Genomic DNA, 56,408 nt, shown 5'->3' with positions numbered 1-56,408 from the left:
CTTGCCGCTCTCGTCCCTGATATCGGCTCCTCGCCGGGTCAGGATGGCCCAGTCGCCGTCATCCAGATAAACAACCTCGTCCGTGAACGGCGCCAGAGCCAAGGCGTCGGAGCCCAGATACATCTCGCCCTCGCCGTAGCCGATGGCGAGGGGCGCGCCGTGGCGAGCGCCGATCAGGAGATCCTCCTCGCCCGAGAACAGGAAGCCCAGCGCAAAAGCACCGCGCAGACGCGGCAAGGTCACGGCAACGGCCTCGATGGGCAGGCGTCCCTGGCGGATCTCATAGGTGACGAGTTGCGCCACCACTTCGGTGTCGGTTTCCGTCTCGAATCGGACACCCTTCGCTTCCAGCCCCGTCTTCAGCTCCCGGAAGTTTTCGATGATGCCGTTATGGACGACAGCGAGCTTATCGGTTGCATGCGGATGGGCATTGGTTTCGTTGGGTTTCCCGTGCGTGGCCCAGCGCGTATGCCCGATGCCGATGACACCGGACAAGGGAGCCTGCGAAAGCTTGGTCTCCAGGTTGCGCAGCTTGCCTTCGGCTCGCCGGCGGTCGAGACGACCACCCTCCAGGGTCGCGACGCCGGCGGAATCGTAGCCCCGGTACTCCAGCCGCTTCAGAGCCTCAACGATCTGTGGCGCGACAGGGGTATTTCCGACAATTCCAACGATTCCGCACATGCCTTGAAACTTCCTCGATCTGATCCGACAGCCGCTAAGCTGCGAGCTTTCCTTACAGAGGCTCGGTCCTACAGCGGAATCAACTTGCGTAACCTATTGTGACAGGGAACCTTATTTCTTCTTGGCGGCTTGCGCTTTCTCCCTGAACTCGAGGGCCCAGCCTTCCTTTACAATCTGCCGGCCTCGGCCGAGACCCAAGGCGTTATCAGGGATATTGTCCGTAATAACCGATCCGGAACCGACGAACGCGCCCTTGCCGATGGTGACGGGAGCCACGAGCGACGAATTCGACCCGACGAAGGCCCCCTCGCCGACCTCCGTCCGGTACTTACCGAAACCGTCATAGTTGCAGGTGATCGTGCCCGCGCCGATATTCACCTCGGCTCCGATGCTGGCATCGCCCAGATAGGTCAGGTGGCTCACCTTGGCGCCGGCTCCGACTTCCGTGTTCTTGATCTCGACGAAATTGCCGACCTTCGCCTTGGGACCGATCGAGGCTCCGGGCCGCAGGCGGGCGAAGGGCCCGACGCCGGCCCCGGATGCGATCCGCGTCCCCTCGAGGTGACTGAAGCTGTGCACCACGGCACCTTCCTCGACCACCACGCCGGGGCCGAAGACCACGTGCGGTTCCACGACCACATCCTGTCCGAGCTGCGTGTCATAGCTGAAGAAAACCGTCTCCGGGGCGATGAGGGTCACACCCGACGCCATTGCCTCCTGGCGCAGACGTTCCTGGATGATCCGCTCGGCGGCGGCGATCTGCGCCCGGTCGTTGACCCCGTGCACCTCGTCCTCGGGCACGACGACGATGTCTGTCCGATGTCCGAGGGCGCGGGCGATCTCGACGATGTCCGTGAGATAGTACTCGCCCTTGGCGTTGTCGTTCCTCACGCGGTCGAGCAATGCGAGAGCCAGATCACCCCGGACGGCCATCAATCCGCCGTTGCAGAGCGTGATCTCCCGCTCGCTCTCGCTGGCGTCTTTATGCTCGCGGATGGCGAGAAGCTGGTCGCCCGCCGTGATGAAGCGGCCATAACCGTTAGGATCCTTCGCATAAAATCCCATGGCGACCACGCCGGCTCCCTGCGCCAGCGGGGCCCGGAGCTTGGCGAAGGTTTCGGCGAGAACGAGCGGCGTATCGCCGAAAGCGATGATGACGTCGTCGGCCCCCTGGTCGAGCGCCTCCCGGGCGCTCAGGACGGCATGGGCCGTGCCGAGCCGGTCCTTCTGAACGAAGATCCGTGCCTCGGGAAAGTTCTTCTGCACTTCCCTTGCCACATCGTCCCGATCCGGTCCGATGACAGCCGCCACGCTCGTGGCACCGGCCTTCGCCAGGGTGGCAAGCACATGCCCGACCATGGAGCGGTTGGCCACCTGATGAAGAACCTTGGGCTTCCCGGATTTCATCCGGGTCCCTTCGCCTGCGGCCAGAACGATGGCGAGGCAGCTCCGGGATGACGTTGGCTTGAGGGAGTCAGTCGAGGAGGTCATATAGTTTCAATCCGGTGACACTTTGGCGTCGAGCTTAGTCAGAAGGGGTATTTCGGCAATCTTTTCATAGTGAATGAGGCGGTTTCCACCACCGGCCTCGTTTACTTCATGCTCACGATTGACGATATGTATAGGGCATTCCAACTGTCTGGCTGAAGAGCCTCGTTCATACAAGAGTATTGCTGTGCCGGTTCCGCCAAGGGGCTCTTCCCCTTTCCATCTTCGCCGGCGCGACATGCTGGCCTATATCGGCGTCTCCGTCGCCGGGCTCGCATGTGCGCCAGTTGTCCGAGCCCAAACACCTCAAGCGACGATTTCGGCAAGGATGGGCGAGAATCAGCGGTTCGATCCGGCCGTTGTGATCGATATCGCGCGGCAGCTCTCCAAGAAGCCGTATGTGGCGGCCCCGAACGATCTGCCGGACGTGTTCGGCAACCTGAATCAGGAACAATACTCCACCATCCGCTACAACCAGCCGGCCATCTGGAGCACCGACAACCGGGGCATCTCCGTCGAGCCGCTCCATCGCGGTTTCGTCTTCAGGGATGCGGTGGATCTATACCTTGTGGAGGACGGGGCCGTCCGTCGGATCGCGTTCAGCCCGACCCAGTTCGACTACGGCCGCGTCAATCCACCGAACAATCTGCCGGATATCGGTTTTTCGGGGTTCAAGCTGATCGCGCAGCTCGGAAACGGCAAGCCCTTCGATTTCGCCTTCGTCCAGGGCGGGACCTTCTTCCGTGCCATCGCGCGTGGCCAGTCCTATGGCGCCATCGCCCGGGCATTGACCCTGCGGCCGGCCGAAGCGCGGGGCGAGGAATTTCCGGTGTTCCGCGCATTCTGGCTCGAACGCCCGGCTGTGGGGAGCAACGCCATCACCGTGCATGGCGTGCTCGATTCGGAATCGACGACCGGCGCGGTCCGCATGACATTCCGCCCCGGCGACATGACGATCGTCGACGTGGAGATGACCCTCTTCCCTCGCGTCAACTTGGAGCATGTGGGCCTCGGCGGCATCGCCTCGACCTACCTCTATGGGCCGAATGATCTTCTCAACTCGGACGACATTCGCCCCGCCGTCTACGAATCGTCGGGGCTTCAGATGCTGAACGGTTCGGGCGAGTGGCTCTGGCGGCCGTTGCATAATCCCGAAACTCTCCAGATCTCGGCGTTCGTCGACAGCTCCCCCCGTGGGTTCGGCCTGCTGCAGCGGGAAAGGTCCTATGAGGCCTTCCAGGACGACGACCAGAAATTCGAACGCAAGCCGAGCCTCTGGATCGAGCCCCTGGGCGATTGGGGCCAGGGCAGCGTTCAGCTGCTCGAGATTCCGACCGACTCGGAAATCAACGACAATATCCTGACCTATTGGCGTCCGAAGGCGCCCATGGCGGCCGGTTCTGAAGTCGCCATCGCGTACCGGCAATATTGGGGATGGAATGCGCCCGAACGGCCTCCCTTGGCCACCGTGTCGGCGACACGCTCGGGCCGGGGCAGCGGCGGCAGGAGACGCCGTTTCACGGTCGACTTTACGGGCGATGCTCTGGGTGACAATCTGCCGGCGGACCTAAAGTCGGTTCTGACCGTTGGCCCTGGAACGTTTCAGAACCTCAAACTTTTGCCATATCCGGAACGAAAGACAGTGCGCGTTGCGTTCGAGCTTGACCCGGGCAACGAAAACGCGTGTGAGATGCGCCTGATCCTTGAAGCAGGCGGGAAACCGATTAGCGAGACATGGCTTTATCGTTGGACACCGTAGGTCCCGACTCAAACCCGAATGTGGCCGCCCTTGGACGGCCCGCACCCTCTATGCCGCCGGAAAAGCACCTGGACATGCCGACCCAGTCGCTTCGCCGCTGGTCGGAGAGGGAGGAGCGCAGCCCGCTTCACCAGCATCCCAAGCTGGGGACTTGGCTCGCCCGCCTTTTCGTGTTCGGAGGCGGGCTGCTGCTGACGGCCTACGGTACATACGAGATGTACCAGGTCGTGTCGGTGAGCCGCACGACCGCGCTTCAGTGGGTCCTCGTCGCCCTGTTCACGGTGAACTTCTCGTGGATCGCGATCGCTTTCACCAGCGCCCTTCTGGGATTTCTCGCCCTGTTGCGGCGCCCTGGACACAGGGGCCCCCTGCCAGCTTCGCTGCAGCAGCGCACCGCGATCGTCATGCCCGTGTACAACGAGCAGACGGACCGGACCTATGCCGCGCTGGAGGCCATCTATGAATCGGTCGAGGCGACCGGGCTCGGCGAGCATTTCGATTATTTCATTCTCTCCGACACGACCAATCCGGATGCCTGGGTGGCGGAGGAGCGGGCGTTCCTCGCCCTAAGGGAGCGTCTCGGCCCCGGCGCGCGCTTCTATTACCGCCATCGCCAGAAGAACCATCACCGCAAGGCCGGCAACATTGCGGATTTCGTGTCCCGGTGGGGCGGGCATTACGAGCACATGCTCGTGCTCGATGCCGACAGCCTCATGACCGGCGAATGCATCGTGCGGTTGGCGGCCGCCATGGAAGCGGATCCCGATGCGGGCATCATCCAGTCGCTCCCGCTCATCATCAACCGCAACACGCTCTTCGCCCGGCTCCAGCAATATGCCGCCAGGGTGACCGGCCCCGTCATCGCCATGGGTCTCGCAGTCTGGATGGGCCGGGACGGCAATTACTGGGGTCACAACGCGATCATCCGCACGCGGGCGTTCGCGGCTCATGGCGGCCTGCCTGACCTGAGAGGCAAGCCCCCCTTCGGCGGTCACATCCTGAGCCACGACTTCGTCGAGGCGGCGCTGCTGCGCCGCGCGGGCTGGTCGGTCTACATGCTGGCGGACCTGCAGGGCTCCTACGAGGAGAGCCCGCCCTCGCTGATCGACCTGTCGGCGCGCGACAGGCGCTGGTGCCAGGGCAATCTCCAGCACATGCGGGTCATCACGGCCAAGGGCCTGAAGCTGCCGACGCGGCAGCATTTCGCCACGGGCATCATGTCCTATCTCGCGTCGCCGTTCTGGCTGTTCCAGCTGATCGTCGGTATCGCGCTCGTCCTGCAGACCACCTACATTCGGCCTGAGTATTTCGCCCGGGACTTCCGTCTCTACCCGATCTGGCCCCGGTTCGACCCGGAACGAGCCTTGGCGCTGTTCGCGCTGACCATGGGAATCCTGCTGGCGCCCAAGATTTTCGGTCTCCTGCTGATGCTTATCCGCGGCGGCGACCGGCGGGCCTCCGGAGGGGGAATCCGGCTCATCATCTCGTCCACGATCGAGATCATCCTCTCGGCGCTTCTGGCGCCGATCCTGATGCTCATCCAATCAGGGTCGGTCTTCCAGATTCTGCTGGGACGAGACACGGGCTGGCAGCCCCAGCGTCGTGACGATGGGTCCATTCCCTTCAGGGACATCGTCCGCCGCCACCGGGCTCATACGGTCCTCGGCGCCCTGGCGGGCATTTCGGCGTTCATGATCGCCACATCCCTGTTTCTGTGGATGTCCCCCACGATCATCGGTCTTCTGCTCGCGATTCCCCTTTCCTGGCTCAGCGGCCAGCTCGGTGCCGGACTCGCGCTGAAGCGGCTGGGGCTGCTGCGCACCCCCGAAGAGCATCAGCCTCCGGCCATTGCGATGCGGGCAAACGAGCTCCAGGCGCGCAATGCCGCTTTCGGCTTCGACGATGCCGACAGCATCCGGGCGATCTATGAGGATGCCAACCTGCGGGAGCGGCACCTTGAGATGCTACCGCCTGCCCTGCCCCGCAAGCGCGGCATCATCGAAACCGAACGAGCCTTGGCGGAGGCGAAACTGGACGATGCCGAAACGATCGACGACGCGGTCAGCTGGCTCCACAACAAGGAACGGATGGTCGTTCTCCACGACCGGGCGCTGATCGATATGCTCGTCCATCTGAAGGCCAAGTCCGCAGAGGCCCAGGCGGCGGAGTAACCTTCCTTCCGAACCGGGGCGTCATGTCCCGGTTTTGGTTTTTGCCCTGCAATCCGCGGCCTCGCTATCGCCCGCCACCTCGCTCAGCACCCAATCCCTGAACGCTTCGACCTTGGCCGAACGTCTCCGGGCTTTCGGATAGACGAGCCAATAGCTGCGGTCGGTCGTGGCCAGGAGATCGAACGGCTTTACCAGCCGCCCGGAGGCCAAGTCCTCAGGGAAGAAAAAGGGATTGATGAGCGCAACGCCCTGGCCGGCGATCGCTGCCATGCCCTCGAGCTGCTGCACCCCCAGTGAATTGTCGGGGCGCCCTGAGAGGTCGATGTTCCTCTCTCCTGCGGCGGCGAACCAGTCCTGCCACCAGGGATCGCCCGGCGAGATGAGTGGAAGTTTGAGAATGTCGACGGGCTCCCGGATCTCCACGTCTCGCAGGAGATCGGGGCTGCAGACGGGGATGAACTGGTTCGGAAACAGGACATGCGTTTCGAGGCCCGGCCACTCTCCAGTGCCGCTCCTGATCCCGATATCGAACTCGCTGCGAGCAAGCTCCACCATCTCCGTCGAGACTGAAATCTGGACGGCGATGTTCGGCTGGAGCTGCCGGAAGCGCCCCAAGCGCGGCACGAGCCAGTTCGATGCGAAGGTCGACAGGGTCGTGAGCGAAAGAACGGTCTGAACCGCGTCCTCGACGCCTGAGAACGCATTCCGCAAGGCCTCGAACGCTTCCGTAACCGCCGGTGCGAGCTGGCGGCCCTTCGTCGTCAGCGTCACCTGTCGAGGCAAGCGGTTGAACAGCGGTGCTCCGACGCGATCCTCCAGGATCTTGATCTGGTAGCTGACCGCAGCCTGCGTCATGCCGAGCTCCTCGGCTGCACGGGTGAAGCTCTGATGGCGGGCCGCCGCCTCGAAGACTCGGACGGCGCTCATCGGCGGAAGTTTGGATGGCGGTTTAGGCATGATGATCCATAAGGCTACCTTATGCCAGCCCATTGGCATTTGCTTTGTCAAGCTCTCGCGACAGGCGCATCCTCATCTTCATCACCAGAGGCGCTGAAGCCCTGGCAAACCCTCACGGTAGGCTGTCATGAAATACGAAGATGCGAGCCGCCTTCACGGCGTCGAGAGCGCTTGGCTGCGCCTGAAGCTCTTGTTCCGCCCCGGTTTCCGGAAGACGCCGCCCGTCATCCGGGATCTGGGCGCCTTGACCGACCACGAACGGCGCGACATCGGCCTTCCGGAGCCCGTGCGCTACATGGATTGGCGCGCCCTGACGGAGAAGATGTAACACCTCGATCAGGACGTGAGACGACTGGGCTTGAGCTCCCCGCTCTGTTCGAGGAGCGAATGCCCGGTCGATGCGATATGCGCCTCGATGCGCTTGAGATCGCGCACGATGTCGAGCTGGAGTGCACTGGTATCGCCCACCGCTCGCCCGGACCGCAGCTGATCGAGATGCTTCTGGGCAACCGCGCGTTCGAGATCGCGGAAACGCTCCTTCTCGGAGACGAGCCTGCGGGCGGACCCCAGGTCCTGAAACATAAGAACGGATGCTGCGAGCTGCAGATGCTCCAGAAGCTTCGCATGCATGCTCGTGATGTCTTCCAGGCTGTCCTTTGGCAGGCGCAGATGGTTCTTGATGCGCTTGGCCGCCAGTTCCATCAGGTTCTTGTCGATGATGTCACCCACATGTTCCAGATTGATGGCGAAGGCGAGAATGTCCGATAGGCGTTTCGCCTCTGCGTCGCTCAGGGTCTCGTGGTTGATTGAACTCAGATAGCGGCGGATTGCGCTGAACAACCTGTCGAGCACGTCATCCGTGCGGCTCACCTGATCGACGCGGCTGATGTCGTCCTCCCGGAACAGATCCTGGGAACTCCGCAGCATGGCCTCGACGGTATCGACCATGCGCAGGACCTCGCGGGCGGCGTTGGAGAGAGCGACGGATGGAGTATCGAGCGCATCCTTGTCGAGATACTGGGGCGTGCCCGGATCGGACGCGCGGAGCTTCTCCGGAAAGAGTTTGAGCAGCAGCCCGGCGATCCAGGGGAGCGGCAGGATGAAGATAGCCGCCACCACGAGGTTGAACAGCGTGTGGAAATTTGCCGCCAGACGCTCCGGATGCGGGTCGAACACCGACATGGCGGACAGGATCGGATCGATCAGCGGGAAGGTCACGAGGCAGCCGATCACCCGCATGGCGAAGTTGCCGAACGGCACGCGCAGTTTGACGGGGTCGCCTCCGGTGCCCTCCAGCAGGGGATTGAGGGAGCTGCCGAGATTGGCGCCCAGTACCATCACTAGGGCCGAATGGGCGTCGATAACGCCAGCGCCTGCGAGCGACATGATGAACAGCAAGGCGGCGACGCTGGAATGGGCGAGCCATGCGAAGAGCGCGGAGAGAAGCACCAGGATCAGCGGGTCGGGCGCAATGACGGCGAGAAGATCCTTGATGACTTTCGACGACTCGATCGGCCTTATGGTTTCGCTGAGCAGATGAAGCGACAGCAACATCAGTCCGAGGCCGATGGTCACGCGGCCGAGATCCTTGATCCGGCTCGTCCGGCCGCGGCGATAGGCGACGAAACCGCCGAAGATCAGCGCCGGAAAGATCAGCGACACGTCGAAGGAAAGCACCTGCACGATGAGCGTCGTGCCGACATTCGCGCCGAGCATCACGGCCAGGGCCGGGATGATGTCGACGGCACCGCCCGCCGTGAAGGACGCCACCATCAAGGCGGTCGCCGTGCTGCTCTGGAGGACCGTCGTCACGCCGAGACCGGCGAGAAACGCCTGCAGACGCGTCCTGAGCGCCATGCCGAGTATCCAGCGCAGATCGCTGCCGAACGCGCGCTGAACCCCGCTATTGACCATGTTGATGCCCCAGAGAAGCAGGGCAATCTCACCGAAGAGGTTGATCAGGACGGAGGTTGCAGACATTCAATCCTCTGGATTCGCGGAATACGGCGCAATCTCCTTGCTTACTCACCAAAGGCCGCGGCGGCAATAAGGTTGCCGGCTAATAATGGTCATGTGTTGGATTAATATTTGGAAAATCGCTCGGACAGAGGCCGCTCTTGAGCTTGTCCTAAGGGAATTCAGTCCGCGAAATGACCGTCAAGGGGTCCTCGCGATGAGCTCTGCCAAGCCGATTTTTCCTTGCGTGGTTGCAAGAACAGCAAAGGTTTTCGCCAGGATCAATTTGGCTACTCCGAACGCATGTGCCCATCCACTAAAGGTCGACTGCTATTTTCTGCATATAATCGTTACGCATTGAATGTCCTAAAAAGCTAAGTTCCAGGGTGGCGGGCATTGATGGACGGGATCTCACTGGTTGCTGTGCGAGGGCGTGAGATGGGTTTGGACGATCCATTTCCAATTGAGAAATGCTCCGGACGCGTCCGGGGAGCGATCCTGGCCGAGTTCAAAGGACGGTGCCCCACCATCCGCGAGGTCGCCAGCATCTCGGATGCTCAGTGGCTGACCGTCCCCAATATCGGTCCGACGACATTGGAGGAATTGCGGAGCATGGCGCATTCCGCCCCCAATGGAGAGGAGCAACCGAGCATTACGGGAATGCCGGACGGAGAGTTGCTCTCGCGGGTCAGCCGGCTGCAGCGCGAGTTGAACATCATCGTCGGAGAAATTCGGGCACGCTTGAGCGGCAGAGGCTCTAAGAACAATCCCTCGCGCTGAGTGCTCTCAATCAGGTGAGATCGCGAAGGAAAGGACGGCCCGCGTCCCCAGATATCCCTGGTCGAACTGGATGGCGGATTGCAGGTTGGACGCCATCGCCCTCACGATCTTCGTGCCCAGGCCACTCCCCTGCACCACCCCGGTGCCTTTCCATCCGATCCCGTCATCTTCGACGACAAGGACCGCATGGCCATTGTCGGACGACAGGGAGACCCGGATATCGCCGGCCTTTCCGGCCGGATAGGCATATTTGAAGGCATTCGTGACGAGTTCCGTCACGATGACGCCCACGGAGACGGCCTTGTCGGTCGGGATCGAAACCGGCTGAGCCTGCAACGTGATCGTGTGTTCCCGCCCGGCTGCGCGCATCGCGCCTTCGAGCTCCTCGACGAGCCCTTCGAGATAGGTATCCATCTCGACGAAGCGCACGTCGTTGGAAGTGTAAAGGCGCCGGTGGATCTGCGAGATGGCCGTGATCCGGCTCTGCGTTTCGGTCAGGGTATCTCTTGCAACAGTATCGCTTCCGAGCGCCCGCTGCTGCATGGCGACGAGAGATGCGACCAGCTGCAAACTGTTGGCGACGCGATGATTGACTTCGCGCAGCAGCATCTCGGCCCGCTCGCGGGCTTCCCGCATCTCCCTTTCGGCGGCTTCCTTTTCCTGACGGAGTCTTTCGGCGGCCAGCGCCTGCTCGGCAGCCGTTCGGAGGAGATCGAGGAAGACCCCGCCGACATCCTTGATCACGTAATCGGCAGCTCCCGCCTTGAGGGCGGCGACCGCGATCCTTCCCTCATCGGCTCCGGTCACGTAGACCACCGGCGGCGGGTCGGAAAGGGTCCGGATCTCGTTGAGAACCTCGAGGCCCTCCTTGCCGGGCATGAAGTGGTCGAGAGCGACTACGTCGAAGCGTTCGGCGGCAAGCTGATTCAAGCCCTCGTCGCCGCTGAGGGCATGCCTGACGTGAAAGCCGTGGCGTGAGAGAGACCGCTGGACCAGGCGGCCCAGCCCATAATCGTCATCGATGTAGAGAAGCCGGATCGGAGCGGTTTCGGCAGCGCCCTGGCTCATAGGGTTTCGGGCACCTGGATTACTGACAGGAAGAGCCCTAGCTGACGAATGGCCTGTGAGAACGACTCGTATTCAACCGGCTTGGTGATGTAGACATTCGCGCCGAGATCGTAACAACGCTGCACTTCGCGCTGGTCGTCGGTCGTCGTGAGCACCACGACCGGGGCACGCCTCAACTTCTCGTCGCCTTTCAGCTTGGCGAGAATGTCGACACCGTTCATGTCCGGCAGATTGAGGTCGAGCAGAACCAGAAACGGGCCCGCATTGCGAACATCATCGCTGAACAGGTGCTCCAGGGCAGCCGTTCCGCTGGCAAAAGTCCGCAGCTCGTTGCAGACGCCGGCCCGGCGGATGTTCTTCTCAATCAGGCGAGCATGACCCTCGTCGTCCTCGACCATGATGATGGTGACAGGATTTTGCTGAGGCATCAGGCGGCTTCCGAACTCATACTGATATGGCTTGGCAAGGCGACCGTGAAGATCGAGCCTTCCTCCGGTCGGGACGATACCGAGATCGTACCGCCGAGCCTTCGCACGAGAGCGCGCACATGTGCAAGTCCGATTCCCTCACCCGGCTGATCCTGAACGCCTGAACGGCGGAAGAGATCGAAGATCCGTTCGAAATCCTTGGGATCGATCCCGCGCCCGTTGTCCTCTACCTCGTAGACGACGCTGCTCCCGAGATCGCGTCCCCGAACGACGATCCTTCCAGAGCGGGAAGGGTGAAGGTACTTGATGGCATTGTCGATCAGGTTTCCGAAGATCTGCTCGATGGCCAGACGATCGCTGGTGAGATCGGGCACGGGCTCGACCACGAGTTCCGTGCCCCGCTCGAGCAGCTGATGCGCGACGCTTCGACGCTGCGCGTCGAACATTTGGGCCATGGAGATCGGTTCAGGGGCTAGGACCCGCCGTCCCTCACGGGAGAGCTTCAGGATCGCCCCGATCAGCTTGTCCATTTTCGCGGTCGAGGATCGGATGAACCCGATGGCTTCCGGCAGATCCGCTTCGATGGCCGCGCGAGCCTCCGGCGAGAGCAGCCCGGGATCGGATTGCCGAATATTCCTATAGAGCCGCTCGATTTCCGCCTGGGCTCCTTCGAGTTCGCTGGTGAAGCCCATGATGTTGACGAGCGGAGCTCTCAGATCGTGGCTGACGATGTAGGCGAAGCGCTGGATCTCCTCGTTCGCCGCATCGAGCTCCGTGACCCGTTCGGCCAGGACCGATGCCAGCCTGCTGGTCTCTTCCTCGGTGCGGAGAGCCCGCTCCCGGCTCTCGCGAAGCGCGTCCTGAGCCTGTTTGAAATCATGGATGTCGGTGCAGGTTCCGAACCAGCGTTTGATCCGGCCCTCTTCGTCACGAACCGGCTGCGCCCGGCCGAGAACCCACCGGTACGCGCCGGAGCGATGCCGCAGCCGATACTCGATGTGGTAGGGCGCGCCCGTCTCCAGGCACTTGCGCCAGACCGACCAGGCACGCTCCTGATCATCGGGGTGGAACATGCCATTCCAGGCTTCGCCGTCGGTTGAACCGTCCGGAACGCCCGTGTATTCGTACCAGCGCTGATTATAGTAGTCGTGGAAGCCGTCGGGCTGCGTTGCCCAGATCATCTGATCGATTGAGTCGGCGATGGCCCGGAACCGCTCCTCGCTTTCCCGGAGAGCCTGCTCGGTGCGTTTCTGCTCCGTGACGTCGTGTCCCTGAACGAAGATGCCGGACACATGTCCATTGGGATCGAAAATCGGCTGGTACACGAAATCCAGAAAGCGCTCGTCCTGAACGTCTTCGTCGCCCTGCTCCAGGAGGATGCGGATGCTCCGGCCCACGAACGGCTGGCCGTTGTGATAAACGCGGTCGAGAAGCCCAATGAAACCTTGTTCAACCACCTCGGGCAACGCTTCTCGGACAGGCTTTCCGACAATGTTCTCGCGACCGATCAGCTGGAGATAGGCCGTGTTGGCCATGGTGAAAACGTGATCCGGCCCGCTCAGGGCGGCCATGAACCCGGGAGCCTGCTGGAACAGCCCCCGCAGGCGCTGCTGCTCCGCGTTCAGCACGTCGTTGGCCTGCTGCACCGCCTGAGCCCGGCGGAACATATCCGTCTCGATCAGGGCCGACGGCCCCGACGACAGGACCGTGCTCTTCGCCAAGTTCCTCAGCCGATGAAGCTCCGTCACGTCGACCGTGTGCTGGAGGATGAACGCTATCTCGCCGGCCTCATTGAACAGCGGCGTATGGGTTGCGCTCCAAAAGCGCTCCTCGAAGCCCTGGTTATCCGGCAAGGGAATGGCATACTCGATCAACGGGATATAGTCGGCGGACTTCTCGCGGATGACCTTGTCGAAGGAGCCGCGCAATTGCCGGTGGCTCGGAGAGTCCGGATCGCTCGGAAACGCATCGAACATGTTGCGCCCGATCAGCTCTTCCCGCTGGCGCATGGTCGCTCTGAGATAGGCGTCGTTCATCCCGATGATGGTGAGGGAAAGGTCTACCAGCACGTAGGGGTTGGGTGAGGCACTGAAAAGCGCTTCAAAGTTGATCGTCGTCAATCGCAATGCTGCTGGTCGGTACCAGCCCCCTCGTTGATGCCGGAAAGAGCTGGTCCGAATCTAGGCTGCTCTCTGCCAAGTACCATAGGGCCAGCCGATTCCCCCGGTCACTGTGACCGATGCGACACGCGATGTGCGCATGGCCATTTAGGCCGAAGCGCCCTGGACGTCCCTCTCAGACGTCGTAGTCGATCCGCACCCGGTCCGCAGCCTGCCGGGCGCGCTCGCGGGCCTCCTCGACCGTGCGGCCGGAGGCCAGTGCGACACCCATGCGGCGGTGTTTCCGCGTCGTGGGCTTTCCGAAGATGCGCACCTCCACGTCCGTCTCCGCCGAACCGAGTGCGAGAGCGTCCCGCAGCCCTTCGATCCTGAACCGCTCGGCCTCGCGGTCGGCCAGGATTACCGCGGAGGCCGTGGGGCCGTGCAGCCGGACCGGGGGGATCGGAAGGCCGAGGACGGCCCGGGCATGGAGATCGAATTCCGACAGGTTCTGGGACAGAAGCGTCACCAGTCCCGTGTCGTGCGGGCGTGGCGAGAGTTCGGAGAAGATCACCTCGTCGCGGGTGACGAAGAACTCGACCCCGAAGATTCCATACCCGCCGAGATTGTCGACGACCTTCCGCGCCATGTCCTTGGCATCGGCGAGCAGCTTCTCGGTCATGGGGGTCGGCTGCCAGGATTCCTGGTAATCTCCCCGCTCCTGACGGTGTCCGATGGGTTCGCAGAACGAGACGCCCTCACGGGAGCGGATCGTCAGGAGCGTGATCTCGTATTCGAAGGCGATGAACTCCTCGACGATCACCTTCTTCCGGTCCCCGCGCATATTCGCCACGGCGTCGTTCCAGGCCTGCTCCAGCTGGTCGGCCGTGCGTATGGTGCTCTGGCCCTTGCCGGACGAGGACATGACGGGCTTGATCACGCAGGGCAGGCCCGTGTGCTCGGCCCCTTCCCTGACCTCCTCCAGGCTCTCCGCATAACGGTACTTGGACGTGCGCAGGCCGAGTTCGGTCGCGGCGAGCTCCCGGATCCGGTCGCGGTTCATGGTCAGCGACGCCGCCCGGGCGGAAGGAACGACCGTGAATCCCTTGTCCTCGAAATCCTGCAGCACTTCCGTGCGGATGGCCTCGATCTCCGGAACGATGAAATCGGGCCGGTGCTTTTCGATGGAGCGTTTGAGGGCATCCGCATCGAGCATGGAGAAGACCTCTGCCTCGTCCGCGACCTGCATGGCGGGCGCACCGGGATAGCTGTCGCAGGCCACCACATGGCAGCCATAGCGCTTGGCCGAGATCACGAACTCCTTGCCGAGTTCGCCCGATCCGAGGAGGAGAATCTTGGCTGTGAACACGGGAATGCCTTTCCTTCAGGGGCGGGCCACGACGCCCGGTTGGCAACTTTCCAGGCTCATGTTCCAGATAGGAGCCGAAGAGCCATTGCTTAAGATCATCAATGGCTGACCGGCGCCGCGGGGTCGAGTCCCGCCGCCGTCGAACCGACGATCCATGGACCTTATTCACATCGGATGAGCGGATTCCTCGGCCCACGTCCAAATGCTCGGTCGAGATCGTTCTCGGTGGGCAATTTCGCGTTACGGGATGGATCAAGTAGCCCTCGCGTCGCGTTCAGCATCATGGACAGAGCGTCGGACTCGCTTGCACTGAATGCAGCCCTGCCGTCTCAATCGCGCATTACGCAATCGGAAGTTCGATGGGTTAAGGGGTCTGCCCAGGAGAAGCCCAATGCTAGCAAAGAAGAAATCGTCCGAAAGCCGGAACCGGCGCGTAACCCGTGTGGAGCCACCGGTTCTCGAGGAGGCGATCGTCGCGGCGCAGGGCTTGACGGATGATATCGACAGCCAGGTCGAAATTGCCGCGCAGCTCATGGGCCTTCCCGAGGAGGAGGTGCGCCCCGTGGTGCTGAAGTCCGCGCCCCTGCCCCGCCGGTCCGAGCGCGCTCCAGAGCGTCTGCTGATGCCCGAGCGGCCTGAAGGACCGAAGGTCGTGGTGGTCGAGCGCAAGCGCCCGCGCCTCGTCATGCCGAGATAATTCCCTTATCCTCCTCATCCCATCTGGGCGCGTCTGTCCGTCTTATCGCATCCTCACCGCCGCCTTGCGGGATTGTTGGAACATGGTCAAGGGTATCCTCCTCGCATTTCTCGCGTTTGCCGTCTTCGCCTGGGGTGACGCGGTGGTGAAGGAGATCGGCCACGGTCTCGATCCCTTCGAAGTGACATTCTTCGGATATCTCATTCCCTTCCTCCTCTCGCCGGTCTTCATGAAGCCCGGCGACAAGCTCCTCGACCTCGTGCGGTGGAACAGGCCCTGGCTCATGGGCCTCAGAGTATTCCTGATCGCTATCACGACGCCGCTCAGTGTCATGGCCTTCCGGAGCCTGCCCTTCGCCGAGGCTTTCGCTCTCCTGTTCCTGATGCCGAGCCTCGTGACGATCCTGTCGATCTTCCTCCTGAAGGAACATGTCAGGTGGCGCCGCGGCCTCGCGGTCTGCGCCGCTTTCATCGGCGTCCTGATCATCGTGCGCCCCGGGTTCAAGGAGTTCCTGCCCGGCCACATGGCTGCGCTCGCGGGCGCCTTGTGTGCAGCCGGCGGCGTCATTACGGGCCGGATGATCGGCCACACGGAGAAGCGCTTCACCCTGATCGGCACCGTCTTCCTGGCGACGACCGTCATCGCCGGCATCATGATGGTCCCGGGCTTCGCTTGGCCGACGACCCATCAATGGGTTCTGCTGCTCGCCTTCGCGGCAACCGCCTTCGTCGCCCAGGCCCTATTCATCATCGCGACGCAGTACGCTCCGGCCGACCGCCTCGGAGCGGCCCAGTACAGCCAGATTCTCTGGGCCCTGGTCATCGGTGCATTGTTCTTCGACGAATGGCCGGATGCTATGGCGCTGGTTGGGATCTTCATCGTCGTGGCCGCCGGCCTGTTCATCTTCGCGCGGGAGCAGACTCTCAAGCGCGAACAGCCGCCCGGTACGCTCCCGGCGGAGGCCGGCCCGCCCGAGAGCGTAGCCGCTCCTCTGTCGCGTTCGTGAACCCGAGAGTGCGACTTCTGCGCCTACTTTCGTTTCCCCGACCCCGGGCTGCCCTATCTTCGCCTTCATGGGGCTCTGTGATCGCTAGAACGGTGAGCCGGAGCCAGGAATCGGCAGGATGGCTCGTTTGGCAGGCGCATATATCAACCGCATCGGCACTGCCGTGCCGCAGCACGATGTCCATCAGACCTTCATCGGCTTTGTCGACCAGTTCCTGCCGGAGCGGAAAGACAAGCTGATCTTCAGGCGGATGGTCCAGCGTTCCGGGATCGAACACCGCTACTCCACGCTGACCCCAAGCGAAAACCTGGAGATCTCGGCCGATCAGAACGGCTTCTTCCAGCCGGGCCGGTTCGCCGGGACGGGCGCTCGCATGAAGCGCTTCGAGACCCATGCCGTCGACCTCGCGCAGCAGGCCATCGAGGCTCTCGACCTGAACGAGGACCTCGCATCGGCCACCCACTTGGTCGTCGCCTCCTGCACCGGGTTTACGGCGCCGGGCCTCGACCAGCAGATCATGGAGAGGCTGGGTCTCGATCCATCCATCGAACGGACCATGGTCGGCTTTATGGGCTGCGCCGCCGCCGTCAACGCGCTGAAGGTCGCCCATCACATCGTCCGGTCGGAACCCAGCGCCAAGGTTCTGGTCGTCAACCTGGAGCTCTGCACGCTCCACCTTCAGGAGACCCCCGACATCGAAGTGATCCTCAGTGCACTGCTTTTCGGCGACGGATGCGCGGCCAGTCTCATCTCGGCCGAGCCGAAGGGCATCGCACTCAAGGATTTCCGCGTCGCGACGATTCCGGAGACTCGGGATCTCATCACCTGGCGTATCGGCGATGCCGGTTTCGAGATGAGCCTGTCCGGCGAGGTCCCCGGCCAAATCGCCAGGGCTCTTCGCCACGAGGCCACCCGCAACGACGAGAGCGGGATCCTGCGCGGCCAGCACAAGGACGATTTCGATCTCTGGGCCGTTCATGCGGGCGGGAGAACGATTCTCGATGCGGTCGAACAGGGGCTCGACCTCGCCCCTGACGCTTTGAACTGGTCCCGCGGCGTGCTGCGGGATTTCGGCAACATGTCGTCCGCCACGCTGATGTTCGTGCTTCACCGGATGATGCAGGACGCTCCCCGAAAATCGAACGGCTTCGGAATGGCCTTTGGACCGGGGCTCGTGGCCGAGACATTCCGCTTCACCCTTGCCGAATAGAGGCTCCCATGAGCCGGAGTTTTGCCGAGCGAAGCCCAGAGACGGAGTGGATGGACACCGAGTCCGTCAGCCTGGAGGATTACCGCGCCTGCCTGAAGGACCTGGCCACGGTCAATGTCGTGACCATGACTCATGGTCCTGTCCTGAAATGGCTCGATCATGCGACCCGCGATCTGGATCCCCATGAGCGCGTGACGGTTCTCGACGTCGGATACGGCTACGGCGATCTGCTGCGGCGGATCCATGATTGGAGCCGCCGCCGGAACCGGCCCGTCGACCTGATCGGCGTCGATCTCAATCCGATGAGCGAACCGATCGCCCGCGCCGCGACCCCGCCCGGTGTTTCCATAGATTTCAGGACGGGCAACGTCTTCGATTTCAAGCCCGAGCGCCCCATCGACTTCATCATCTGCTCGCAGACGACGCATCACATGACGAATGCCGAGCTGGCAGGCTTTGTCCAATGGATGGACAGGGTCGCGACCCGCGGCTGGTTCATCGCGGACCTTTATCGTCACCCTGTCCCCTTCCACTTCTTTCGGGCGCTTTCCTGGGCGGCGCGCTGGCACCGCTTCGTCCGGCACGATGGCCCGATCTCGATTGCCCGCAGCTTCCGCCGGAAGGATTGGGAGGCGATCCTGGCTTCGGCCGGTCTCGAACCTGGAGCGGCCCGGATCCGGTGGTACCCGTCCTTCCGCCTCTGCGTGAGCCGGTTGAAATGAGCCGAGGACGCGAGGAGGTCGTTATTGTCGGAGGCGGCCTCGCCGGCGCGTCGGCCGCAAGCACCCTCGCCGACGCGGGCCGTCCCGTCCTGGTGATCGAGCGCGATGCCGAAGCAAGGCACAAGGTCTGCGGCGAGTTCCTGAGCATCGAGGCCCAAACCTATCTATCCCATCTCGGCATCGACCTCGATGCCGTTGGAGCAAGCCGAATCTCGCGCCTGCGGCTCGTCCGGAAACTTAAGCTTATCGAAGTCGAACTTCCCTTCGTCGCAAGAGGATTGTCCCGCAGGGTTCTGGACGAGGCTCTGCTGCGGGAGGCGGAGGCACGTGGGGCCCGGATCCTCAGAGGTCGGGCCGTGAGGTCCATTTCCACCGATCATTCAGGGGTCGCCATCGATATGGGACCGGGCGATTCCATCGCGGCGGGCAGCGTCCTCCTGGCAAGCGGCAAGCATGACGTCAGAGGGGTAAAGCGGACATCGTCCGGCGCCATGAACGACCTCATCGGTTTCAAGCTGCATTATCGCATGGCGCGGAATGAGCGGCAGGACCTCGACGGGGCCGTCGAAGTGATCCTGTTCCGCGGCGGATATGCCGGGCTGCAGATGGTCGAGCAGGATATCGCCAATCTCTGCCTCGTCGTTTCCCGACAGCGCTTCGAACAGGTCGGGAAAAACTGGGACGACCTTCTCTCCTCCATCACCGACGAATGTCCGCATCTCGGCGAACGCCTGCAATGCGCTCGAGCCCTCTTCGAGCGCCCCCTGTCGATCTTCCAAATTCCCTATGGCTTCCTTCACGGGCCTGATCGAGACGAACCGCAAGGTCTGTTCCGGCTCGGCGACCAGGTCGGCGTCATTCCGTCCTTTACCGGTGAGGGCATGTCGATTGCGCTGCACAGCGGATGCCTCGCTGCATCGATCTACCTCGATCATGGCCAGGCCGCTTCGATCTTCCACCACCGGGTCCGGTCCGATATCGGCCGTTCGATCCGGCTGGCCTCGACACTGAATAGCGCCGTGCGGCACGCGGCCGGGCAGCAGGCGATCTTTCGGCTCTCGCGACTCTGGCCCGGTGCCATGCGGCATGTCGCGGCGCTGACCCGTGTGCAGGAAGCCTCCATGCACAACGTGCTTTTTGCGTCATGATCCACTCAAGGGAAATCCTGTCGCCTGCTTCCGTCGCAGATCATTACGATGAGCTCGATCCGTTCTACCGCGAGGTTTGGGGCGAGCATGTCCATCACGGACTCTGGACGACCGGACGGGAAAAGCCGGCTCAGGCGGTCGAAGCGTTGATCGCCCGCCTGGCCGAGACGCTGGCACCCGAACCCGGACAGCACATCTGCGACATCGGTTGCGGCTATGGCGCGACGGCGGAATGGCTGGCCGGGCATTACGGCGTTCACGTCACCGGCATCACCCTCTCGTTGGCGCAGTTCCGGCAGGCGGAGACGCGCGCAGCCCGATCGCCCCTGCTCCGCTTCATGCGACAGGACTGGCTCGCCAACACGTTTCCCGACTGCACCTTCGACCATGCGTTCGCCATCGAGAGTTCCGAGCACATGCCCGACAAGCAGCTTTTCTTCGATGAGGCCTACCGGACCCTTCGACCGGGCGGCCGGCTTGCCGTCTATGCCTGGCTCGCTCGGGAAAAGGCCAAGCCGTGGGAAGAACGCTTTCTCCTCGAGCCGATTTGCCGCGAAGGCCGCTTGGCTGGGATGGGAACGATTGCAGAGTATCGCGCCTGGGCTGGCAATGCCGGGTTCGAGGTCGATCATATTGAAGATCTCAGCGCAAAGGTGAAGCGGACTTGGGCTCTCTGCACCGGGCGCGTGGCGGGGAAGCTCATCACCCAGGCCCATTATCGGCGTTACCTGCTCGATGCCCGCTCCAGAAACCGGATCTTCGCCTTGAGCCTTCCCCGCATCTGGCTGGCCTATACGACAGGATCGATGAACTATGGTCTCCTGACGGCCCACAAGCCCATGGCCCGAGCGTGACCTCAGGACCTCCGCGCTTCCTTGGCAAGTCGTTCCGCCGTGTCGGCAGCTCCCATCGCGCCCGCCAGGGCCTCCGCCGTGAGACCGCCCGCATCCTGTGCCGCGACATCCGCGCCCCGGAGGAGAAGCGCATGGACGATCTCTTCCCGGTTGAACATGGCGGCAATCATGAGCGGGGTCTTTCCGCCTTCGCTCCGACCATTGGGATCAGCGCCTCCATCCAGGAGGCACTGAACCGTCGGCATGTCGCCCTTGAAGGCGGCGCCGGCCAAGGGTGTCTGTCCGCGATTGTTGGCGAGTTCAGGATCCGCGCCATGCGACAAGAGAACCCGCACCGTGTCCACATGCCCATGATAGCTCGCGAGCATCAGGAGGGAATCGCCCTTCTCGTTGCGCAGGTTCGGCGGCAGCCCCATGCGCAGCAAGTCGCCGAGTTCCTGCGCATGGCCCGCCCTCGCATGCTGGAAGACCCTCTGCGCGAAGGCGATCGTCTCCTCGTCCAGCTCCGGCTTGGGCGGTTCATTCTGCATCGTGGGCTCCTGAGAGTCGTGCCTCAAAACGACGTCAGCGTCCTGGCGAGAAGATCGAGCGCGGCCGGACCGTCGACACTCGTGGCGACCTGAACCGGCGTTCCCCGCTCGCCGATTGTCAACGCACCCGCCTCCTCGGCGGGTCCGGTGCTGACGCTCAGGCGCAGATCCTCGAGACGGAAGAGTTCGGGCGCCAGTGCGAACAGCATGACGCAGGGGTCGTGAAGCGGACGGCTCTCCTGATGGGTCGACGTCTCGAAATAGGATTCGATCAGGTCCGCGACCATCGAAGCGAGCGGCTTTCCGGACGCGGACAGCGTCGCCGTGAAGTCCCGCGTGGCGCGGACCCGACGCGTGACGTCCAGCGGCACGAGCACGAGCGGAAGCCCGGAGGACAGGACCACGTCCGCCGCCTCCGGATCGGCCCATAGATTGAACTCGGAACGCGGCCCGACATTGCCGGGTTCGTAAACCACGCCTCCCATGGCGATGATCCGGCCGATCCGCTTGGCGGCATCCGGCTTGTCGAGAACAAGATGGGCGATGTTCGTCAGCGGTCCGAGGGCGAAAACATCGACGGCGCCGGCTGGTTCTTTGAGCAGGAGTTCCGCCAACCACTCGACTGCGGGTTGGTTTTCCGGCTGCCGGACGGGAGCCGGGAGAGCGACGCCGCCGATGCCGTCCTTGCCGTGCAGGTTCAGGGGCTCGGGTCCCGGCCGGGACAACGGCGCGGCGGCGCCTGTAACGACTGGGATATCATGCCGGCCAGCGAAGGCGAGCAATCGACCGGCATTGCGTGTCGTCGTGTCGATACCGATGTTTCCCGCCACGGTCGTAACGCCCGCAATCGAAAATTCAGGCGAGGCCAGCGCAAGAAGAATGCCGATGGCATCATCGATGCCGGGATCCGTGTCGATGACGATTTGCCGGGGTTTTACGTGAGGCATGACGGGGCTAGAAACCTTGCATTGAGTCCGTTCGGCTGCTTATCCGATACCGGACGGAATTTGACCATAGCCACAGGTGCGCCGTGACCCAATCTGCCTCGCTTCCCGACGATCTCCTGGTGAATGCCGCGGACGAGGTGCGCATCCGGCAGGATCTCGTCCTTGTGGCGCTCGGCAAGCGGCCCGCCGATATGCTGTTGCGCGTCGGGCGCCTGCTCGACGCTCATACACGCACATGGCTGGATGACCAGGAGATCGCCATCCGTGGCCGCCGCATCGCCTGGACCGGGCCTGTAGGAACGTATCCCGGCACGGCTCTCGCCCACGCCGACAGAAGCGATCTTGCGGCGGTCCCCGGCTTCGGCGAGGTGCACAAGCATATCGAGAGTTCGCACGTCACGCCGGAATACGAAGCCGCCCTCGTGCTGCCGCGCGGCAATACCTGGACCTGCGAAGCGAGCCACGAATTCTCGAACGTGGACGGCGCGAGCAATCTCGAATTCTGGCTGACCGCTCGCCGGCAGGGTTCGCCGATGAAGATCTTCCCCTTGCCCGGATCCGCCGTTCCGCCGACGGCCTATGAATGGGGCGGTGGATACTATGGGTACGATGAGCAGGCTGGCTTTCTGAAGGAGAGCCTGATGGTCGCGGGGCTTGATGAGGTCATGGATTGGCCTGCCGTCTGGAATCCGGAAAACCCGTCGCACAAGCGCCTCTGGGGCATGATCCAGGCCACGTTCGAGAAGCGTGGCGTGGTGGAGGGGCACGGCGCCGGCCTGCGCGATCTCAATTCCATCAATGCTTTTGCCTCTGCCGGCCTCGCTTCGGATCACGAAGGTTGGACCGCAGAGGAAGTATGGAACAAGCTGCGGCACGGCATCTTCATCGAGATCAGGCCGCATTCGATGCCGGAGATTATCTCCGGGCTGATCGAGCGAGGCCTCTCCGACTGGTCGCAGGTGGCTTTCGCCACGGACGACCGCAGCGCGTCGGATACCCTGCGGATGGGGGCAACGGACTACAATGTCCGCCTCGCCATCGAGTCGGGCCTTGCGCCTGAGATCGCGATCCAGTGCGTGACCATCAACCCTGCCCGTCATATGCGCCTCACCCCCTGGGTCGGCAGCATCGCACCCGGCCGCTTTGCGGATATCGTACTGCTCGACGATGTAACAAGGCTCTCGATTGCCGAGGTCTGGGCGGATGGACGGCCCGTGTCCAAGGGAGCGAACTATCTCGGGCCGCTGCCTTCCATCGACTGGCCGGATTGGGCTTCGAAGACCGTGAACATCCGGCGCAGGATTGAGCCTCAGGATTTCGCCATCGCGGCACAACCCGGTCGGGACACGATGCAGGCCGCGCTCCTGCGCCCGTTCCATTGGGCCGACGACTTCATCACGATGGATTTGCCCGTCGAGAATGGCGAGGTCCTGCGCGATCCGGCGCGGAACGTCACGAAATTCGCCATCGTCGACCGCTTCTCGGGCGAGGGACTCGTCTCGCGCATGTTCTGGCTCGGCTGCGGGCCCAAGACACCCGATACCGCGGTCGGATGCACGGTCGCTCACGACAAGCACAATCTCTGGGTCGTCGGCTCGTCGGACGAGGCCATGGCGATGGTGGCGAACCGGGTGGCGGAGATCGGCGGCGGATGGGTTCTCGTCAACGGCGGCAAGGTCGTGGCCGAAGTGCGCTACGAGATCGGCGGGCTGATGACTCAGCGCCCTGCGATGGAACTCGACGCAGAGATGCAGCAGCTTTATGCGGCGGCGGAAAAGATCGAGTGGCTCTACGAGCCGACCTTCTCCCCGCGCTGGTTTCCAGGCTTTCCGGAACGGCTGCAATTCGCCACCCTCACCTGCGCGCCCTGGCGCTGGGTTCTGGTCGCGCCGTGCGAGGCCGCTCCGCAGGGCTTCGTGAACGTGGCGACCGGGCAGACGCACCCGGTCGTCTGGTAGGGATCACCCGGCGGCGTCGATCCGGGCCATCTCGGCCTTGAACGCCGTTGCGATCTGGCCCGCGTCGCGCAGGATCTCCTTGCGCTCCAGGCTCTCGACCTTGCGCCCGCGCATGATCCAACGACCGCCGACCATCACGTCCTGCACGTCGACAGGCATCGCTGAGAACACGAGCGTGGCGTAGATGTCGTAAATCGGCTGCATGCGCGGGGCCGACAGGTCGATTCGGATGAGATCGGCCTGCTTGCCCGGCTCGAGCGAACCGATGCGGCTGTCGAGGCCGAGCACCTGAGCGCCTTCCAGGGTCGCCATGCGGATCACCTGCGCGGCCGGCATGGGTTTGCGGCTGTGGCCGAGCAGCTTCTGGAACATGGAGACAGGACCGAACTGGCTGAACAGGTCGAGGGTGTTGCCGCTCATCGGCCCGTCGGTGGCGATGCCGACCTTGATGCCGGCGGCGCGCATGGCCTCGATGGGCGCGATGCCGCGCCCCGCCTTCGCATTCGAGCGGGCATTGTGCGCCACCCGTACATCCGCCTTCGCCATCCGCTCGATCTCGAACGGATCGATATGCAGACAATGCGCAGCGATCAGGCCCGGGCGCAGAAGTCCCGCCTTCTCGACGACCGCAACGGGCCGAAGCCCGTGGTTCTTCCGGCACCATTCCATCTCGCTGTCCATCTCGGCGAGATGGAGCTGCACCGGAACATCTGGATGATCCTCGGCCCAGCGGGCGACGCGGGCCATCACGTCGATGTCGGTCGAATAGGGAGCGTGGGGCGCAATGGACGGCACGATGCGCTCGTGCCCGGAGAACTCGGACACGAGATCCTCCACGAGGGCGAAGCCCTGATCGATCGTCTTGTGATCCGGCGGATCGAAGGTCGCGAGGGTCTGGCCGACCACGCCGCGCAGACCCGCCTGGTCCAGGGCGCGCCCGACCTCCGTCTCGTAATAGTACATGTCGGCGATGGTGGTGACGCCGGCCTCGATGGATTCAAGCGCCCCGAGCAGCGTCCCGACGCGCACCATCTCGGGCGAGACGAACTTGCGCTCCATAGGCAAGACGTAGCGGAACAGCCGGTCGTCCACGTCCTCGCCGAGGCCGCGGAACAAGGTCATGGCCAGATGGGCATGGGGATTGACCATGCCGGGCATGATCACGTTACCATCGACGTCGATGAGTTCGGCTCCCTCGATCCGTGGCGGCTCGCCGGAGCCGATCGCCTGAATCGTGCCGTTCTCGACGTGCATCCATCCCCGATCGATGATGCTCATGGCCTCGTCGATGGGAAGCAGGCAGGCGTTCTGGATGAGGATCGCAGCCATCGTCAGTCTTCCTCGGACGCCAGGATGGTGCATTGCTCCGGCACCGGCACGAGCTTCACGCTCGCGCCCGATTTCAGCGGATTCGTGAGGCTGCCATTGGCGATGAGGCGACCGGCTGCCGTCTCGCACTGGTATTGATAGGCGCGGCCGAGATAGGTCCTCAGGCCCAGCTGGGCCGGCAGTCCCTCGGCGGCCGCGTCAGGGGACACCATCAGTCCATCGGGCCGCGTCGCGAGCAGGAACGTGTCGGGGATGGAGCCGAACAGGCTCTGCGAGAGGCGCAGCCGCAGCCCAGCCGTCTCCGCCGTCACGTCATCGCCGTCCCGCACCACGACGTTGAACGGGATGACGTTCTCGAAGCCGACGAAACGGGCCACGAAGGTGTTGGCAGGCCGCCTGTAGAGCACCTCCGGCCTGTCGAACTGCATGAGCCGCCCGGCGCTCATGATGGCGACGCGGTCGGAGATCGAGAAGGCCTCTTCTTGGTCGTGCGTGACATAGACCGAGGTGGTGCCGTTGGCGCGCTGCAACTGACGGATCTCGACGCGCATGTCGACCCTGAGCTTGGCATCCAGGTTGGAGAGCGGCTCGTCGAACATGAGAAGTGGCGGCTCGATCACGAGCGCGCGCGCGAGCGCCACACGCTGCTTCTGGCCGCCCGAGAGCGCTCCCGGGGCGCGATCCGCCAGGGCCGCGAGCCCGACGCGCTCCAGCATGGCCAGCGCCCGCTTGCGACGCTGGGCAGGGCCGATGCCGCGCTGCTTGAGGCCGAAGGCGACGTTGTCGAGAACCGACAGGTGCGGGAACAGGGCGTAGTTCTGGAAGACGAGGCCGATGTCGCGCTTGTGCGTCGGCAGCCGCGTCAGGTCGCGCCCGCCGAGGGAGATCGAGCCGCTCGTCGGCGACAGGAACCCGGCGATGAGGCGCAAGGTGGTGGTCTTGCCACAGCCGCTGGCCCCGAGAAGGGAGACGAGTTCGCCGGCTTGGACCGAGAGCGAGAGGTCTTCGAGAACCTTGGTCGTTCCGTAATGGGCGGAAACGGCGTTGATATCGAGAGGCTGTGTCACGGAAATCACTTCGCAAGAAAGGTGAGGCCGAGCGTCCGCTCGACGATGGCCATCACGGCCACGGTGAGGAACATCAGAAGGACGGAGACGGACGCGACCGTGGGATCGAAGAACTGCTCGACATGCGCCAGGATCTGGATCGGCAGGGTGCTGATGCCCGGTCCGGTCAGGAAGAGCGACACGGACACGTCGTTGAGCGACGTGATGAAGGCGAGGATGAACGCCGCGATCACCCCTCCCCTGACATTCGGCAGGACGATCGTGAAGAAGGTCTTCACGGGCGCGCTGCCGAGGCTGATCGCCGCCTCCTCGATGGAGAAGTCGAAGGACGCGAGACTGGCGCTGATCACCCGCACCACGTAGGGCAGCACGATGAGCGTATGGCCGATGAGCAGCGCCAGGAAGATCGGCGCTCCCGTTCCGACCGTGAACGATTTCAGCAGAGCGAAGCCGAACACAATCTCGGGCACGAGGATCGGCAGCACGAACAGGGTGCCGAGCCATTTCGGCAGTTCGACCCGGAAGCGGTTGAGCGCATAGGCGGCCGGAATGCCGATCAGGAGCGCGATCATCGTACCCAGGAAGGCGATCTGCAGACTCGTCACGATGGTCCGCCGGAAGGCGCTGATCTCGAAGATGTTGTAGAACCAGCGCAGAGAGAGGCCCTGCGGCGGGAAGGTCAGATACGTCGTGTCGCTGAGCGCCGCGCCGACCACGATGACGAGCGGCAGCATCAGGAAGAGATAGACCAGGGCCGTCACGACGATGAGGATGGGATGAGGTCTGTCGGACATCACGTGGCCATGGGGTTGATGCGGCGGGCGATGTGGCTCATGGCGAGGACGATGGTGATGGTGATCACCGTCATGATCGCCGCGATGGTCGAGGCGCCGACCCAGTCGAAGGACACCATGGCGCGCTGCTGAAGCAGGGTCGCGAGAACCGTCTGACGCTCTCCGCCCAGAAGTTGCGGGGTGGCGTAGGCCGTGAAGCTGCCGGTGAAGACCAGCACGGCACCGACGATGAGCCCCGGCACGGCGAGCGGCAGCAGCACCTGCCAGAAGGTCGCCACCGGCGATGCACCGAGGGACGAGGAGGCCTGAAGCACATCCCTGGGGATGTTCTCCAGAACACCGACCAGGGACAACACCATCAGCGGCACGAAGAGATACACCATCCCGACGATGACGGCGCCCTGCGTGTAGAGCATCTCGAGCGGCTCGTTGACGATGCCGAGCGCCAGAAGGGTCTGGTTCAGGATGCCGTTGCGGCCTAGGATGATGAGCCACGCGAAGGCGCGGACCACGACGCCGGTGAGGAGCGGAAAGACCGCCGCGACGATGAGCAGGCTCTTCACCTTGCCCGGAGCCCGCGACACCACATAGGCGGTCATGAAGCCGAAGATCAGCGAGATGATCGTCGTCAGGGCCGAGATCTGCAGCGTTCGGAACAGAACGGTCGTGCGGAAGCCGCTGTTGAAATACGAGATGTAGGGCGCGAAGATCCCCCGCGGATCCATGAAGGTCCCCGCGATCACGGCCCCGATGGGCACGATCAGGAACCCGATCACCGCGAGAGTGGCGGGCGCTGTCAGCGCCCACCCGGTTGCGCCGTTCCGGCGCCAGAAATGTCTTGCTGTCATGATGGCAGGGTTACTTCCCGAAGACCTCGCTCCAGGCATCGAGCCAGTCGGTCTTGGCCGCGTTCAGCTTCTCGTAATCGAGACGCCTGAGCGACGAGATCATCTTCTGGCCATAGGTCCAGCGGGAGGCCTGCTCCGGCGTCAGCTGCACGGCCGTGGCGACGGGAGCGTCCACTCCCCGCTCGGCGAGCGTCTGCTGGATCTTGGGGTCGAGGATAAAGTTGATGAACTGATGCGCTAGCTCCGGGTTCGCCGCGCCCTTGGCGATGTTCACCGTGTTGAGGGTGGCGTAATCGCCCTCCTTCAGTTCGGCCCACCGCACGGTCGGCACCGCCGCCTGGATCTGGGCGAGGGTGAAGTCCTGCGCCATGGCCACGGAGACTTCGCCGGTCGAGAACAGGTTCACGAGCTCCGAGCCGGTGTTGTAGTTCTTCACTACGTTGGGCTTCAGCTGATCCAGAGCCTTGAAGGCCGCGCTCTCGTCCTTGTAGGGATCGACGCCAGCCTTGCTGGCAGCGACCAGAACCGTCATCGGACCGGCCGTCGTGGTGATGCCGGGCAGAGAGACGCGGCGCTTGAGATCGTCCCGCCACAGGTCGTTCCAGGAGGTGATCGGCGCCGAAACCTTGGCGCTGTCGTAGATGATGCCGACGCGGCCGACGGTGTAGGCCGGCCCGAACTTGCCCTGCGGCTCCTTGGCGATATCGTAGATGCCGTTGATGTTGGGGACCTTCGCGCGATCGACCGGCTGGAACAGGCCCTCCTGGATGCCGAGCTGCGAATAGCTGTCGGTCAGGTACACGACATCGACGCCACCGCCGCCGCGGATCTTGATCTTGTTCAGGCGGTCGGCGTTGTTGCCCGTCTCGAAGACCAGGTCGCAGCCGCACTGGGCGCGAAACGGCTTGAGGATGATTTCTTCGAGCTTGTCGCCGTTGAAGCCCCACCAGGAGATCGTGAGGGTCTTGTTTTGCGCCATGGCGGGAGCCGCGGACAATGCCGCCAGAGCCAATGCCATGCTCGCAACCGGTTTGCGCCAACGCCCTACCATCTCAGACTCTCCTGGGTTCCATTGTTTCACAGCCGAGGATATGGGATGCCGATACCCTTTACGGGGCAATCGCTGCCCTATTGGCACCACGCATTAACACAACCATGGGCTCGGGGAAGCCCTGCCGGCTGAGGACTCTGCGCACCTTCTCGTCTTTCTGCTCAAAAAATTCGCAAAATGAAGAGCGGCCTACTCGGGAATCCATCCGCCTGCCGGTGCTCGCTTCAGCCGGGGAGTTCGCAGCACGCCCACCACCCGGTCCGGCGAATGGGAATAGATGGACGAAACCGGCTCCTCCCAGGCGTTCGACTGCAGCATCGCCGCCCCGATGGCGACCGGATTGACCCCGCAGGAAGCCAGCAGCTTCAAGGCCGCGACGATGGAGCGCCCGCTGCTGATCACGTCGTCCACGAGCAGCACCCGCCGGTTCTCGATCAGCGGCAGCATGCGCGGGTCGAGATACAGTCGCTTCACCTGCTCGGGGCTGGTGATGGAACTCATCGGGACGGAGAGCTCCTCCCGATACCAGAACTTGCGTGATGTCCCGAAGGGGACGTAGCGGCTATGTCCCAGCTTCTTTGCCGTGCCGCCTGCCAGCGTGAGGCCGAGGGTCGGCAAGCCGAGCACCACCTCCGGCTCGAAGGCGTGGACCTTCTCGGCAAGGCCAGCGCACAGGGCCTCTTCGACGGCGAAGCCGGCCTGATTGATGATGAGGGATGCCAGGGCATGCTTCCCATCGGCCAATTCGCGGATGGGAAGACGCAGCTGGCGCCCATCCTCGAACTCTGCCGGAAAGAACCCGCGATGCCCTTCGTCCGGCAGCCGCTCGAAGGTGCCCGGCGGATGAATCTCCTGCCAGAAATCATGGGGCTGCATGGCTCACATCTTCCAATCTGACGACACTGAACGATTGTGACCCGGCCGCCACCGCGCTATCGAACACGCTTCACCGACCCTATCAGGACGACAGCACGATGCCTCTTCCGGACCTCATCCAGGCCGACCTACCATTCCTGAGGAGCCTCCGCCAAGACCTGCACGCTCACCCGGAGCTGGGATTCGAGGAGGAGCGCACCAGCGGGATCGTCGCCTCGCTTCTGGAAGAGGCGGGCCTCAGCGTGCAACGGGGATTGGGCGAGACAGGCGTCGTCGGAACCCTTAAAGTGGGCAGCGGGACGCGGACCATCGGCCTTCGCGCCGACATGGACGCGCTCGCCATGCCGGAACAGGCGGAGCGTCCCTACAAATCGAAATTCGCCGGGAAGATGCATGCCTGCGGTCACGACGGGCACACGACCCTGCTCCTCGGAGCGGCCCGTCACTTGGCTCGCAGCCGCAACTTCTCCGGCACGGTGCATTTCATATTCCAGCCTGCCGAGGAAGGTCGCGGCGGGGCGAAGAGAATGGTTGAAGACGGGCTTTTCGACCTTTTTCCCTGCGATGCGGTCTACGGCCTGCACAACATGCCGGGCCTGGCGATCGACGAGATGGCCGTCACAGTCGGCCCCCAGCTGGCCTCGTCCGATACATGGTTCGTGACGTTCAAGGGAATCGGCACCCACGGCGCGAAGCCGCATTTGGGCAAGGACCCGATCACGGCGAGCGGCTATTTCCTCTCGGCCCTTCAGACCATCGTGGGACGGGTGATCAATCCGTTGCAGCCTGCCGTCGTGAGCGCCTGTTCCATCCAGGCGGGCGATCCGCGGGCCCTCAACGTCATTCCCGATGTCGTGGAGATCGGCGGAACGGCGCGGGCCTATTCCGCACACGTACGCGACCAGCTCGAAGCGGAGATCGAGCGGCTGGCGCGGGGCGTCGCTGCGATGTTCGGCATCGAGGTCTCATACGAATTCCGCCGCCGCATTCCACCGGTTGTCAACGATGCGGACGCGACGGCGCGGGCGCTCAAGGCCGCGCAGGCCGTGTGTGGGTCCAAGGTGGTGACGGATTTCGAGCCTTCGACGGCCGGTGACGATTTCGCCTTCTTCGGAGAGGCCGCGCCCGGCGCCTATGTCTGGCTCGGGAACGGTCCCGCCGTCGACGGAGCGCTGCATCACAACACCGCCTACGACTTCAACGACAACGCGATCCCGACCGGCGTGGCGTTCTGGGTTGCGCTCGTTGAACAGGAGCTTTCTGCCTAATCCTTACCGCCCTCTCACGCGAGAGGGCTCCGCCTCAGCGACATCTGTTTCAGCCCAGCCGCGCCGGTTCTTGCGCTGCTTATTTGGCTTCTTGCCTCTGTCGCGCCGGGACTTTTCGTCCGGCTTGCGCCGTTGGGACACGGAGGTGGCGACAAGCTTCTCTTCGATCTTCGCATTGAGGCTCGCACGCAGGTCGACCACCGTCTCCATGTCCTCGAAGACGGCCGGATAGCGCTGGGCGAGCCAGAGCCAGCTCGTGGCGATCTTCACGCGCGCCTCGAGCTTCAGAAGATCGGTGTTGATGCCGAAATCGGGCGCACGCACCCGCCCGTCCCGGGCGTGCTGACGCGCCCAGTCGATGAGCAGTTCGACCGCCAACTGCTCACGCCCGTCGACGGGCGCCATCGCGTAGGACAGGCGATCGAGGATCGGCATGTCCACCGTATCGAGGAGCGATGCCAGCTCGATCATCTCGTCCATGTCGGCCATGCGCAGATCCGGGTGCCCGGCCACGAGCGTGTCGTACAGGTGCCGCAGCACGCGGCCGAGGCGGTCCGTCTGCAACACCTCGCTGGCCGACAGCACGGTCTCCTGATTCGGGCGGACATAAGCCTTGCCCCGCAGCTTCGCGGCATCGCCGTTGAGCGCATTGCGAACGACGGACTCGACCTGCGCGTAAGCGCCCGCCTCCGGCAGCGCCGTCACGAGACCTTCGTCGTGATGGCCGAAGCGCCCTGCCCGGCCGGCGATCTGCTTGATCTCCATCGCTGACAGCTGGCGCTCGCGCACGCCGTCGAACTTGCGCAGGGTCGAGAAGACCACCCTCCTGAGCGGCCCGATGTTCAAACCCATGCCGATGGCATCGGTCGCCACGAGGATCTCCGCCTCGCCATTGCGGAAGCGCGCGGCCTCGGCCCGGCGGACTTCAGGTCCGAGCGCCCCGTACACGGTCGCGACCGTGCGTCCCGATGCGACGAGGCGCGTGCGCAGATCGTGCACCGCGCGGCGAGTGAAGGCCACGACGGCATCGCCGCGGGTGAGCTTGTTGAGATTGGCCGGGACGCCTTCGACACGCAGCTTGCCCTTGCGCTTGAGGATCTTCACCTCCAGCGGCTCGCCGGTCATGGCGAGCAGATGCTCCACCAAGGGGATCGCCTCCGGCGCGCCGGTCAGCACCACGAGCTTCGCGGGCGCTCCGACCATCGCCTGGGTCCAGGCCCAGCCGCGGCTCGGATCGCCCAGCATCTGCACCTCGTCGATCACGCAGACATCCACGACCCGGTGGAGATCCAGCGTCTCGATCGTGCGGGCGATATGGGTCGCGCCCTCCGGCAGAACCCGCTCCTCGCCCGTGATCATGCCGGCCGCGAAACCTTCCCCGCTCAGGCGCTCGTAATGTTCGAGCGCCAGGAGCCGCAGGGGCGACAGGATCTCGGCGGTTTCCGCTTCTCCTGCCAATCTGAGAGCCTCATGGGTCTTGCCCGAATTGGTCGGCCCGGCGAGGAAGAGGAAGCGGCGATCGAGGGAACGGGCGACGGGGAAGATGGCCGCATAGCGCTCGTAGCCCGAGGCTTCGCGGATCTGCGCTTCGCGCAGGTGCCGAAGCCGCCTCGCGGCCGCCTTCGAGCGGTAATCGTCGAGCTTCTGGCGCAATCGGCGCCCCACCCCGGCCGGCCCGCCCTTGTCGGAGGCCTGGATGCGGTCGAGTTTTTCGATGGCCGCTTGAATGCCGCCAAGGATCGCCTGACGCTCGCCCGCGTCTTCGAAGGCGTCGAGATAGGTTTCGAGCTCATCGCGCCAGCTTGCCACTTCCTGTTCGCAGGCCTCGAAGACTGCGTCCCGGAGCGCGACGAGCCTGGCTTCGAGAGCCTCCGACGCCGCCGCGAGTTCGTTACGCTCGACACGCGCGGGCGCAAGCACCACTGCCGCCACCTCGAGAGGCTCGGGAAAGGAATACTCGACGGCAATGTCGATCAGAGCGCCGTCCGGCAGGATCTGCAACGGCTTGCTGAACACGGCCCGATAGCCCGCGAAGACGCGCTCCGGCTTCCAGGGACCGCGTTCGATCCTCCGGATGTCCTCGGCGACGTAGAGCCCCGTATTCCGCCGGACCGGCGCGAGGACGCTCTGTCGACGCCGATGGGCGGCGTCATCCGCAGGCTGCGGCTCGCCGCTCCGGGATGGGCGGGAGCCGCTCTTCAGGGTCTCGCCACTCTGCTCCCGCCATGCGGGCACCTCGGCCGAAAGCTGCGCGACCACCTCCGGATCGAACATGGGCGCCTCGAAGGTGCGACCGCGCTTCTGGAAGGTCCGCCGCTCGGCGACCGGAATCAGCCCAGCCTCGATCCAGCGCTCGCATTCGGCCTCGCTGGCCAGAAGGATTCCCGGAAGATGGTTGAGGCTGACAAGGTTCTTTGATTTCTTGGGCATTCAAGGTTCCGCGTGGCGAAGCGCGCCTGTCGCTGCTCCAGCCTCGTTCATGGGTGCACCCGCCGCTTGGCACGAGCTGGGATTCAACTCACGGCAAGCTCAGATGTTTTCAGGGATCGTTCTCAGGGATGCGGATCGACCCGGCCGGGTTTGGGCCGAGACAGGAAAGATCGGCCTTAAAGCCTTGATCCGCTGGCTCTTTCCTTTCCCGGTATGTGACCATGCCAAAGTGCATTATCAAGGGACCGATGGCTACAATCCCTCGTCGCGTGTAACAGGTTATCCCCTGGCCAGTGCCGTTTCCACGGGTGTGGAGTCATCTCTCTTCTTGGCCGAGCCGCGTTTTTGACGGCGAACCGGATCCGCTTCGCCGGAAAATGCCCCAGTCGCAAGAGCCCTCAGCCGCCCAGCGTTTTCCTGAGGAAGGAAAGCCCAAGGGCCGAGAGGAAGGCAGCCTGCTCCTTGTTTGCCGCCCCATGCCCGCCATCGTCCGGCTCGTAGAAGAAGACCGGCTGCTTCAGGGCTTCGAGCCTGGCCGCCATCTTGCGGGCATGGCCTGGATGGACCCGGTCGTCCCGCCTGGAGGTGACAAGCAGAACGGGAGGATAGGGCCGCCTCTCTTCGAGATTCTGGTAAGCCGAAAAACCCGCCATATAGGCCCAATCCTCCGGCCGCTCGGGATCGCCGTACTCCGCCACCCAGCTGGGTCCCGCCAGAAGACGCGTGTAGCGGCGCATGTCGAGGAGCGGCACCGTGCACCAGATGGCGCCGAAACGCTCCGGGTAGCGGGTGAGCATGTTGCCGACGAGCAAGCCGCCGTTCGATCCGCCATAGGCCGCCAGCTGTTTTTCCGTGGTGACGCCACGCCTGACCAGATCCTGCGCGATGGCCGCGAAGTCGTCATGGGACAGGCGCTTGCCTTCCCGCATTCCGGCCTTGTGCCAGGCAGCCCCGAACTCGCCGCCGCCACGAATGTTGGCGACAACCCAGACATTGCCGCGCTCCAGCCAGGTCTTGCCGATGCCGCCGAGATAGCCCGGCGTCATGGACACCGAAAATCCGCCATAACCGTAAAGCACCGTAGGGCGCGGCTCCTGCTGGTCCTTCGGGCCGATCTGATAATAGGGGATACTTTCCCCATCGACCGAGACGGCTTCGTGGCGCGTCACCTCCAGGCCTGAGGCATCGAAGGCGGCAGGCGCTTCCTTGAGCACCTCGATCTCCCGGTCTTCGGTGACGAGTACCAGTTTCGTCGGCTCGACGAAGCTCGAGATCGAGAGCAGAAATTCATCCGTGCGCTCGAGCTGCCCGGCATCGAGCGACATGGCATGGACGGAGGCCGTATCCGGCAGCCCCTGAAGGCGCTCCAGATGCCAGGGCTCACCGGGCATGCCGAGCCATATCTGGCTCGCGAGATTATCGAGCACGGTCAGGACCAGCCTGGACTTGGTCCACCAGAAGCCGGAGAGAACGCGCCGGGGACCCGGCTCGAACAGCATCTCGAAGCGGCGGTCGCCTGCCATGAAGCGGGAGAAGCTGATGGCCAGCAGGGCATCGGCCGGATAGGTGCGCTCCGGCAGAGCCCACTCGCTCTTCAGCTTCACGATGAGCCAGTCCTTCTCCACATCGAAACGGGCATCGCGGGGAAGATCGATGAGCAGGGGATCGCCTTCGTCCTGGGCGAGATAGCTGATCCCTTCCTCGAACGTGATCTGGCGCCGGTAGAAGACCCGTTCGTAGCCCGGCTCCCGATCGACGGAAGCCGAGATGTAGATGTCGTCGAACTCGCCCTGGAAGAGGACCGGCGCCCGCTCGAAGTCCGAGCCGCGCTGCCACAAGCGGATTGTGCGTGGATAGCCGGAGGCGGTCGCCGCCTCCTCGCCGAGTGTCGTGGAAACGAGGAGGCGATCCCTGTCGAGCCATGTCGCTCCACCCTTCGCCTCCGGGAGCGCGAAGCCGTTCTCGATGAAGCGCTTCTCGATCAGATCGAACTCGCGCAGCTCGACGGCGTCGGCGCCTCCTCGCGACAGGCTGACCAGGCCGTAGCGCTGCTCGGGCTCAAGCGTGCCGCATCCCTTCCAGACCCAGTCCTCCCCCTCGGCGCTCGCCAGGGCATCGATGTCGAGGACCGTCTCCCAGGACGGCTCTGCTTTCAGGTAATCGTCCATCGTGGTACGCCGCCACAGGCCGCGCACATGGTCGGCATCCTGCCAGAAATTGTAGAGGCGCCCCCGCCTTCTGGTGATGAAGGGGATGTTGTCCGGCCGGGTCGAGATCTCGTAGAGCGCCCGCTTGTCCGCATCGAAGGCGGCATCGCACAGAGCCGCTTTCGTGATGTCGTTATGGGCCCGCACCCAGGCAAGCGCCTCCTCGCCTTCCACATCCTCCAGCCAGAGATAGGGATCGGGGCGTTCCTGCATCGGTTCGGCCATGGCTGCGCGTTCCATTCAGCTTGGTGATATCGGGGGCGAGAATCGGTTGGAGGGATTATTGGTCACTCCGAGCCGTGAGCAACACCTCTGCTCAGAACCGGATCGATTACCATCCGTTGACGATAGAGAATTTCAAAGGGGCCCCCATGGATCCATTCGTATCCGCACTCGAAGAACTCGCCGAAGCCTTGATGGCCGGCGAGAGCCCGGAACAGGCTTTGCCGGATATCGCCGGCGAGCACGATCTTCCGATCCAGGCCCTGCGCAACCGCGCCTTGAGGGCTCTCGGCCCGCTCGAGACCTACAAGCAGCGTCAGGCCGAGTTGAAGAAGGAGCGGGAGCAGACCGCGAGGCGGCGCGACCCGGTTTTCGCGGGCGCCTCCTTCCTGGCGGCGGTCGCGAGCCTGAACCCGCGGCTTTCTTCAGAAGACCGACAGGCCGAGATCCAGCGCCTCGCGGCGGAGTACGATGTCGATCCCGCCGACCACAAGGAGGCCATCGAACGGCTGCGCAAGCGCTGACCGGCCGGCTTCGATCAAACCTCCCGCGCCGGGGCGGGTTCTGGCATGACGGGGGAACCCGCCTTGTCGGCCCGCTTCCGGTCCCGTGTCACCAGCCGGAAGAACAGCGGCACGAAGAGAATGGCGAGGAAGGTCGCGGCGAGCATGCCGCCGATGACGCCGGTGCCCACCGAATGACGGCTTGCGGAGCCCGCACCCGTCGAGATCGCGAGCGGCACGACACCCAGGATGAAGGCGAGTGAGGTCATCACGATGGGCCGGAACCGGAGGCGAGCCGCATCCAGGGCCGCCTCGTAGACGCTTTCCCCTGCCCTATGACGCTCGGCCGCGAACTCGACGATCAGGATTGCGTTCTTGGCCGCCAATCCGATGAGGGTGACGAGCCCGACCTGGAAGTAGATGTCGTTCTCGATCCCGCGAAGCCAGATCGCCACGATGGCGCCGAAGACGGCGAAGGGCACGGCCGTGATGACGGCGAACGGCAGGGACCATCGCTCGTACTGCGCCGCGAGGATCAGGAACACCATCACCAGGCCGAGAAGAAATCCCTGAGACCCTGTCCCGGCTGATTGCAGTTCCTGATAGGCCGATCCTGTCCAGCCGATGGAATAGTCGGACGACAGGGTCCGGGACACGATCTGCTCGATCGCGGCGATCGCCTGCCCGGACGAATAGCCCGGAGCCGGATTGCCCTGGATCTTGGCGGAGGGGAACAGGTTGAAGCGGTCGACCACGTCAGGCCCGACGATGCGGGACGTCGAGAGGAGGACGCTGAGCGGAACCATGTTGCCATTATCGGAGCGCACGAACACGTGCTGTAGGTCGTTCGGGCTCATGCGGAACTGAGGCTCGGACGACAGGCTCACCCGATAGGTCCGCCCGAACAGGCCGAAATCGTTGACGTATAGACTGCCGAACGTGCTCTGCATCGTGTCGAAAATGGCCGAGATCGGCACGCCCAGCGCCTTCGCCTTGTCGCGGTCGACGTCGATGCGGTATTGCGGCACGTTCGTATTGAACGTCGTGGAAACGCCCGAGAGTTCGGGCCGCTCTCTCGCAGCCTGGACCACCTGCTGGGCTGCCTGGGAGAGGCTTTCGAGAGAACCGCCCGAGCGATCCTGCAGGAAGAATTCGAAGCCGCCCGTGGTGCTCATGCCCGTGATCGGCGGCGGGTTGAAGCCGAACACGACCCCGTCTCGGAAATTCACGTTCAGGCCCGCGAAAGCTGGTGCAAGATTGCGCGCGTCGAGGCGGGGGTCCTTCCGTTCCGACCAGTCCTTGAGGGTCACGAAGGACACGCCGGAATTGGTTTTCTGGGCTCCCGACAGGAGATCGAACCCGGCAATCGTCACGACATCCGCGACAGCAGGATTTTTCTTGAGTTCCTCACTCACCTTCGCGGTGATGTCGAGGGTCCGGTCGAGGGATGCCGCTGGCGGAAGGGCGGTGACGACGAAAACGTTGCCCAGATCCTCCGCCGGCACGAGGCCGCCCGGCACACGCTCGAACAGCCACCAGGTCGCGCCGAGCATCCCGACGATCAGAACAAGGGCGATCAGGGCGTGCCGCAGGAAGAAGGCCGTGCCGGAGGTGAAGGTCCGCATCACCCAATCGAAGCCTCGGTTGAAGATCCGGAATGGCAGCCATGGCTCCTGGTGCCCCTCCTTAAGGAGAAGCGCGCACAAGGCAGGCGTCAAGGTGAGCGCCACGATCCCCGAAATCACCACCGATACCGCGATGGTCACGGCAAATTGCCGGTAGAGCTCGCCGGCAAGCCCTCCCAGGAACGACACGGGGATGAACACGGCGCAGAGCACGAGCACCACGGCGATCACCGGCCCGCTCACCTCCTGCATGGCTTGGATCGCGGCCTCTCGTGGCGGCTTGTGCTCGGTCGACATGATGCGCTCGACGTTCTCCAGCACGATGATGGCATCGTCGACCACGATGCCGATGGCGAGGATAAGGCCGAAGAGCGTGAGGAGATTCACGGAGAAGCCGAGCACATACATGCCGCCGAAGGTGCCGATGATCGAGACCGGGACGGCGAGCAGCGGGATCAGGGTCGCGCGCCAGTTCTGCAGGAAGAGAAAGACCACGAGCACGACCAGCACGATGGCCTCGGCAAAGGTCCTGACCACCTCGTCGATCGAGATCCGGATGAACTTGGTCGTGTTGTAGGGAACGTCGTAGCGCAGACCGTCGGGAAAGCGCTGCGCGAGGCGCTTCATCGTCGCGTCGACCGCAGCAGACACGCTGAGCGCATTGGCTCCGGGCTGAAGATAGATCCCGATCGGCACCGTCGGCGCCCCGTTGAGGGTCGAGACGGTGGAATAGTTCAGCGATCCGAGTTCGACCCGGGCCACGTCCTTCAGCCGCAGCGCGCCGCCGTTCTCGTCCGAGCGCAGGACGATCTGCTCGAACTCGCGGGGATCCGCGAAGCGGCCCTGGGTCGTGACCGAATAGGTGAAGGCCTGCCGCCCCGGGGAGGGCTCCTCCGCGAAGCGGCCAGCGGCGAACTGCGCGTTCTGATCGCGGATGGCGGTTGCCACGTCACCGGGCGTGAGGTTGTACTGGGCGACCTTGTCGGGGCGCAGCCAGATGCGCATGGAATAGTCCGATGCGCCGAAGAGCGATGCGTCACCGACGCCGGGCGTGCGGCGCAGCTCGTCGATGACATTGATGAGGGCGTAATTGGAGATGTAGATCGTATCGTAGCGCCGGTCGGGCGACGACATGGCGACGATCTGGAGGATCGAGGAGGACCGCTTGGTCACCGTCACACCTTGCCGCCGCACCTCCTCGGGCAGGACGGCGGTCGCGCGCTGGACGCGATTGTTGACATTGATCGTCGCCTGGTCGGCATCCGTTCCGGTCTGGAAGTAGACCGACAGGCTCATCGTCCCCGATCCGGTGGAGGTCGATTGCATGTAGATCATGTTCTCGACCCCGTTGACCTGCTGCTCCAAGGGAGCCGCGACGGTCTCGGCAATGGTCTCGGCACTCGCGCCCGGATAATTGGCCGCGACCACGACCTGGGGAGGCACGATCTCGGGATATTGCGCCACCGGCAGGATCCGCATGGCGATCAGGCCGATGAGCACGATGGCGATGGAGAGAACCGACGCGAAGATCGGACGATCGATGAAGAACTTCGAGATCATGGCCGGCCCCCCGGCGCCGAGCCGCCCGGCGAGGCCGTCGTCTGCGCTGCTTTCGGATCCATCTCCACGGGCCTGACGGGCTGACCCGGCCTGACGCGGATGACGCCGTCCACGATCACCCGCTCACCTCCCTTCAGGCCGTCCTGTACGACCCAGCCCGTATCGACCTCGGGCCCCAGGCGGATCGGCCTCGCCTGGGCGATGTCGTTCTCGCCGACGACGTAGACCAGAGGACCCTGCGGCCCCTGACTGACGGCCTGCTGCGGAACGACGATGGCGTCCGGCAGGGTGATGCCGATGAGCCGCACTCGGACGAACTGGCCTGGCAGCAGCAGGCCATCCGGATTCGGAAAGACGGCCCGCGCCTGGATGGTGCCCGTCTGGAGATCAACCCGCTGGGCGGCCGTGTCGATCCTGCCGGTCTGCGGGTACTTGCCCTGTTGGGCGAATTGAAGCTCGACCGTCAGATCGCGCTCGGAAATCGGCTTTTCGCGCCGTTCGTTCAGCGCACGAAAGGCCCTGCCCTCCTCGTCGGTGAAGGAGAAGATCACGTAGGCCGGATCGATCTGGGAGATGGTGGTGAGAAGCGTCTGCTGGGCCTGAATGAGCGCGCCGACCGGCGGCGATTCGAGTGCCGTGGCGCCAGTTCCCGGCGCCGTGATGGTGGTGTAGCTCAGATTCAGCTTGGCGTTCTGGACCTCGGTCTCTCCGAGCTGGACCCCGGCCCTGGCCTGGTCCCGCTGGGAGCGGGCGTCCTCGAGCTGGGCCTCGGTCGAAACACCCCGGCGGACGAGCTGCTCGATCCGGTTGAAGTTGTCCTCGGCCTGACGGACGGCGGCTTGCGCCTGCTGCAGCTGGGCCTCCGCCCGGCTCTGGGCCAGTTCATAAGGCGCCGGATCGATGCGGAAGAGCACCTGATCCTGCGTGACGCGGGACCCCTCGTCGAATTCACGCTTGAGCAGCAGCCCGCCGACGCGAGAGCGGACCTCGATGTCGCGAAAGCCGGAGACGCGTCCGGCATATTCGACCGGGTACGGGACCTCAGCCGGCCGGGTGACCATGATGCCGACCTGGGGGACGGGAAGCGTCGCGGACGCGGTCTGGGGCGCCTGGCGCGGCGTGCGGCCGATGAAAAAGTAGCCTGCTGCCGCGAGCGCCACACCGACCAGGACGACCAGAAGAAATCTCTTGACCACCCGACCCTCCGAAAACATTCAGGCTGGGCGCTCCCCGAGGAGCCGACCTTGATCGATAGCGATGGGGCGAGCGGCCGCCAGATGATCTCCGCCTGAGGGATGAACATCTTGGCCATGCGCGGGTTCCGCAGCAGCCCTGAATGCCCGGGAAACTCCTCCGGGCCGCGAAGCTGCGACACTTTAACGTAGGTTAACAATTCCTTTCCTTGTGTCGGGTTCCTGACAGACGAACAGGCGCAATTCGGTATCATCCGGCCCCAACGATAGAATGAACTGATCGCCGGGGGCACCAACATGGCCATCCGTACGCCGTCCGCTTCTTCCGAGAAGGCAGCGGGCTGCCCGGACCATGGAGTGCTTGATGAAGACCAAGAAAAGAAGGCTCATTTCCTCCGAAACTCGTCGGACCGCCAAGCTTGAGCGTGAGCTCAAAGCCATCGAAGCTCAAATAGCGCTTCTAGAGAAAGACACGCGTCTGGATCTCGCCGTGCAGGACCATTTCGTCCTGTGGAGACGGCCGAACCTCTTTGCTCCCTGGCCGTTGGGCCTCCAGCACTAAGCGAAATCCCATCACCATTCTCAGCCCGAACGGCTGCGCTCCGCGCGGGCCTGCATTTCATCAGACTTTTGCGAACGGATCATCATCATGCGAAAAATCACCCAGACGCCTCCGGACAAGGCGCGGGACCTCTTCGAAAAGCTTCTCGCCACCTCCGACAATGCCGTGAAATCCCGTGAGCGTCTGTTCGCAGACCTGCAGGAAGAGCTTCGGCTCCTCGCGACGCTGCAGGAGCAGCATCTCCTGCCCGTCCTTCGACGGCACGGAATGGACGATCTCGTTCGACAGGCCCTCGACGACAACGAGGAAACCAACACGCTCCTGACGGACCTGGAGCGCATGCCCAAGAACACCGGGGAGTTTCTTTCCAAGGTGGCCGAACTGCGAAGGGTGTTTCAACAGCACATTCGCGATGACAGGAAGGAACTTCTCCCCGCCGTGCTCAAGGTCTTGAGCGACGATGAGGCGGAGGCGGTGGCCGAGAAGGTGGAGGATGAGATGGCAGCGATCGACGAGACGAAAAGATTCGAGGCCCGTCGCGTGCGCGACCAAGCGGAGACGGTTCAGCGCCTGACCGACGATCTGACCGAAACCGTGAAGACCGGAACCGAGAATGCTCAGAGCATCGCCCAGGCCATGCAGCAGGCGATCCAGACCAGCTTCGGACTCTTTTCGGAAATGGCTCGGCGCTCGACGGGCCAGGCGATGCAGATGTACGCTCGTCCGAACGGAGAGTCTCGCGCGTACAGCGAGCAGAGCGTCGGGACCCTGAGGGCCGTGGGGCCATCGAGCGCCCATCTGGCCAAGGGCTTCCAGGATGTATCGCGGGAATGGTTCGAGCTCAGCCAGAAGCGCCTGCAGACTAATCTCGAGGGCTTGAACGCCCTCGCACGCTGCCGATCCATGAACGACTTCGTAACCGTGCAAGGCTCGCTCATTCGGGACAACCTCGAGCAGACCATCGACAACAGCCGGCGCATGGCCGAACTCATGATGGAATTGGCAGATGAAACGACCCGCAAGGCAACGGTCGAGGTGAAGCAATTCGCGGAACGCGCCAACCGAGCCGCCTAGGGCATCCTCAGCTCAGGATGATGGGCCCTTGCACCGACACGAGATTGCGCCCCGGCTGCCATCCGGGGCGTGACAGCGGTGTCGAGAGAGCCCGTCAGTGCTTCACCGAGCGGTTCAAGGCGTTTGTCCAACGATGTGGCCAGAAGGCCAGGACGGCGACGATGAACGTGAGAAGAAGCAGGGCCACCATGACCTGCGCCACCCCGAAGATCGGCGCGTCCTTGGCGACGAACCACCCTGTGACGATGCCGGCTGCAATCATCAGAATTCGAACAATCCATCCGATCATGAGGGCCTCCAAGGCCACGCGCACAGCTTACGGTTTCATGCAGCTTGGCCGATCAATCAGGTCGTCACCGTGGCAGATGACAATTTCCGATGCTTTGATCGGAATCAATGCTTGCGATGCACACGTATTGCATGATGATATTCACGATTGTGATCAGCAACGCAGGCTGCCTTTCAGATCATCGTCACATTTTTAATCTATGCAAATCGCTCAAGGAAACCAAGCTTAAGAGAATACCGTCGGAGGAAGCTATGGACACGAACGCCGAGCATTTCCAGAAGGTATCGAGCAGAGAAAAATTCTACTCTCCTGATATTCTCCCGCAGCTCCAAACGGTGCTTGCCGATCTCGCTGACATGGATTTCGCCTATGAGAGAAGCCTCGCTTCGATCAGGAACAGCGAGGCGGACGAAGATCGCAAAAACGAAATGATCGTGAGCCTTGGACGGCTGCACCGCGAGCGGCGCGCGCCCGTCCTTCAGGAATTGATGATTCTCCATTCCCGAATCGACAGGACCTTCGCCTGAGCCGATACGCGAGAGATCGTGATGCACCCTGTCGGCCCGGAGCAGCCCGTAGGGTGCCCCGCTCAATGCCGCCTCGCCCGATCTAAAGCATCCGATGTGGAATCGAACTCACATCGGATGCTCCCGATTTCTGGCTCGACGCATCTTTCCACGCAAAACCGGTTCCCACTTTTGCGTTCGATGCTCTATCCCTGAATGGAATTCAGGTAAGCGATGAGGTCGTTGATCTGAGCCGGATCGAGCTGGAACTGAGGCATGGAGGGATGGCCCGTCGTGATGCCCTCCGCGAAGGCTTCCGCCAGATCCTCGATTTGGTAACGGGTATGCAACGTCCGGAACGGCGGCGCTTCGGGAATGGGGCTCTCGCCGACCTTTCCGATCGCGTGGCATTGCGAGCAGTTGGTCTGCGCGAATGTCTGCCCGCGCTGGATACGTCCGGCCTGGGCCATGACGCTCGTCGATCCAAGGAGGAGCCCTATCGCTCCAATGGCAAGGAATCTCATAGCCGGCGTCCCTCCGCTGGCGACGGCTCCGCACGCCGGACCGAAACGATTTCGAAGGTGTAGGGCTTCTCGTCCTCATCCTCGATGGTGACGTATTCGCCTTTGACGAAACGATGCTGGTTGAGACGGTAGCCAGCCTCCTCATCGCCGAGGCGGCCCTGGTTGTAGTCGATCATCCAGGTCGCGCCGCCGGAGCCGCCCGGGCGATGAATCAGAATGCCCTGCCGCTCGCCCTCGCCGCCCCAGAAGCGGCGGACGCGGCATAGGGATCGCTTGCGTGCCCATTCCTCCTGGTCGAGGCGACCGCCATCGTCGAGCGGCGCTGTCAGCTCATAGCCGTAAATCGGGCTGCCCTCCGGAAAATCCTTGTTGCGGGCTAGATGAAGGGTGACGTGGTACAGCAATTGTCCCTCCCGGCTGCGAGCGGACTCTCATGGTCCACCCCTTGCGGCAAAGCTTAGGGCTCAAGTCATCCAGCTGCCTTGATTCACGTCAAATTGCGGCATGAGCGGGACTGCGACAAGCCGTTCCGGAGATCTCGACGAAGCCCTGTTGGGTAACCCAAAAGATAGCTCTTGTCGCATATGACCCGCAGGAGCGCCGCGCTTGCCTCACTGCCTCCACGATGACGTGAACGAAATGGAGCCAGACGATTGATCCTCCGCAAAGAACGGATCGCGGCGGCGACCATAATGTGACGGTTTACCCGCTCGCGTAGGGGCGGAAAGTTCCGGAGTTCGATATGCCGGCTCATACACCCTCCACGTCCAAGAACCGTCAGATCTCGCCATCTCAACCGTCCATGCTGCCCGTCTCGGGATCCAGTCCCGTCGCGGCGAATGCCGTCGCCTGCGCGCCGCCACCTTCGTTCGAACCATGGGACGACGCCGAGCTCCATCAGCTCCGGGACGCGCTTGATCACAGCGCCCATGCCGGCCTCGCATATCTGACCGCCGGCCTGTCGCCGGCAGCAATTATCGACGCGTTCATGGACTGGGGCGTTCATCTCGCGATTTCCCCAGGCAAGCAGGTCGAACTCGCCACGAAAGCCGCGAGGAAATGGGTGCGGCTGACGCAATATGCGTCTCGACGCGCGATCGATGCCGGTGCCGCCGAGCCTTGCATCCAGCCGCTCCCTCAGGACCGACGCTTCGCCGAGCAGGAATGGGCGCATTGGCCCTACGATCTGACCCAACAGATCTTCCTGCTGCAGCAGCAATGGTGGGACAACGCCACAACCGATGTCGATGGGGTGACCAGGCAGCACCAAGCGGTGGTCGAGTTCGTCACGCGCCAGATCCTCGACATGGTCTCACCGTCCAACTTCATCGCGACCAATCCGGTGGTGCAGCGGCGCATTCTGGAGACCGGCGGGCAGAATCTGGTTCAGGGCCTGCGGAACTTCGTCGACGACTGGGAGAGGATCATGCGCTCAAAGCCCCCGGCCGGCACGGAACTGTTCCGGCCGGGCCGCAAGGTGGCCGTGACGCCCGGCGAGGTGATCTACCGCAACACTCTCATCGAACTGATCCAGTACAACCCGACGACGGACAAGGTCCACCCGGAACCGCTCCTGATCGTGCCCGCCTGGATCATGAAATACTACATCCTCGATCTCTCGCCCGAGAATTCTCTCGTCCGATATCTGACAGATCAGGGCTTCACGGTCTTCATCATCTCATGGAAGAACCCAACCGCCGAGGATCGGGATCTCGGTCTCGACGATTACCGGAAGCTCGGGGTGATGGCCGCGCTCGATGCGGTCAACTCGGTCCTGCCGCATCGCAGGATCCACGCGGTCGGCTATTGTCTCGGGGGCACGCTTCTCTCCATCGCGGCGGCCGCCATGGCACGGGACGGCGACAGGCGTCTTGCCACCCTGTCGCTCCTCGCCGCGCAGGCCGACTTCCGCGAGGCCGGAGAGCTGACGCTCTTCATCAATGAGAGCCAGCTTCACTTCCTCGAGGACCTGATGCGCAGCCAGGGATATCTCGATACCCGCCAGATGGCCGGCGCCTTCCAGCTCCTGCGCTCGAACGACCTGATCTGGTCGCGCCTCATCCGGCACTACCTGCTGGGCGAGCGGACGCCTCCCAACGATCTGATGTCCTGGAACGCCGATGCAACGCGCATGCCCTATCGCATGCATGCCGACTACCTGCGGCAGCTCTTCCTCAACAACGACCTGGCCGAAGGACGCTTCCTGGTCGATGACCGCCCCATCGCGATCCGCGACATTCGCGTGCCCATCTTCGCGGTCGGCACCGAGCGCGATCACGTTGCACCATGGCGATCGGCCTTCAAGATCCATCTCCTGGCCGACACCGATGTGACGTTCCTTCTTACGACCGGCGGGCACAATGCGGGCATCGTGGCCGATCCGAGAAGGTCGGGGGGCAGCTACCAGGTGCTGACGCGATCCGCCTCGGGGCATTACCTGGATCCCGACACCTGGATCAAGATCGCGCCTCGCTTCGAGGGTTCCTGGTGGCCCGAATGGGTCCGCTGGCTCGACTCGCATTCGGGCGAGCTGACGGTTCCGCCGCCGATGGGAGCGCCGGCCGAAGGTTGCGCCGCTCTCGGCGAGGCGCCCGGCACCTACGTGCTCCAGGCCTGATGCGATAGGCGGTGTCAGGCAGGCGCCCGGTCATCGATTCGAGGCCCTTCCGGTGCTTTAGGGCTTTGGTCCCACAAGGGACATCAGTCCATGAACTTTGCCCCGTAGTGAATGCCGGTGGTCCAGATCAGCCGGACATTGGCCTTGGCGTCCTCCGAGGGGATCCGGAGTTCGAATTCCAGAGGAACGTCCGCAGGCGGCGGCACCACCAGCCGAACTCCGGCTTCCGACAGGTCCCACACCGTGCATTCGATCGGTTCGCCGGTCGTCCCACAGGCGATCCAGCCTTCCATGAAGGCGGGGTAACGCTGACTTGACCGACGCTCCGGTGTCCACTGGCTCATTCTTGCGGTCCTGCCTTAGAGAGAACAACCTTTCTAGAGGAGGAAGCTGGTGCGAGCATGGTCTGACAACCCGATGAGTTCGTTTTCGGACCGCGGGACCTCGCACATCGTGCGGATGATTGGATCCAGCTTCCCGCCTCCAATGATGTGCTCGTCATTCCGATGCTCTCGTGCTCAAAAAGAAGCGCCTCCCAGAGGTCGGCGCTCAGGTACGATCCGTAGGGGCAAACCTGGACCGGGACTCGGATTATGGCTCTGCCGGCGAGGGAAGGAATAACCCTGCCGACGATCATGCGAGGTATGGGACACCTCGGAAGAATACGGCATTCGGGATGGGGACGGTGCCCTTCCCAAGCTTTCCGGGAGGTCAAGCCGGCATCCTGGCGATTTGCCCGATAGGCGGGTGTTTTCCTTTGTGCTCCGGGAGAGGAACCTCGCCCTTGCGTATCGGTTCTCAAATCGATAGAGAAACCAAGCTGTTGAGGATAACGGGGTGTAGCGCAGTCTGGTAGCGCATCTGCTTTGGGAGCAGAGGGTCGCGGGTTCAAATCCTGCCGCCCCGACCATCTTCACCGGATGAGTCTTGGAGAGAGTCCAAAACCAATGCCTGCACGGATCTATAAGCCCGCCAAGTCCGCAACGCAGTCCGGAATGGCCCGGACCAAGCAGTGGCTTCTCGTTTTCGAGCAGGACAAGCCTCGCGAGATCGAGCCCTTGATGGGCTGGACGAGCTCCGGCGATACCCGCCAGCAGCTCCGCCTCTGGTTCGACACCAAGGAAGAGGCCATGGCCTACGCCGAGCGCGAAGGCATCGCCTACCGTGTCGAGGAGCCCAAGGAGGTCAAGCGGCGGACGATTTCCTATTCCGACAACTTCAAGTTCAACCGCGTCGGCCCCTGGACCCATTGAGGTCGGGACCTACGGCGGAATGGCTCCGTAGCTCAGCTGGATAGAGCAGCCGCCTTCTAAGCGGCAGGTCGTAGGTTCGAGCCCTACCGGAGTCGCCATTCCCTGTCCATGGAGACGCTGTCTCTGGTCCAAAGCTCCTGATCGAATCAGCGCTTGAAAAGAGGATGCTCCACCCGGTCGCCGGGCTTGATCCCGAGCTTGGCCGCCGAACCGGCATTCAGCTCCAGCACGGAGAGCACGGGCTCTCCGGACGGTATGGTCCGCGTCGAGAGCGGCTCGGTATTGGCTGCGATTCGGGCAATGGTGCCATCGGCGCGAATGAACAGCATGTCGAGCGGCAGGTAGGTATTCTGCATCCACATGGAGACGGGCTCGACGCGACCGAAGTCGAACAGCATGCCCTGATCGGCCGGCATGGACCGGCGGAACATCAACCCCTGAGCCCGATCCGCATCGTTGCGGGCGACTTCGACCTTGAAGGTCTGCCGCTGCCCGCCCTTCGTGGCGATGGACAAGCTCTCGAAGGCCTGCGCATAGGCCGCGCCGGCGATCAGGACGAGGACAGCGAAGGCCGATAACGCAGGCCGAATACGCGACAGCACGGGCAAGCTCATCAATGGGAGTGCGGCAGGGCCATGTCGGCCAGACGAACCTCGGCGGCCATGAGGCCCTTGGAACCGTCGCCGAAGCGGACGAAGACGCGCTCGCCCGGCTTCAGCTCGGCAATGCCGTAGCGGCGGAGGGTCTCCATATGGACGAAGATGTCCGGCTTACCCTCTCCCTGGGTCAGGAAGCCGAAGCCGCGCAGACGGTTGAACCATTTCACGACGGCGGGCTCGAGCCCGCTGGTCGGCACGACCTGGACATGGGTGCGCGGCAGCGGAAGTTCGGAGGGATGCAGGGCGGTGGATTCGTCCAGCGAGAGGATGCGGAAGGCCTGGAGGCCCCGGGGACGCTGAACCGCCTCGACGACGATCCGAGCGCCTTCGTTGGCCGCCTGGTAGCCGTCCCGGCGCAGGCAGGTCACATGGAGCAGAACATCGGGCATGCCGTTGTCGGGAACGATGAAGCCGAAGCCTTTGGCCACATCGAACCACTTGATACGGCCGCTGACCTGGACGAGCTCGAGAGCGCCCTCTTCCGAGGCGGGCTGAGCGACCTCGCGGTGGCCCTGATCTAAAGGGGAATTCTCCTCGCGGAGACTGAAAGAATTGGAGCCGTAATCGCCAGTCATGAAAATACCCAAACTCGAATCATGAACCCGATTCTTAATAAGAGGATAACATCGTCCTGAATCAGGGGAAGCCAGAAACGCGCGTCAAAGGCCGATGAAATTTTCGGCAACCTGCATGTTCTTGAAGTTACGATACAAACTCTGAAAGGATAGATCCGATTTCCGCATTGATCACCAGATCGGCAGCCTCGTCCAGGGGGGTTGGCTCCCGGTTGACGATCACCAGCCGGGCTCCGTTCTCCTTGGCGAAAGCCGGAAATGCCGCCGCCGGATAGACCACGAGCGAGGAGCCTGCGACCAAGAAGAGATCGCACGATGCCGTCAATCGCTGTGCCTGACGCATAGGGCCCTCGGGCATGGTCTGCCCGAAGGAAATGGTCGCCGATTTGAGGATTCCCCCGCAGAACCGGCAGTCGGGCGGCTCGCCGTCCGCCTCGAAGCACCGTCTCACCCAGTCGAGCTCATGGCGGCGACCGCAGGACAGGCACTTGGCATAGGTGCCGTTACCATGCAGTTCAATGACCTGATCCTCGGCCAGGCCCGAGGCCTGATGGAGGCCGTCGATGTTCTGGGTGATGACGGCAGGCATCCGGCCCTCTGCGACGAGAGATGCGAAGCCGAGATGCCCGAGGCTCGGGCGTGCGCCCCGATAGAGGTCGTCCATGGCGAATTTGCGCCGCCACGCTTCCCGGCGCGCTTCCGCGCTCTGCAGGAAGAGACCGAAGGAGATCGGCTTGTGCCGCATCCAGGGACTGCCGGGCGAGCGAAAATCCGGGATGCCGCTCTCGGTCGAGATTCCAGCCCCGGTGAAGCCGGCGATCACGCGGGCGTCTTGAATCATGTCCCGTAATGTGGCGATTGATGCGGCAAGGCTTTCAGTCATGTCACTCACATAAGGCTGACAGGCTGTGATGGAATGCCTTCGCCCATGAGACAGACAGACGTGACCGCCACCACCCCTCAAGCCCGCACCGCCGCGTCCCAGCGCTGGGACTCCCTCGACGTCGCCCGTGGCCTCGCGATCGGCGCGATGATCGTCTATCATTTCAGCTGGGACCTCAGCTTCCTTCAGCTGATCGGGACGAACATCCTCCAGGTTCCGGCCTGGCGTTGGTTCGCTCGCGGAATCGCCGGCTCGTTCCTGATGCTGGCGGGCTTCGGGCTGGCGCTCGCCCATATCCAGGGCTTTCGCCGGATCCCGTTCCTGAAGCGCCTCCTGCGGATCGGCGGCGCTGCCTTGGCCGTGACTCTGGGGACCTATTTTGCCTTCCCTGAAAGCTACATCTTCTTCGGCATCCTCCACTGCATCGCCGTCTCGAGCGTGCTGGCCCTGCCCTTCCTGCGTCTGCACCCCGCCCTGACCTTGGCGGCTGCCGCATTCTTTCTAATCGGACCGTGGCTCTTCACGAGCCCTGCCCTCGACGCGCCGTGGCTCGACTGGCTTGGCCTTGGTGCGCGCGAGCCTGTCACGAACGATTATGTGCCGATCTTCCCCTGGTTCGGTCTCGTGCTGATCGGTACCGCCGGCGGGAAACTCATGCTGGCCCGACGGGAGTCGCTCGGCCTGGCGCGCTGGCGCGCCGACAACCCGGTCTTCAGGCTCCTCACCTGGGCCGGTCGCAAGAGCCTGCCGATCTACCTGACGCACCAGATCGTCCTGCTCGGGATTCTCTTCGGAGTTGCGCAGATCGTCGGGCCGTCTCCGGCCGCCGCCTGCCGCCAGATTTGCCTGATGCAGAACGGCGACCCGGGCCTGTGCCCGTCGGTCTGCTCCTGCATCCTGCAGCAGGTCCCGGAGCGCGGCCTCTGGCAAAGGCTCCTCGCCAACAAGGCCGAAGCGGAGGACAACACGCGGGTCTCGCGGGCGGCGCAGCAATGCATGCGCCAGACCCCGCCTTCGTAGAGAAGTGCTGTACATACATCATGGCAGCCGCCGGACTGGATCGGCGACGTGTCCCGGCCAGCCCGCTTCTTTAGGGAACAGCGCTCTACAGATCGGGATCACCGGCACAAGGCCGGAGATGACATGGAGACGTGGTGCGCCAAAGGGTTGTGAGCGTTAGGGCATCGGACGTGAATTCGAACGCACGTGCGATGCTCTAAGCTTTTGTTTTTTGCATCTTTTCACGCAAAACCGGCATCCACTTTTGCGTTCGATGCTTTAGACCACGTTCAGCCGCGTCTCCTTCGCGGCGCGCTCTGCCCTTGCCTCCGCCAGCAGGCAGAGGAGTTCGAACGCGATGGATGCTCCCACCAGAGCGGTGCCACCGGACTGATCGAGCGGCGGGGACACTTCGACCATGTCGGCGCCGATCAGATTCAGGTGCCGGAACCCGCGGACGAGTTGCAGCGCCTCCCGGCTCGTAAAGCCGCCGATCTCCGGCGTCCCGGTGCCCGGCGCGAAGGCCGGATCGATGGAATCGATGTCGAAGGTGAAATAGGTCGGGTCCGTCCCGACGATCCGGCGCGCCTCGGCAATCGCGTAGGGAATGCCCTTCTCCACCACCTCTTCCATGTCGATGATGCGAATTCCCTGATCGAGCGCCCATTCGCGCTCGTCGGCGGCATACATATGGCCACGGATCCCGATCTGCACCATGCGCCTGGGATCGAGCACGCCGTCCTCGATGGCCCGACGGAACGGTGTCCCGTGGGTGAGCTTCTGGCCGCCGAAATAGGTGTCGCCCGTATCGCTGTGCGCGTCCACATGGATCATGCCCACAGGACCGCTCTTGGCCGCGAGAGCCCGCAGGATCGGGTATGAGATGATGTGATCGCCGCCGATGGAGAGGGGCGTCACGCCGCCCTGGTGGAGATAGGAGACTTCTGCCTCGATGCGGCGCAGCGTATCCTGCACGTCTATGGGATTGACCGGAACATCGCCCACATCGGCGCAGGCGCAGAGTTCGTACGGCGCGACCAGCGTTCCGTAATTGACGAGGCGCATCAGGGAGGAGGCCTCGCGCACCTGACGCGGGCCGAGGCGGGTTCCTGGACGGTTGGTGGTCGCTCCGTCGAAGGGAATGCCCAGGATCGCGATGTCGATCTCGCCTGGGGCCTGCGTGGGCGCGAGATAGGGCAGCCGCATGAAGGTCGAGATGCCGGCGAAGCGCGGAACCACCATCCCGGACAAGGGCTGGTAGTTTTCCAGCCGCTGTTCGCGGGAGACGGGCTCGCTCATCTTCTTAAGGTTCTGTGCCATCGATGGTCTCCCCGTGCATCAATGAACGGCGCGGGCAAAAACCCGCTCGATCCGCTCCATCCCCCAATCGATCTCGTCGCGAGTGATGGTGAGGGGCGGCGCGAAGCGCAGCACCGTTCCGTGCGTGTCCTTCGAGAGGACGCCGTTTTCGAGCAGCGCATCGCAAACCGCGCGCGCGGAAACCACGTTGGCATCGACCTCGACGCCGACCCACAGCCCACGGCCGCGCACTTCCTTCACGATGTTGCTGCGCATGGCGCGCAGGCGGTCCTGGAGGTAGCCGCCCATTTCGGCGCTGCGCTCGACGAGATGTTCCTCCTCGATCACCGCCAGGGCCTCCAGGCCGATCCTGGCCGCCAGGGCATTGCCCCCGAAGGTCGAACCATGGGAGCCTGGATTGAAGACCTCCATGACGTCGTGGGTGCCCACGAAGGCCGAGACCGGGTAGACGCCGCCGCCCAGCGCCTTGCCGAGGATCAATCCGTCCGGCTTGATGTTCTCGTGCTGGTGAGCGAACCAGCGGCCCGTGCGCCCGAGGCCGGACTGCACCTCGTCGAGGATCAGAAGCACGTTGTGCCTGTCGCAGATGGCGCGCAGCTCCTTCAGGTAGCCGTCAGGCGGCAGGACGATGCCCGCCTCGCCCTGGATCGGCTCGATAAGGATCGCGCAGGTGTTGCCGGTGATCGCCGCCTCGACCGCGCCCGCATCTCCGAACGGGACGAGCTTGAAGCCGCCCGCGAAGGGACCGAAGCCCTCGCGATAGGATTCGTCGGATGAGAAGCCCACGATGGTGGTCGTGCGGCCATGGAAGTTGTTGTTGGCGACGATGATCTCCGCCTGATCCTTGGCGATCCCCTTCCTGGCATAGCCCCAGCGCCGGGCGGCCTTGATGGCGGTCTCCACGGCTTCCGCGCCCGTATTCATGGGAAGCGCCATATCGAGGCCGGTGACCTGGACGAGGCGCTCCAGGAAGGGGCCAAGCAGTTCCGTGTGATAGGCGCGGCTGGTGACGGCGAGTTTGGACGCCTGCTCCATCATCGCGTTCAGGATGCGCGGATGGCCATGGCCCAGGCTGACGGCCGAATAGGCGCTCATCATGTCCAGATAGCGCCGGCCGTCCGTGTCGGTGGCCCAGACGCCCTTCGCCTCCCTCAGGACGACAGGCAAGGGATCGTAATTGGCGGCCGTGACCGATCGTTCGAGAGCAATGAAATCCATGGGGTCCTCCATGGATAAGCTTATGGGCTCAGCTCCCCGATCGAGGCTGAATCTCCGCACTCCCTCAGCCGATTCTGTCGCGCAACGATAGGCGCGCGCTCAATCCTGGCGGTCCGGGACGGGGAAGCCCTCGAAGTCCTTCAAGGTCTTCAGCACGAAGGTCGTGTGGATGCGCCCGATTCCGAACCCCGGATCCGCAAGATAGGCCTCCGTGAGAGCTTCGTATGCTGCGAGCGTCGGGGCCACGATCCGGGCGATGTAATCGTATTCCCCGTTGACCACCTGGAGTTCGATCACAGCAGGATTGGCTGTTAGTGCCCGCTCCAGACGTTGCCGCGTCCCGGTCGAAGGATCCCGCATGCTGATCCCGGCCAGCGCGATGATGTCGTGGCCGAGGGCGGACGGCTCGATCAGGGCCGTATAGCCCCGGATCACGCCCTTCTGTTCGAGACGCCTCACGCGTTCGAGACAGGGCCGGGCCGAGAGCCCTACCCGCTCCGACAAAGCCTGATAGGTGATGCGTCCGTGATCGCGGAGCGCATCGAGGATCATCAGGTCGATCCGGTCGAGGGAGGGTTTGACGCTGCGGCTTAGCAGCTTCGAGGGCGGCTTCATGGTTCGGCTCGAACAGGGCCCATGAGAACGGTACCGGGGCCGGCAACGGATCGTCAGGTCTCTATCCTACGAGGCATGAGCGTTGCAATTCCACATTAGGAATGAGGCCGAGCCGCACCGGATCGCCATAGGGTTGTGGTCCATCGCCCGGAGGTTGACGGTGCTGCTGCCGCGGGCCGTCCATCAACGGCACCCTGCCGGGCACCGGTCGAAGGCCTCTACGGCATTCTCAACATTTTTATATCATTTCAATATTGTGCTTCAGTTGCGTTCTATTGTAACTCTACGTCACTTATCGAGGGACCCAAATCAGTGAGCCTTCTTTCGGAGACAGAGGTCGCCGACAGCATCGCGGCGCTTTGCAGAGCTCTGAATGAGCACAACAGAAGTACAATCGGCTTGGATATGTCCCTGACCCACACCCTCGGGTTCGATTCGCTCAAGCTGATGCAGTTCTTCGCCGGCGTGGAGGAGCTGTATCCCGCGGCGGCGCTCGAGGACTGGTTCATTGAGAACAGCGCGGACGGGCGCGATACGCTTCGCAGTGCCGTTTCCTATCTCGTCCGATTTCTACCGTCCCACGCGGCAAAAGGTTGAAACCGGCCTCGCCCTTTGCCAACTAGTACCAGCCTGTCGGGAGCGCCCTTTCGGGCAGCTGACTTTTCGCGCGGGATTGGAGGTGCTGTTGTGCTGCGGGATTATATGACCGATCTTCCTCTGGTCGCCATTCTGCGAGGCCTGAAGCCCGAAAATGCCGAAGCCGTCGGTTTTTCCCTGGTAGAAGCCGGCTTCCGGATCATCGAGGTGCCGCTGAACTCGCCCGAGCCCTTCCGCAGCATCGAGATTCTGGCAAGGACGATGCCGAAGGACGTGCTCGTCGGCGCGGGAACCGTCCTTGAGCCGGAGCAGGTCGTAGGCGTCCATGACGTGGGCGGCAAGCTCATCGTCATGCCCCATGCGGATCTCGACGTGATCCGGTCGGCCAAGAAGAACCGCCTCCTCTGCACCCCCGGCGTCGCCACCCCGACGGAAGCTTTCGCTGCCCTCAAGGCAGGGGCGGACGCCATCAAGATCTTCCCGGCTGAGGCCATTCCCCCTGGTGTCGTGAAGGCGTGGCGGGCCGTTCTGCCGAAGGATGCGCTCGTCCTGCCGGTCGGCGGCATCAAGCCGGACAACATGAAGCCTTATGTCGATGCCGGCGCAAACGGCTTCGGCCTGGGCTCGGCTCTCTTCACGCCTGCCATGACCGTCGAGGAGATCGGGCGCAACGCCCGTGATTTCGCCCAATCCTGGCGCGCTCTGAAAGCCGCCTGATCCGCAGGCTCTTTTCATTCTGAGCGACCTGAGCAGGAACCCCTGGGAGCGAAAGCCGTTCTCAGGGAGAAATGCTTGTTCAAGGAGTTCACGATGAAGAAAACGGTACTGCTTCTTGCGGCCACGCTTCTCAGCACGGCCGCCATCGCTCAGGACACCACCACGACCATCAAGAAGGAAGAGGGAATCCTGGGTAGCCAGACAACCATCGAGCGCAAGACCGAGCCGAGCACGACGTCCTCCACCTCGGTCACCACGAGCACGGGTTCGGTGGGCTGCACCACGGAAACCAAGCAGAAGACGAACGAGTTCGGCGATACGACCACCAAGAAGAAGACCGAGTGCTGATCGCACTCGGCTCCTCGCCATTCAGGGCCCGGCCTCGCGCCGGGCCTTTCCTTTTCTACAGGTCAGCGGCGGCGTCCGCCCTGCCCGCCGCGGAAGAACGGGACGGTCAGGAGGCGCCGGCCGGTCTCGTCGGTGATCTCGAGTTCGATATTCCCCGCATCGGCCAACTCATCCCGCAATTCCTCGACGGTAGCGAGGGCCTCGGCCCGGGCGGCTTCGAGGTCGGGAAGTTCGATTCCCTCCTCGTCCTCGTCGAGGTCGTGGCCGTCTCGGATGTTGAAGAAATAGCGGGGCATGGGGATCAAGCTTCAGATGGATGTTTGGCGGAGAGAACGCCCTTGCGGGCGGCAGGTTCAATCAGGAACCCACCCTTCTCCTATACACCTATTTTCCTGAAAAGATGACGCCCATCGCAAGAGTGTAGCGGCCGAGGCCGATCCATGGAGCTTTTTTCATGAGCGCGCGTTGATTGGCACGCCAAGGGTAATAGCGGGTCAACCGTCAGGGACATGTCATGGTCCGTCGCCCTCTTGCCTTAGCCGCCCTCATCGGCGCGGTCGCCGCGTATGGAATCACCCCAACCACCGCGCAAACGTCCTGCGGACCGCGCGAACAGCTCGTGAAGCTGCTTGCCGATCAGTACAAGGAAGACCCCGTCGGCATCGGTCTCGCCCAGCCCGGACAGGTGCTCGAAGTCTTCGCCTCGTCCGGCGGAACCTGGACCATGGTGATGACCATGCCGGACGGCAAAGCCTGCCTCATCGCCGCCGGCAACAATTGGGAAATGGTCACCAAGATCAAGGGCAATCCGGCCTGAGCCGGGCTGCTGCGACGGGCGAAATATCGAACCT

General features: G+C 63.4%; 53 protein-coding genes and 2 tRNA genes (1 of these 55 only partly in view). 24 read left to right on the top strand and 31 right to left on the bottom strand.

Annotated features, from left to right (window positions below; all coding sequences use genetic code 11):
- Positions 1 to 681 carry the 5' end (the start) of a glutamine--fructose-6-phosphate transaminase (isomerizing) gene (gene glmS, locus U0023_RS19545; RefSeq protein WP_009491628.1) on the bottom strand. The gene continues 1,146 nt to the left of window position 1, outside the view, so only the first 681 of its 1,827 coding nucleotides appear in the window; it begins with the start codon at positions 679 to 681; the stop codon falls past the left edge of the window.
- 111 nt (positions 682 to 792) lie between these two features.
- On the bottom strand, positions 793 to 2,172 hold the full coding sequence (gene glmU / locus U0023_RS19540) for a bifunctional UDP-N-acetylglucosamine diphosphorylase/glucosamine-1-phosphate N-acetyltransferase GlmU (RefSeq protein WP_009491627.1): 1,380 nt from the start codon (positions 2,170 to 2,172) through the stop codon (positions 793 to 795).
- 325 nt (positions 2,173 to 2,497) lie between these two features.
- On the opposite strand from glmU, the gene U0023_RS19535 reads away from it, so the two are divergent.
- Together U0023_RS19535 and mdoH are read left to right on the top strand one after the other, a co-directional pair.
- Positions 2,498 to 3,928, top strand: a complete 1,431-nt coding sequence (locus tag U0023_RS19535; protein ID WP_009491626.1) for a glucan biosynthesis protein — start codon at positions 2,498 to 2,500, stop codon at positions 3,926 to 3,928.
- Complete coding sequence (mdoH, locus tag U0023_RS19530; RefSeq protein ID WP_009491625.1) at positions 3,904 to 6,099, top strand: glucans biosynthesis glucosyltransferase MdoH; 2,196 nt, start codon at positions 3,904 to 3,906, stop codon at positions 6,097 to 6,099. The genes U0023_RS19535 and mdoH overlap by 25 nt, the downstream gene beginning before the upstream one ends.
- A 21-nt stretch (positions 6,100 to 6,120) precedes the next feature.
- Here the strand turns inward: mdoH and gcvA are convergent, their stop codons facing one another.
- Complete coding sequence (gene gcvA / locus U0023_RS19525; RefSeq protein ID WP_009491624.1) at positions 6,121 to 7,056, bottom strand: transcriptional regulator GcvA; 936 nt, start codon at positions 7,054 to 7,056, stop codon at positions 6,121 to 6,123.
- 127 nt (positions 7,057 to 7,183) lie between these two features.
- Here gcvA and U0023_RS19520 point away from each other — a divergent pair, with 127 nt between their 5' ends.
- Positions 7,184 to 7,384: a hypothetical protein gene (locus tag U0023_RS19520; protein WP_009491623.1), complete on the top strand. Its 201-nt coding sequence runs from the start codon at positions 7,184 to 7,186 to the stop codon at positions 7,382 to 7,384.
- 8 nt (positions 7,385 to 7,392) lie between these two features.
- Here the strand turns inward: U0023_RS19520 and U0023_RS19515 are convergent, their stop codons facing one another.
- Entirely contained in the window at positions 7,393 to 9,036 is a 1,644-nt protein-coding gene (locus U0023_RS19515; protein WP_009491622.1) for a Na/Pi cotransporter family protein, read from the bottom strand.
- Positions 9,037 to 9,456: 420 nt separating this feature from the next.
- Here U0023_RS19515 and U0023_RS19510 point away from each other — a divergent pair, with 420 nt between their 5' ends.
- Positions 9,457 to 9,792, top strand: a complete 336-nt coding sequence (locus tag U0023_RS19510) for a hypothetical protein (protein WP_154661041.1) — start codon at positions 9,457 to 9,459, stop codon at positions 9,790 to 9,792.
- Between the two features lie 6 nt (positions 9,793 to 9,798).
- On the opposite strand, the gene U0023_RS19505 is transcribed toward U0023_RS19510, so the two are convergent.
- From U0023_RS19505 to purT, 4 genes are all read right to left on the bottom strand, one after another.
- Positions 9,799 to 10,860 (bottom strand): sensor histidine kinase, encoded by a 1,062-nt coding sequence (locus tag U0023_RS19505; protein WP_009491620.1) that lies wholly within the window; start codon positions 10,858 to 10,860, stop codon positions 9,799 to 9,801.
- Entirely contained in the window at positions 10,857 to 11,288 is a 432-nt protein-coding gene (locus U0023_RS19500) for a response regulator (protein WP_009491614.1), read from the bottom strand. The genes U0023_RS19505 and U0023_RS19500 overlap by 4 nt, the downstream gene beginning before the upstream one ends.
- Entirely contained in the window at positions 11,288 to 13,408 is a 2,121-nt protein-coding gene (locus U0023_RS19495) for a PAS domain-containing protein (RefSeq protein WP_009491612.1), read from the bottom strand. The genes U0023_RS19500 and U0023_RS19495 overlap by 1 nt, the downstream gene beginning before the upstream one ends.
- 175 nt (positions 13,409 to 13,583) lie before the next feature.
- Positions 13,584 to 14,756 (bottom strand): formate-dependent phosphoribosylglycinamide formyltransferase, encoded by a 1,173-nt coding sequence (gene purT / locus U0023_RS19490; protein ID WP_009491611.1) that lies wholly within the window; start codon positions 14,754 to 14,756, stop codon positions 13,584 to 13,586.
- Between the two features lie 391 nt (positions 14,757 to 15,147).
- On the opposite strand from purT, the gene U0023_RS19485 reads away from it, so the two are divergent.
- From U0023_RS19485 to U0023_RS19460, 6 genes are all read left to right on the top strand, one after another.
- The gene (locus tag U0023_RS19485; protein WP_009491610.1) at positions 15,148 to 15,453 is read left to right on the top strand and encodes a hypothetical protein; all 306 of its coding nucleotides are present in this window, start codon (positions 15,148 to 15,150) and stop codon (positions 15,451 to 15,453) included.
- Positions 15,454 to 15,535: 82 nt separating this feature from the next.
- Positions 15,536 to 16,459, top strand: coding sequence for a DMT family transporter (locus U0023_RS19480; protein WP_009491609.1), 924 nt, complete (start codon positions 15,536 to 15,538; stop codon positions 16,457 to 16,459).
- A 118-nt stretch (positions 16,460 to 16,577) separates the two neighbouring features.
- The gene (locus U0023_RS19475) at positions 16,578 to 17,669 is read left to right on the top strand and encodes a type III polyketide synthase (protein WP_009491608.1); all 1,092 of its coding nucleotides are present in this window, start codon (positions 16,578 to 16,580) and stop codon (positions 17,667 to 17,669) included.
- A gap of 50 nt (positions 17,670 to 17,719) precedes the next feature.
- Positions 17,720 to 18,391 (top strand): methyltransferase domain-containing protein, encoded by a 672-nt coding sequence (locus tag U0023_RS19470; RefSeq protein WP_195904181.1) that lies wholly within the window; start codon positions 17,720 to 17,722, stop codon positions 18,389 to 18,391.
- Positions 18,388 to 19,539, top strand: a complete 1,152-nt coding sequence (locus U0023_RS19465; RefSeq protein WP_009491605.1) for an NAD(P)/FAD-dependent oxidoreductase — start codon at positions 18,388 to 18,390, stop codon at positions 19,537 to 19,539. Before U0023_RS19470 ends, U0023_RS19465 begins: the two co-directional genes overlap by 4 nt.
- Positions 19,536 to 20,393, top strand: coding sequence for a class I SAM-dependent methyltransferase (locus tag U0023_RS19460; protein WP_009491603.1), 858 nt, complete (start codon positions 19,536 to 19,538; stop codon positions 20,391 to 20,393). The genes U0023_RS19465 and U0023_RS19460 overlap by 4 nt, the downstream gene beginning before the upstream one ends.
- A gap of 2 nt (positions 20,394 to 20,395) precedes the next feature.
- Here U0023_RS19460 and U0023_RS19455 read toward each other — a convergent pair whose 3' ends face one another.
- Together U0023_RS19455 and U0023_RS19450 are read right to left on the bottom strand one after the other, a co-directional pair.
- Positions 20,396 to 20,923 (bottom strand): ankyrin repeat domain-containing protein, encoded by a 528-nt coding sequence (locus U0023_RS19455; RefSeq protein ID WP_009491601.1) that lies wholly within the window; start codon positions 20,921 to 20,923, stop codon positions 20,396 to 20,398.
- 23 nt (positions 20,924 to 20,946) lie between these two features.
- The gene (locus U0023_RS19450; protein WP_009491599.1) at positions 20,947 to 21,870 is read right to left on the bottom strand and encodes a nucleoside hydrolase; all 924 of its coding nucleotides are present in this window, start codon (positions 21,868 to 21,870) and stop codon (positions 20,947 to 20,949) included.
- Between the two features lie 83 nt (positions 21,871 to 21,953).
- Between U0023_RS19450 and U0023_RS19445 the strand changes: the two genes are divergently transcribed.
- Entirely contained in the window at positions 21,954 to 23,828 is a 1,875-nt protein-coding gene (locus U0023_RS19445; RefSeq protein WP_009491598.1) for an adenine deaminase, read from the top strand.
- A 3-nt stretch (positions 23,829 to 23,831) separates the two neighbouring features.
- Here U0023_RS19445 and U0023_RS19440 read toward each other — a convergent pair whose 3' ends face one another.
- The 6 genes from U0023_RS19440 to U0023_RS19415 all read right to left on the bottom strand — a co-directional run bounded on the left by U0023_RS19440 (position 23,832) and on the right by U0023_RS19415 (position 29,793).
- Positions 23,832 to 25,157 (bottom strand): amidohydrolase family protein, encoded by a 1,326-nt coding sequence (locus U0023_RS19440; protein ID WP_009491597.1) that lies wholly within the window; start codon positions 25,155 to 25,157, stop codon positions 23,832 to 23,834.
- 2 nt (positions 25,158 to 25,159) lie between these two features.
- Positions 25,160 to 26,224, bottom strand: a complete 1,065-nt coding sequence (locus tag U0023_RS19435) for an ABC transporter ATP-binding protein (protein WP_040638493.1) — start codon at positions 26,222 to 26,224, stop codon at positions 25,160 to 25,162.
- A gap of 5 nt (positions 26,225 to 26,229) precedes the next feature.
- Positions 26,230 to 27,021 carry an ABC transporter permease gene (locus U0023_RS19430; protein ID WP_040638435.1) on the bottom strand — a complete coding sequence of 264 codons (792 nt, stop codon included), beginning with the start codon at positions 27,019 to 27,021 and terminating at the stop codon, positions 26,230 to 26,232.
- The gene (locus U0023_RS19425) at positions 27,018 to 27,866 is read right to left on the bottom strand and encodes an ABC transporter permease (protein WP_009491594.1); all 849 of its coding nucleotides are present in this window, start codon (positions 27,864 to 27,866) and stop codon (positions 27,018 to 27,020) included. Before U0023_RS19425 ends, U0023_RS19430 begins: the two co-directional genes overlap by 4 nt.
- A gap of 10 nt (positions 27,867 to 27,876) precedes the next feature.
- Positions 27,877 to 28,917, bottom strand: a complete 1,041-nt coding sequence (locus U0023_RS19420) for an ABC transporter substrate-binding protein (RefSeq protein ID WP_009491593.1) — start codon at positions 28,915 to 28,917, stop codon at positions 27,877 to 27,879.
- Positions 28,918 to 29,106: 189 nt separating this feature from the next.
- Entirely contained in the window at positions 29,107 to 29,793 is a 687-nt protein-coding gene (locus U0023_RS19415; protein WP_009491592.1) for a phosphoribosyltransferase, read from the bottom strand.
- Between the two features lie 98 nt (positions 29,794 to 29,891).
- Between U0023_RS19415 and U0023_RS19410 the strand changes: the two genes are divergently transcribed.
- Entirely contained in the window at positions 29,892 to 31,061 is a 1,170-nt protein-coding gene (locus U0023_RS19410) for a M20 aminoacylase family protein (protein WP_009491591.1), read from the top strand.
- 3 nt (positions 31,062 to 31,064) lie between these two features.
- Here the strand turns inward: U0023_RS19410 and U0023_RS19405 are convergent, their stop codons facing one another.
- Both U0023_RS19405 and U0023_RS19400 read right to left on the bottom strand, forming a co-directional pair.
- Positions 31,065 to 33,491, bottom strand: a complete 2,427-nt coding sequence (locus U0023_RS19405) for a helicase-related protein (protein ID WP_009491590.1) — start codon at positions 33,489 to 33,491, stop codon at positions 31,065 to 31,067.
- Positions 33,492 to 33,889: 398 nt separating this feature from the next.
- The gene (locus U0023_RS19400; RefSeq protein ID WP_009491588.1) at positions 33,890 to 35,923 is read right to left on the bottom strand and encodes a prolyl oligopeptidase family serine peptidase; all 2,034 of its coding nucleotides are present in this window, start codon (positions 35,921 to 35,923) and stop codon (positions 33,890 to 33,892) included.
- 146 nt (positions 35,924 to 36,069) lie between these two features.
- On the opposite strand from U0023_RS19400, the gene U0023_RS19395 reads away from it, so the two are divergent.
- A complete protein-coding gene (locus tag U0023_RS19395; protein ID WP_009491586.1) occupies positions 36,070 to 36,444 on the top strand; it encodes a hypothetical protein in 375 nt (124 codons plus the stop codon).
- A gap of 14 nt (positions 36,445 to 36,458) precedes the next feature.
- Here U0023_RS19395 and U0023_RS19390 read toward each other — a convergent pair whose 3' ends face one another.
- Together U0023_RS19390 and U0023_RS19385 are read right to left on the bottom strand one after the other, a co-directional pair.
- Positions 36,459 to 39,605 carry an efflux RND transporter permease subunit gene (locus U0023_RS19390; protein ID WP_154661057.1) on the bottom strand — a complete coding sequence of 1,049 codons (3,147 nt, stop codon included), beginning with the start codon at positions 39,603 to 39,605 and terminating at the stop codon, positions 36,459 to 36,461.
- Entirely contained in the window at positions 39,605 to 40,804 is a 1,200-nt protein-coding gene (locus U0023_RS19385; RefSeq protein ID WP_009491582.1) for an efflux RND transporter periplasmic adaptor subunit, read from the bottom strand. The genes U0023_RS19390 and U0023_RS19385 overlap by 1 nt, the downstream gene beginning before the upstream one ends.
- Positions 40,805 to 41,450: 646 nt before the next feature.
- Between U0023_RS19385 and U0023_RS19380 the strand changes: the two genes are divergently transcribed.
- On the top strand, positions 41,451 to 42,437 hold the full coding sequence (locus U0023_RS19380) for a phasin family protein (RefSeq protein WP_009491578.1): 987 nt from the start codon (positions 41,451 to 41,453) through the stop codon (positions 42,435 to 42,437).
- 94 nt (positions 42,438 to 42,531) lie between these two features.
- Here the strand turns inward: U0023_RS19380 and U0023_RS19375 are convergent, their stop codons facing one another.
- Positions 42,532 to 42,726 (bottom strand): hypothetical protein, encoded by a 195-nt coding sequence (locus U0023_RS19375; RefSeq protein ID WP_009491570.1) that lies wholly within the window; start codon positions 42,724 to 42,726, stop codon positions 42,532 to 42,534.
- A 131-nt stretch (positions 42,727 to 42,857) separates the two neighbouring features.
- On the opposite strand from U0023_RS19375, the gene U0023_RS19370 reads away from it, so the two are divergent.
- Positions 42,858 to 43,253 carry a hypothetical protein gene (locus tag U0023_RS19370; RefSeq protein ID WP_210161002.1) on the top strand — a complete coding sequence of 132 codons (396 nt, stop codon included), beginning with the start codon at positions 42,858 to 42,860 and terminating at the stop codon, positions 43,251 to 43,253.
- A 185-nt stretch (positions 43,254 to 43,438) separates the two neighbouring features.
- On the opposite strand, the gene U0023_RS19365 is transcribed toward U0023_RS19370, so the two are convergent.
- On the bottom strand, positions 43,439 to 43,756 hold the full coding sequence (locus U0023_RS19365) for a c-type cytochrome (RefSeq protein ID WP_009491567.1): 318 nt from the start codon (positions 43,754 to 43,756) through the stop codon (positions 43,439 to 43,441).
- Positions 43,753 to 44,160: a hypothetical protein gene (locus U0023_RS19360; protein WP_009491565.1), complete on the bottom strand. Its 408-nt coding sequence runs from the start codon at positions 44,158 to 44,160 to the stop codon at positions 43,753 to 43,755. The genes U0023_RS19365 and U0023_RS19360 overlap by 4 nt, the downstream gene beginning before the upstream one ends.
- 338 nt (positions 44,161 to 44,498) lie before the next feature.
- Between U0023_RS19360 and U0023_RS19355 the strand changes: the two genes are divergently transcribed.
- Positions 44,499 to 46,373 carry a PHA/PHB synthase family protein gene (locus U0023_RS19355; RefSeq protein ID WP_009491563.1) on the top strand — a complete coding sequence of 625 codons (1,875 nt, stop codon included), beginning with the start codon at positions 44,499 to 44,501 and terminating at the stop codon, positions 46,371 to 46,373.
- Positions 46,374 to 46,456: 83 nt separating this feature from the next.
- On the opposite strand, the gene U0023_RS19350 is transcribed toward U0023_RS19355, so the two are convergent.
- Positions 46,457 to 46,717, bottom strand: coding sequence for a PilZ domain-containing protein (locus U0023_RS19350; RefSeq protein WP_009491561.1), 261 nt, complete (start codon positions 46,715 to 46,717; stop codon positions 46,457 to 46,459).
- Positions 46,718 to 47,206: 489 nt separating this feature from the next.
- Between U0023_RS19350 and U0023_RS19345 the strand changes: the two genes are divergently transcribed.
- The 3 genes from U0023_RS19345 (at position 47,207) to U0023_RS19335 (ending at position 47,724) form a co-directional block, all read left to right on the top strand.
- A tRNA-Pro gene (locus U0023_RS19345) sits at positions 47,207 to 47,283 on the top strand.
- A 37-nt stretch (positions 47,284 to 47,320) separates the two neighbouring features.
- Positions 47,321 to 47,626 carry an ETC complex I subunit gene (locus U0023_RS19340; RefSeq protein ID WP_009491559.1) on the top strand — a complete coding sequence of 102 codons (306 nt, stop codon included), beginning with the start codon at positions 47,321 to 47,323 and terminating at the stop codon, positions 47,624 to 47,626.
- A gap of 21 nt (positions 47,627 to 47,647) precedes the next feature.
- Positions 47,648 to 47,724, top strand: a tRNA-Arg gene (locus U0023_RS19335).
- Positions 47,725 to 47,772: 48 nt separating this feature from the next.
- Here U0023_RS19335 and U0023_RS19330 read toward each other — a convergent pair.
- The 3 genes from U0023_RS19330 to U0023_RS19320 form a co-directional block, all read right to left on the bottom strand.
- A complete protein-coding gene (locus U0023_RS19330) occupies positions 47,773 to 48,240 on the bottom strand; it encodes a DUF192 domain-containing protein (protein ID WP_009491557.1) in 468 nt (155 codons plus the stop codon).
- Entirely contained in the window at positions 48,240 to 48,860 is a 621-nt protein-coding gene (locus U0023_RS19325; RefSeq protein WP_009491555.1) for a cold-shock protein, read from the bottom strand. The genes U0023_RS19330 and U0023_RS19325 overlap by 1 nt, the downstream gene beginning before the upstream one ends.
- A gap of 127 nt (positions 48,861 to 48,987) precedes the next feature.
- Complete coding sequence (locus tag U0023_RS19320; protein ID WP_040638430.1) at positions 48,988 to 49,743, bottom strand: SIR2 family NAD-dependent protein deacylase; 756 nt, start codon at positions 49,741 to 49,743, stop codon at positions 48,988 to 48,990.
- Between the two features lie 45 nt (positions 49,744 to 49,788).
- Between U0023_RS19320 and U0023_RS19315 the strand changes: the two genes are divergently transcribed.
- Positions 49,789 to 50,763, top strand: a complete 975-nt coding sequence (locus U0023_RS19315) for a DUF1624 domain-containing protein (protein WP_052600516.1) — start codon at positions 49,789 to 49,791, stop codon at positions 50,761 to 50,763.
- Positions 50,764 to 51,021: 258 nt separating this feature from the next.
- Here U0023_RS19315 and speB read toward each other — a convergent pair whose 3' ends face one another.
- The 3 genes from speB to U0023_RS19300 all read right to left on the bottom strand — a co-directional run bounded on the left by speB (position 51,022) and on the right by U0023_RS19300 (position 53,895).
- Entirely contained in the window at positions 51,022 to 52,062 is a 1,041-nt protein-coding gene (gene speB / locus U0023_RS19310) for an agmatinase (RefSeq protein ID WP_009491549.1), read from the bottom strand.
- Between the two features lie 18 nt (positions 52,063 to 52,080).
- Positions 52,081 to 53,280, bottom strand: coding sequence for an ornithine--oxo-acid transaminase (gene rocD, locus U0023_RS19305; RefSeq protein ID WP_009491547.1), 1,200 nt, complete (start codon positions 53,278 to 53,280; stop codon positions 52,081 to 52,083).
- A 99-nt stretch (positions 53,281 to 53,379) separates the two neighbouring features.
- Positions 53,380 to 53,895, bottom strand: coding sequence for an Lrp/AsnC family transcriptional regulator (locus tag U0023_RS19300; protein WP_009491545.1), 516 nt, complete (start codon positions 53,893 to 53,895; stop codon positions 53,380 to 53,382).
- A 399-nt stretch (positions 53,896 to 54,294) separates the two neighbouring features.
- Here U0023_RS19300 and U0023_RS19295 point away from each other — a divergent pair, with 399 nt between their 5' ends.
- The 3 genes from U0023_RS19295 (at position 54,295) to U0023_RS19285 (ending at position 55,557) form a co-directional block, all read left to right on the top strand.
- On the top strand, positions 54,295 to 54,492 hold the full coding sequence (locus U0023_RS19295; protein WP_154661040.1) for a hypothetical protein: 198 nt from the start codon (positions 54,295 to 54,297) through the stop codon (positions 54,490 to 54,492).
- Between the two features lie 105 nt (positions 54,493 to 54,597).
- Positions 54,598 to 55,209: a 2-dehydro-3-deoxy-6-phosphogalactonate aldolase gene (locus tag U0023_RS19290; RefSeq protein ID WP_210161001.1), complete on the top strand. Its 612-nt coding sequence runs from the start codon at positions 54,598 to 54,600 to the stop codon at positions 55,207 to 55,209.
- Positions 55,210 to 55,302: 93 nt separating this feature from the next.
- Positions 55,303 to 55,557: a hypothetical protein gene (locus tag U0023_RS19285; RefSeq protein WP_009491533.1), complete on the top strand. Its 255-nt coding sequence runs from the start codon at positions 55,303 to 55,305 to the stop codon at positions 55,555 to 55,557.
- Positions 55,558 to 55,619: 62 nt separating this feature from the next.
- Here the strand turns inward: U0023_RS19285 and U0023_RS19280 are convergent, their stop codons facing one another.
- Positions 55,620 to 55,853 (bottom strand): DUF6894 family protein, encoded by a 234-nt coding sequence (locus U0023_RS19280; protein WP_009491531.1) that lies wholly within the window; start codon positions 55,851 to 55,853, stop codon positions 55,620 to 55,622.
- 218 nt (positions 55,854 to 56,071) lie between these two features.
- Between U0023_RS19280 and U0023_RS19275 the strand changes: the two genes are divergently transcribed.
- Positions 56,072 to 56,374 carry a hypothetical protein gene (locus U0023_RS19275; protein WP_009491530.1) on the top strand — a complete coding sequence of 101 codons (303 nt, stop codon included), beginning with the start codon at positions 56,072 to 56,074 and terminating at the stop codon, positions 56,372 to 56,374.
- The last annotated feature ends 34 nt before the right edge of the window (positions 56,375 to 56,408 follow it).

Origin of the sequence: Microvirga lotononidis (genome assembly GCF_034627025.1) — a bacterium.
GTDB lineage: Bacteria > Pseudomonadota > Alphaproteobacteria > Rhizobiales > Beijerinckiaceae > Microvirga > Microvirga lotononidis.
The sequence above is the reverse complement of the archived record's forward strand: the minus strand, read 5'-3'. Positions and strand labels throughout refer to the sequence as shown.

Bases quoted from the DNA above. Each gene is read 5' to 3' on its own strand.
- U0023_RS19535 (WP_009491626.1), top strand. From the start codon at position 2,498: ATGGGCGAGAATCAGCGGTTCGATCCGGCCGTTGTGATCGATATCGCG.
- U0023_RS19485 (WP_009491610.1), top strand. From the start codon at position 15,148: ATGCTAGCAAAGAAGAAATCGTCCGAAAGCCGGAACCGGCGCGTAACC.
- U0023_RS19400 (WP_009491588.1), bottom strand. From the start codon at position 35,923: ATGGCCGAACCGATGCAGGAACGCCCCGATCCCTATCTCTGGCTGGAG.
- U0023_RS19380 (WP_009491578.1), top strand. From the start codon at position 41,451: ATGCGAAAAATCACCCAGACGCCTCCGGACAAGGCGCGGGACCTCTTC.
- U0023_RS19520 (WP_009491623.1), top strand. From the start codon at position 7,184: ATGAAATACGAAGATGCGAGCCGCCTTCACGGCGTCGAGAGCGCTTGG.
- U0023_RS19475 (WP_009491608.1), top strand. From the start codon at position 16,578: ATGGCTCGTTTGGCAGGCGCATATATCAACCGCATCGGCACTGCCGTG.
- U0023_RS19455 (WP_009491601.1), bottom strand. From the start codon at position 20,923: ATGCAGAATGAACCGCCCAAGCCGGAGCTGGACGAGGAGACGATCGCC.
- mdoH (WP_009491625.1), top strand. From the start codon at position 3,904: ATGGCTTTATCGTTGGACACCGTAGGTCCCGACTCAAACCCGAATGTG.
- U0023_RS19280 (WP_009491531.1), bottom strand. From the start codon at position 55,853: ATGCCCCGCTATTTCTTCAACATCCGAGACGGCCACGACCTCGACGAG.
- U0023_RS19330 (WP_009491557.1), bottom strand. From the start codon at position 48,240: ATGAGCTTGCCCGTGCTGTCGCGTATTCGGCCTGCGTTATCGGCCTTC.
- U0023_RS19290 (WP_210161001.1), top strand. From the start codon at position 54,598: ATGACCGATCTTCCTCTGGTCGCCATTCTGCGAGGCCTGAAGCCCGAA.
- U0023_RS19480 (WP_009491609.1), top strand. From the start codon at position 15,536: ATGGTCAAGGGTATCCTCCTCGCATTTCTCGCGTTTGCCGTCTTCGCC.
- U0023_RS19355 (WP_009491563.1), top strand. From the start codon at position 44,499: ATGCCGGCTCATACACCCTCCACGTCCAAGAACCGTCAGATCTCGCCA.
- U0023_RS19465 (WP_009491605.1), top strand. From the start codon at position 18,388: ATGAGCCGAGGACGCGAGGAGGTCGTTATTGTCGGAGGCGGCCTCGCC.
- U0023_RS19320 (WP_040638430.1), bottom strand. From the start codon at position 49,743: ATGACTGAAAGCCTTGCCGCATCAATCGCCACATTACGGGACATGATT.
- U0023_RS19405 (WP_009491590.1), bottom strand. From the start codon at position 33,491: ATGCCCAAGAAATCAAAGAACCTTGTCAGCCTCAACCATCTTCCGGGA.
- gcvA (WP_009491624.1), bottom strand. From the start codon at position 7,056: ATGCCTAAACCGCCATCCAAACTTCCGCCGATGAGCGCCGTCCGAGTC.
- U0023_RS19420 (WP_009491593.1), bottom strand. From the start codon at position 28,917: ATGGTAGGGCGTTGGCGCAAACCGGTTGCGAGCATGGCATTGGCTCTG.
- U0023_RS19285 (WP_009491533.1), top strand. From the start codon at position 55,303: ATGAAGAAAACGGTACTGCTTCTTGCGGCCACGCTTCTCAGCACGGCC.
- U0023_RS19500 (WP_009491614.1), bottom strand. From the start codon at position 11,288: ATGCCTCAGCAAAATCCTGTCACCATCATCATGGTCGAGGACGACGAG.
- U0023_RS19410 (WP_009491591.1), top strand. From the start codon at position 29,892: ATGCCTCTTCCGGACCTCATCCAGGCCGACCTACCATTCCTGAGGAGC.
- rocD (WP_009491547.1), bottom strand. From the start codon at position 53,280: ATGGATTTCATTGCTCTCGAACGATCGGTCACGGCCGCCAATTACGAT.
- U0023_RS19460 (WP_009491603.1), top strand. From the start codon at position 19,536: ATGATCCACTCAAGGGAAATCCTGTCGCCTGCTTCCGTCGCAGATCAT.
- U0023_RS19275 (WP_009491530.1), top strand. From the start codon at position 56,072: ATGGTCCGTCGCCCTCTTGCCTTAGCCGCCCTCATCGGCGCGGTCGCC.
- U0023_RS19350 (WP_009491561.1), bottom strand. From the start codon at position 46,717: ATGAGCCAGTGGACACCGGAGCGTCGGTCAAGTCAGCGTTACCCCGCC.
- U0023_RS19470 (WP_195904181.1), top strand. From the start codon at position 17,720: ATGGACACCGAGTCCGTCAGCCTGGAGGATTACCGCGCCTGCCTGAAG.
- U0023_RS19515 (WP_009491622.1), bottom strand. From the start codon at position 9,036: ATGTCTGCAACCTCCGTCCTGATCAACCTCTTCGGTGAGATTGCCCTG.
- U0023_RS19340 (WP_009491559.1), top strand. From the start codon at position 47,321: ATGCCTGCACGGATCTATAAGCCCGCCAAGTCCGCAACGCAGTCCGGA.
- U0023_RS19440 (WP_009491597.1), bottom strand. From the start codon at position 25,157: ATGGCTGCGATCCTCATCCAGAACGCCTGCCTGCTTCCCATCGACGAG.
- U0023_RS19415 (WP_009491592.1), bottom strand. From the start codon at position 29,793: ATGCAGCCCCATGATTTCTGGCAGGAGATTCATCCGCCGGGCACCTTC.
- U0023_RS19395 (WP_009491586.1), top strand. From the start codon at position 36,070: ATGGATCCATTCGTATCCGCACTCGAAGAACTCGCCGAAGCCTTGATG.
- U0023_RS19315 (WP_052600516.1), top strand. From the start codon at position 49,789: ATGAGACAGACAGACGTGACCGCCACCACCCCTCAAGCCCGCACCGCC.
- U0023_RS19450 (WP_009491599.1), bottom strand. From the start codon at position 21,870: ATGCCTCACGTAAAACCCCGGCAAATCGTCATCGACACGGATCCCGGC.
- U0023_RS19425 (WP_009491594.1), bottom strand. From the start codon at position 27,866: ATGACAGCAAGACATTTCTGGCGCCGGAACGGCGCAACCGGGTGGGCG.
- U0023_RS19300 (WP_009491545.1), bottom strand. From the start codon at position 53,895: ATGAAGCCGCCCTCGAAGCTGCTAAGCCGCAGCGTCAAACCCTCCCTC.
- speB (WP_009491549.1), bottom strand. From the start codon at position 52,062: ATGGCACAGAACCTTAAGAAGATGAGCGAGCCCGTCTCCCGCGAACAG.
- glmU (WP_009491627.1), bottom strand. From the start codon at position 2,172: ATGACCTCCTCGACTGACTCCCTCAAGCCAACGTCATCCCGGAGCTGC.
- U0023_RS19375 (WP_009491570.1), bottom strand. From the start codon at position 42,726: ATGATCGGATGGATTGTTCGAATTCTGATGATTGCAGCCGGCATCGTC.
- U0023_RS19325 (WP_009491555.1), bottom strand. From the start codon at position 48,860: ATGACTGGCGATTACGGCTCCAATTCTTTCAGTCTCCGCGAGGAGAAT.
- U0023_RS19370 (WP_210161002.1), top strand. From the start codon at position 42,858: ATGATGATATTCACGATTGTGATCAGCAACGCAGGCTGCCTTTCAGAT.
- U0023_RS19365 (WP_009491567.1), bottom strand. From the start codon at position 43,756: ATGAGATTCCTTGCCATTGGAGCGATAGGGCTCCTCCTTGGATCGACG.
- U0023_RS19505 (WP_009491620.1), bottom strand. From the start codon at position 10,860: ATGAGCCAGGGCGCTGCCGAAACCGCTCCGATCCGGCTTCTCTACATC.